We start from the raw sequence: 53,327 nt of genomic DNA on the forward strand, positions 1-53,327 counted from the left end.
CGCCACCCAGGCGCAGATCAAGGGCGTGCTGGGCCTGAGCGAGGCCGCGGCGTGGAAGACGGTGGCCGTGACCCCGATGATCGGCGTCAACGACGTCTCCACCGAGGTCTTCACGGTGGACGACGCCAAGCAGCTCGTGGACTTCGCCCGTTCCAAGGGCCTCGGCTGGCTGGCGATGTGGTCCGGCGCCCGTGACAAGCAGTGCCCGGGCGGCGCGAAGAGCTCCGCCGACGCGACCTGTTCGTCGATAGTCCAGGAACCGCTGGCCTTCACGAAGGCCTTCGCCGCCCGCGGCCAGGGGGTGTCCGCGAAGTAGCGCCGTCCGCCCGGAGGGCGCTCCCGCGGGCGTCGCGCGGCCGGCGGACTTCGCGGTCACCCTCTGGGAGCCCTCAGCGGCCGGCCCCCGGCGTGCTCTCGAGCGACACGATCGTGAAGAGCGCGCCGTCCGGGTCGGCCAGGGTGATCCGGCGGCTGGTGGGCGTGGTGTGGACCGGTGAGACGGTGCGGCCGCCGAGCCGCGTCGCGGTCTCCACCGCGGCTTCGAGGTCCGGCACGTCGAAGTGGACGTGCCAGCGCGGCCGGACCTGCGGGTCTGGGGCCTCCTCGACGGCTCCGCCGCTGATCACGGCGACGGTGTCGCGGCCGCGGCGGACCACGACGTGGTCGTGTTCGTACGAGACGTCGCAGCACCCGGCGCGCTCGCACGCCCAGTCGAGGACCTCGCCGTAGAACACGGCCGCCGCGAACGCGTCCCGGGTGCGCAGTTCGAGCCAGGCGGCGGCGCCCCCGGGATGCGCCGTCCAGTCCGGGATCACCTCGCCCTGCCAGAACCCGAAGACCGCGCCGTCGGGGTCGGCCGCGAGCGCGGCCCGGCCGGTCCCGAAGGCCAGCGGGCCGACACCCATCGTGGCACCCCGCTCGCGCACCCGGGCGGAGGTGACGTCCGCGTCGTCGACGGCGAAGTACGGGGTCCACGCCACGGGGACCCCCAGGCGCCGGGCCAGCCCGCCGATGCCGGCGACCGGTGCCCCGTCGCGCATCGCGACGCAGAACCCCTCGCCGAGGCGGGTGGGGCGGAACCCCCAGCCGAGCACGGCCCCGTAGAACTGCTGCGCGGCCTCGAGGTCGCCGGTCATCAGGCTGACCCAGCACGGCGCCCCGAACACCTCATGGCTTGACGTCGACACCCGCTCCGACCTCCCTCGACCTCCCCCCGAACCACCCTAGCCCGGGGCCGCGCGACCGGCTCCGAGGCCGGGCCGCTCGGGTGGGAAGACGGCTTGGGCCGTACGGGGCAGGGGGCGCGGCCGGGGAGCGCCGACGGGAAGCCGTGGTGGGCCGCCTCGCGTACGGTGGTGCCGTCTTGATCCGTGTGACGCGTGGTGCAGCCGAGTCCGGGAAGGCTGGCACGTATGCCGGAAGTCATCGTCACCGTACGAACCCTCGTCAGCCGCCGCCGTGAGCCCGTCGTCGTACAGGCCCTCCGCTCGACGGCGGCGGCCGTGGTGTCCTATGTCGTCGCGCTCTGGCTGAGCAGTGAGCCGGCGCCGCTGACCGCGCCGCTGACGGCTCTGCTCGTCGTACAGGTCACCCTCTACACCACCCTCACCACCGGCATCAGACGGGTGAACTCGGTCGTCGCGGGCGTCCTGGTCGCCATCGGGTTCAGCACCCTCGTGGGCCTCACCTGGTGGAGCCTGGGGCTGGTCATCCTCACCTCGCTCGTCGTGGGCCATCTCGTACGGGTCGACGAGTTCGTCCCCGAAGTCGCGATCAGCGCGATGCTGGTGCTCGGTGTGACGCAGGTGGCGGCCACCGCCTGGGACCGGGTGCTGGAGACGCTGATCGGCGCGGTGGTGGGCCTCTTGTTCAACGTCTTCCTCGCGCCGCCCGTGTGGGTGGCACCGGCGAGCGAGGCGATCACCTCGCTCGCCGGCCGCATGCGCGACCTGCTGGTGCACCTCGGCGACGAGCTGGCGGAGCACACCCCGGTGGAGAAGGCGGCCGCCCGGCTGCACGAGGCGCGACGGCTGGACAACGACATCGCGGGAGTGGACGCGGCGCTGCGCCAGGCCGAGGACAGCCTGCGGCTCAACCCGCGGGTGAAGGAAGGTCTGCTCTTCCGCCTCGTGCTGCGTACGGGACTGGACACCCTGGAGATCTGCGCGGTGGTCCTGCGCGTCTGCTGCCGTACGCTGACCGACCTCGCCAGGACGCGTACGGACGGCCCGCTCTTCCACGACCACCTCGCGCAGGCACTGCGGGAGCTGTTCGCGCACATGGCGAGCGCCGTCGAGAACTTCGCCGTACTGATCACCGCGCAGATCAGCGCGAGCGCCGAGGAGGCGGAGGTCCGGCTGACGCAGGAGCTCGCGGCGGCCCGGGTCAGCCGGGAGCGCGCCGCGCGGCTCCTGCGCGAGGAGGCGCGGGCGCGGTCCGGGACGTGGCAGCTGTACGGGGCCCTGCTCGCGGAAGCCGACCGGGTGCTGGACGAACTCGGTGTGGAGAAGCGCTCCGAACGGCTCGTGGAGGAGCTCGACCGGCACTCGCGCGCACAGCGGGCGCTGCGTCCGCGGCTGCGGTTCAGCCGTCTGTGGCGCGACCGCTCGCCCGCGGACACGCCCTAGACGGCTGTCCCGCCGGTCCGGACCGCGGTGGCTGCCGTCAGCACCACCGGACCGGCGTGTAGTTGTGCACGAAGCGGGCCGAGACCCAGCCGGGCTCGCCGTGCAGCCGGTACCAGATGTTGTTGCCCTCCACCGTGGAGCCCTTGGCCTGGCAGGACAGTTGCACCTTCTCGAACGGGTCCAGCGAGCCGAGGACCGCCGCCGAGGTCGTCGCCCGGGCCCGAACGTGCAGGGCCACGCGGCTGACCACGACGCCCTGGACGTGCGTGTTCCCGGCGGCTTCGACGGACTCGGCGGGGGCGGCCGCCGAGGCCTCGCCGGGCACCGGTCGTGCCGTGGCCGGTTGCGCGGCCGCGGCCGCCGGCGCCCCTTGGAGCAGCAGCCCCACCCCCAGGGCGGCCATCGCCATCACCGTCCGAGCCTGCTTGTTCCGCTGCCCCATGTGATTTCTCCCGTCCCGTGGCGCGTGCCTCGGCCTGCCGGTCCCGGCCGGCCCGCGATCGACATTGCCCCGGGAGACGCCGCCCCGTCCGGCGCCGTGCCGCCCACTCGCCCGAATGGCGCAGCGGTTCGGGCGGTCTCCGTCTGTCAGTCGGCCTCCGAATAGCTGAAGTCGCCCATCGTCCAGGCGCTGACGTCCTTGATCGCGATCCGGTACATCCCGCCGGTCTCGGGGATGCCCACGGTGCCCTGGAGGATCCGGGCGACGTGGAAGTGCAGGTAGGAGGGCGGCGGCGGGGCTTTGCGGGCGGTACTGCCGCCTTCGGCGTCCATGAACAGGCCGGCGAAGGTTCCGAGCCGGTCCGAGTCCGCCAGGACCTCGGCCACCCGCCGGCGCCACGCGCTCTCGGGAGCGAGGCGGCCGGTGATGACGGCGCCGTGTACCAGGACGGTCAACGACATCTGATTGGTCTGCTGGGACTCCACAGCGGCAGCGATGGCGACGAGCAGGTCGTCAGGCTTCGACATGGGCAGGAATGCTACAAGCATCCGGCCCGGAAGCCGGGCGTGTTCACCCTTGTGCCGGGGCGCGGCGGCTTCAGGTGGCGAAACCGATGTGTACGTGGTCGTGGTGCGTCGCGTCGGAGAAGTACTGGTTGGGCCGGGTTCCGCCCGAAAGCCGCACGGGGCCGCCGACGTTGTACGAGCCGGCGGCCGCGGCGGCGCGCATGAACGCGGTGACGAGGCTCCGCGGTGTCGCGGGGTCGACGACGGGTCGGCCGTCGACGGCCCAGACGTCGAGGGCGCGCCCGACGGGGTGATCGCTCGGCCGGCCCGTGCCGAACACGTTGACCGGGTGTCCCGACCGCACCACGCTGACCGACATCCGGTAGGTGTCCGAGAGCCGGAGCATCGCGCGCAGCACGCTCTCGTGCACCGCGCCGCTGCGGACGTCCGCCGCCGAGGCGGGAGGCAGCTCGATCCGGGGCCGGGCGAGCACGGCCCGCGCCGAGGCGCCGAGGGGGGCCGCGGGCCCCGGGCGCCCGGGGTGCAGTGCGGTGACGGCCCAGCCCGCGGAGGTGCGTCCGAGGCGGACGTCGACCGTGGTTCCGCCCTCGCGGACGACGGATCCGGTCCGGGTGGACTGGACACAGGGGACCAGGACGCTCGCCGTGTCGGCCAGGAGCCCGCCGTACTGGGCGTAGATCACGCGGACGACCGCCTGGTCCGCCGCGGGGGTCAGCGGTCCCGCCTCGGCCGCGAGTGCGGCGGCCAGCGGCGCGGGGATGCCCAGCGCCGCCGCCCTTGCCGCGGCGTCGCGCGGGCCGCCCCGGCCGGCGGGCCAGGTCCCGAGCGCCTCGACGAGCCGTACGGCGGCGAGTTTGGCCGCGGGCTCGATCTCGCCCGGCCCCGGCCGCCAGGCAACCGCGGCGGGAAGTGTCCCCGGGGGCGTCGACGCCGAGGCGGTGGCGCGCGCCGCGGCGGGCGTACGTACCCCTGCGGCGGGCGCACTCGCGGCCGACGGCCCCGCCTCCCGCGCGCACCCGGCCGCGGCCGCGCACCAGGCCGCCGTCCCAAGCAGCAGTGAGCGCCGCCCGAGACCGGCGGGCGCGGTCGCGTGCGGCGGGGGACGCGGGACCATGGCCGGCTCCTCGGACATCGGGGACGGGAGGGGAGGCGAGGGCCGAGTCGGCCGACCGCCACGGGCAACTTCGCACCTCCACGCCCTTCGTCCGGGGAACGGCGCGTTCACGCCGGCCCATCCGGGTCGGACGCGGGTGCCGCGCGCCACCGCTTCAGCGGGGACGTGTCCCGGCGGGCGCGCCGGCCGGGACCGAGGCCGGGGCCGCCACCTCGAACCAGACGGTCTTGCCGCCCTCCCGCGCCGTCACCCCCCAGCGCCTGGCCAGCAGCTCCATCGCCCTCAGGCCGTATCCGCCGGGCAGCCCCGGCACCGCCCTGGTCCGGATGCGCGGCAGCGCGCGGCCGGCGTCGCTCACCTCGATCCGCAGGTGTCCCGCGCGCCGGAGCGCGGCATCGGGTTCGTCGGGCCCGAGCCTCAGCACGAGCTCCGTAGGGCCTCCGCCGTGCCTGACGGCGTTGGTCACCGCCTCGGAGACCAACAGCAGGACGTCGTCGACGACGGCGTCACGCTTCCCGTCCGGCAGAGCGCCGGGGTGTTCCGGTTCGGGCCAGGCCCAGTCCTCGATCGCGCCGCGGCAGAAGGCCCGGCACCGCCCGACCACCGCGGCGGCGCCGGACAGGCCGAGGCGCCTCGTCCGGACATCCGGCCCCGTCCACTCCTTCATCTCCGGTTCCACCACGCCTCCGGTTCCGCGCCGACACCCTGACTCCCTCCCGCACGGTCGGCGCCTACCCCCGATGCCGGAGTGAAACCCGGGGTGCGGGGCGCCGCGGCCGATGACCTGCCGCGCCCTGCGCTTCAAAAGTGCAACAGCTCGCCTTTACTAGCGGATAGTCACCAGACGCTAGGATGGCCCGCATGAGCGAGACGACGGGGCGCCGCGAGCGCAAGAAGGCCCAGACGCGCAAGGCGCTGGCGGACGCCGCCCTGCGCCTCTTCACGGAGCGCGGCTTCGACGCCGTGGGCGTCAGGGACGTGGCCGAGGCGGCGGACGTGGCGGTGACGACCCTGTTCAAGCACTTCCCGAGCAAGGAGTCGCTCGTCTTCGACGAGGAGGAGGGCAGGGAGGCCGCGCTGGTCGCCGCCGTGCGGGACCGGGCCCCCGGCCGGTCCGTCCTGCACGCCCTGCGCGACCACCTGACGCACACGGCCGTGGTGGTCGGCCAGGACACCCCGGAGTTCACCAGGTTCACGGAGCTGGTGGACTCGGCCCCCGCCCTGCAGGAGTACATGCACCGGATGTGGCTGCGGCACGAGAAGGCCCTGGTCGCCGCCCTCACCGAGGCCACCGGCGCCCCCGAGCACGATGTCCGCACGGCCGCCCTGGCCCGGTTCGTGATGGAGAGCCCGAGCCTGGTCCGCGGCCGCGCGAATCCCCGGAAGGCCCTTCACGAGGTGTTCGACCTGCTGGAACACGGCTGGGAGCACACCCCGTCCTGACACTCCCTAGGAGTCCTCGCCGGGCTCGGCCGCGTGCCAGACCGTCGTCGTGTTGCAGAACTCGCGGATGCCGTGGCCCGAGAGTTCGCGCCCGTATCCCGAGCGCTTCACTCCGCCGAAGGGAAGGGCCGGGTGGGAGGCGGTCATGCCGTTGAAGAAGACGCCGCCGGCCTCGATGTCCCGTACGAAGCGCTCCTGTTCCGCCTCGTCGCGGGTCCAGACGTTGGAACTCAGGCCGAAGGGCGTGTCGTTGGCGAGCTCCACCGCCTCGTCCAGGTCCCGCACCCGGTACACGGTGGCCACCGGCCCGAACGCCTCCTCGCGGTGGATGCGCATCTCGGGGGTGATCCCGGTCAGGACGGTCGGCTCGAAGAACCAGCCGCGCGCCAGATCCTCCGGCAGGCCCTGCGGCCGCCGCCCGCCGCACAGGGCCGTCGCCCCGCGCCCCACGGCGTCCTCGACGAGCTCCTCCACGTCGGCGCGTCCCTGCTCGGTGGCGAGCGGCCCGACGTCCGTGGACTCCGACAGCGGGTCGCCCACGGTCAGCGCGGCCATGCGGGCGGTGAAGGCGTGCGTGAACTCCTCGTGGACGTCGGCGTGTACGAGGAACCGCTTGGCCGCGATGCAGGACTGGCCGTTGTTCTGCACCCGGGCGGTGACGGCGACCGCCGCGGCCCGCTCCACGTCGGCCGACGGCATGACCACGAACGGGTCGCTGCCGCCCAGCTCCAGGACGGTCTTCTTCACCTCGTCCCCGGCGACCGCCGCGACGGCCCGGCCGGCCGGCTCGCTGCCGGTGAGCGTCGCCGCCGCGACCCTGGGATCGCGCAGGACGGCCTCGACGGCCCGGGAGGAGATCAGCAGCGTCTGGAACACCCCTTCGGGAAAGCCCGCACGCCGGAAGAGGTCGCCCAGGTAGAGCGCGGTCTGCGGCACGTTCGACGCGTGCTTGAGCAGCCCCGCGTTGCCCGCCATCAGGGCGGGGGCCGCGAAGCGGACCACCTGCCAGAGGGGGAAGTTCCACGGCATCACGGCGAGGACCACGCCCAGCGGCCGGTAGAGGACCCGGGCGCGGGAGGCTCCGGCGTCCGCGACGTCGGCCTGCGAGGGGTGCTCGTCGGCCAGCAGCCGCTCGGCGTTGCGCGCGTACCACCGCATGGCCTTCGCGCACTTCGCCGCTTCGGCCCGGGCGGCGGCGATCGGCTTGCCCATCTCGAGCGTCATCGTGCGGGCGATGTCGTCACGGTCCTGGTCCAGCAGGTCGGCCGCGCGGTCGAGGAGGCGGGCCCGCTCGGCGAACCCCGTGGTGCGGTGGCTCCGGAAGGCCGCGTGGGCCGCCGCCAGGCGCTGTTCGATCTGCCCGGCGTCCAGCTCGTCGAATGTCCTGAGCGTCTCGCCGTTCGCGGGGTTGACGGTTGCGATGGGCACGTCCGGCCCTCCTCGTCCTCGATGCGTCGAACCGAACCGAACCGGACCGTACCGGCCGCGTCACCCGGCCGCCCGGCGGACCGCGGTGGCACGTCCGCCGGGGAAGCGGATTCACCCGATCGCCGGGGCCGTCGGCCGCCGGACCGTTATCTAAGTTGTTGCTTATATAAGCGGGAGGTGGCACAGTGGCGGGTGTGCACGCCTTTGACGTACTCGGAGACCCCGTGCGGCGCCGGATATTGGAGCTGCTCGCAGCCGGCGAGCAGCCGTCCGGCGCCGTCAGCGAGGTGATCCGGGCAGAGTTCGGGATCTCTCAGCCCGCCGTGTCGCAGCACCTGCGGGTGCTGCGCGAGAGCGGCTTCGCCGTCGTGCGGGCGGAAGGGACCCGGCGGTTGTACGCGGTCCAGGCCGATCCGCTGCGCGAGGTGGACGCCTGGCTGGACAGGTTCCGCGGCTTCTGGGAGCAGCGGTTGGACGCGCTGGGCACGGAGCTGGCACGGGGCCGCCGCGAGCGGCGCGAACAAGAGCGAGGAGAGGCGCGATGAGCGACATCGTCGGACAGATCAACGACATCCACCGCGAGGTCGGCCGCCGCGAAGTGGGCGGTGAGGAGGCGCGGACCGTACTCCTGCGCCGTACGTATCCGGCGGCCGCCGAGGACGTGTGGGAGGCCTGTACGAGCCCGGACCGGCTCGGCCGGTGGTTCCTCCCGGTCAGCGGTGACCTGCGAGAGGGCGGGCACTACCAGACGGAGGGGAACGCGGGCGGGAAGATCCTGCGCTGCGAGCCGCCGAAGCTGCTGCGGGTGAGCTGGGTGATGGGCCAGGCACCCGGGTTCAGCGAGGTGGAGCTGCGGCTGACGCCCGAGGGCGCGGAGCGGACCGTCTTCGAGCTGGAACACGTGGCCGTGGTGCAGCCGGAGTTCTGGGACCAGTACGGGCCCGGGGCGGTCGGTGTCGGCTGGGACCTCACGGTGCTGGGTCTCGGGATGCACCTGGCGGGCAATTCCGTGCACCCCTCGGAGGCCGTCGCCTGGATGGCCTCGGACGAGGCCCGGGCGTTCATGACGGGCAGCAGCGAGGCCTGGGGCCGGGCCCACACCGCCTCCGGGGAGTCCGCGTCGGCCGTGGCCGCGGCGACGCGGGCGACGACCGGGTTCTACGTACCCCCGAAGCCGCAGTAGCCGGCCTACGCGTCCCGGAAAGGGCCTGCGGCGGCGACCAGTGCGCTCAGGGCGAGCAGCACCACCGCGCCCAGACCGGCCGCCCAGGGCGAGCCCGCACCCTCCGCCGCCGGCGACACCCGGCGGCGGGGGTCGTAGGCGACGCGGACCTCCCCTCCCGCGGACGCGAGGCGCCGGCCGTCCGTGAGCTCGTCGGGGTAGCCGCCGGGGCAGTTCAGCACATGGCGGTAGACGGTCCTCTCGCCCGGGAGCCCCTCCCCGGCCGAGCTCGTCTTCTGCTCCCGCACCTCGCGCACGACGCACGGGGCGACCTCCGCCCGCGACGCCGCCTGGTCCGTGGCCGCCACGGTGAGCAGCAGACCCAGGGCCAGGAAGAGGGCCCCGAAGAGGCTCCGGCTGCCGCCGACGCACACGAAGTAGAGCACCGCGGCGCCGACGATCAGGACCGCTCCGCCCGCCAGGGCCACCGCGGCGGACGGCGCCGAGGCGCCGGCGTAGCACCAGTGCGCCCAGCCGTACAGCGCCGCGGCCGCCACGACGGGCACCAGCGCGGCACGTCCCGACACCCTCGGCTCAGCCTCTGGCATGAACACCACCCCCCTCCCCCACAGGACGCCGCAGGGCTGACGGACGGTTTCGGGGGCGGCCGGTGTCGCGGGCGAAACGCGCTCACCGGTTCAGTGCGGCGTCCAGCGCGGTCAGCAGCTGTTCGATGTCGGAGCCGGTGGTGTGGAGGTGGGGGCTGATGCGGATCGCCGAGCCGCGCGCCCCGACGAACACGTCCGCCTCCTCCAACGCCGCCACCACACGTTTCTGGAGCCCCTCGGGCACCGTGATGCCGAGCATGTGCGGGCCGCGCGGCGAGGGGACGGGCAGGCCCCGCTCGCGCGCCGCCGAGGCGATGCGGGCCGTGGTGGCCGCCAGGGTGACGGCGATCCGCGGGACGGTCCAGGCCGACAGCTGCTCCAGGGCGGCGAGCGCCATGGGCGTGAGCTCGAAGGCGGTGCGCGCCCCCACGTCGAAGCGGCGGGCTCCGGGCTGGTAGGCGGTGCGGTACTCGACGAGCCGCCCGAAGTCGTCGGAGTCCTTGCGCACGATCCAGTTCTCCTCCAGCGGCCGCCCCTCCTGGCGGGCCGGGTCCACGTACAGGTAGCCGAGCCCGAAGGGGCCGAGCAGCCACTTGTAGCCGACGCTGACGAGGAAGTCGGGCCGCAGCGTGCGCACGTCGATGGGGATCGCGCCGACCGACTGGCTGGCGTCGATGACCAGGGCTGCGCCGGCGGCCCGCGTGGCTTCGGCGATCCGGTCCAGATCGAGCAGGGCGCCGTCGGTCCAGTGCACCCGGGGCACCGAGACCACGGCCACGCCGTCGTCGAGGGCGGCGAGGACGGCCTCGGTCCAGGTCTGGCCGGGCTCGCGCCGGACCGTGAGCATCGAGGCCCCCGTACGCTCGGCAAACCGCCACCAGGTGTAGATCCCGGACGGGTACTCGCCGTCGAGGACCAGGACCCGGCTGCCGGGCCGCGCCGTCAGGTTGGCGGCGGCCACCGCGAACCCGTAACTGGTCGCCGGTACGAGGGCGATGTCATCGGCGGTGGCCCCGATGAGGGCCCCGAACAGCGCTCGGCGCCGCTCCGCCCCGCTGAACCAGTCGGGGCCCAGGAGCCGCCAGGGCTGGGCCCGTTTGAGGAGGGCGGCCTCGCCCGCGACGAGGCCGGTGCGCAGCGTCGGTGCCACGCTGGCGGTGTTGAAGTAGGCGATGCCGTCCGGGATGTCGAACAGCCCGCGGGCGTTGGGAAGCGGCTCGCTGCCGACAGGCGAGGTCATGGCGTGCTGCCTTTCGCGTCGTCCGGGGGCCGGAGCCCACCACACTGCCCGGCGCGCACGGCCGCGGACGTCAGCCGCCCCGGGGGAAGGCCGCACTCGCCCCACTTGGCCGACCGTCTCCGTCGGGGTGGCGCACGGGCGCGCCGCACCGGCCGCCCGCCCCGCCGGGCCGATAGTGGGGAGCTGTGAACAACGGGTCAGCGGGACATGGGGAAGAGGGCGGCGCCTGGTCGGGGCCTGCCGGGGCAGAGGCGTTCGCGGCGGTGGAGGCGGCCACGGACTGGCTGCTCGGCTACCCGTTCGTGTTCGAGGCCCTGTCCCGCCGGATCGGCGCGGACGAGGTGCTCGTGGACTACGGGTGCGGGCCCGGAGCGGTGGCCGACCGGGCGGCGCGGGTGCTGGGCGCGCGGGTGCTGGGCGTGGACACGTCCGCCGAGATGCTGGCACTGGCCCGCAGCAGCGCGCCGGCGGTGGCGGAGTTCCACCTGGTCAGGGACGGCCGGGTCACGGGCCTGCCCGACGGGTGCGCCGACGCGGTGATGTGCAATCACGTCCTGGCCTCGCTGCCGACCGAGGAGGCCCTGCTCGGGGTCTTCGCCGAGATGCGCCGTCTGCTGCGGCCGGGAGCCCCGCTCGTCCTGCTGTCCACCGACCCCGACTGCACGGACCTCGAGTACACCTCGCTGCGCGTGGGCGCCGAAGGGGCCTCGTACCGGCCGGGCGAGGAGATGCCGCTGCGGCTGCTGCGCACGGACGGGACCTGGCAGGAGGTGCGCAACCACGCCTGGCCCGTCGACCGGCTGCCGCTCCTCCTCGGGAGCGCCCGCTTCCGCGACATCACGCAGCGCCGGCCGACCGTGGACGAGGCGCTGGCGCTGGCCGACCCGTCCCTCGTGGACCGCCATCCGTGGACCGCGGAGCGCGCAGAACCACCCCTCGTGATCACCTCCGCCCTCGCCGCCTGAGCCCTCCCGGAGGCCACCGTGTCCCCCTCCCCCGTCCGCGTCGTCCGTTGGGAAGCCGCGGCCTTGGCCGTGCTCGGCCTCCTGGGCGCGCTCCTCGCCGGTGCTCCGGCCGCGGCTCCCTCCCCGCGCACGGAGCACGTTCCGGCGGTGACCGCCGTCCCCGCGACCCCGGGGAGCACCACGCCCCTGTCCGGGTACGCCATCCGCTCCACGGCCGACGTCTCCGACGCGCCGGCCCTCGTCTCCGCCCCGGGCTACCGGACGGCGGGCTGGCACCCGGCCGGGCCCCGCTCCACCGTGCTGGCCGCCCTGGTCGCGGACGGCACCCATCCCGACCCCTTCCACTCCACCGACCAGAAGCGCATCCCGGCCGCGGACTTCGCCGTTCCCTGGTGGTTCCGGGCCGAGTTCACCGTGGCCGACACCTCCTCGCGCACGTACCTGGACTTCAGCGGCGTCGTCTCCGCGGCGGACGTGTTCGTCAACGGCGAGCAGGTCGCCACGGCGACCGCGGTGGCCGGCGCGTACACGCACCACGAGCTCGACGTCACCGGGCTGGTGCGGGCGGGCGCCAACGCGGTGGCCTTCCGGATCAAGCCGAACGATCCCCGCAAGAACCTGACCATGGGCTGGCTGGACTGGCTGCAGCCGCCGCCCGACGAGAACATGGGCATCGTCCGCGACGTGCTGGTGCGGCGGGGCGGGCCCGTCGCCCTGCGCGACGCGCACGTGCTGACCGGTCTCGCCCTGCCGTCGCTCGCCTCCGCGGACCTGACCGTGAAGGCGAAGGTGCGCAACGAATCGGCCGGGCCCGTCACCGCCGAGGTCTCCGGCACGATCGGATCGGGGATCGCCTTCCGGCGGGCGGTGCCGCTGGGCGCCCACGAGACGAAGACCGTGGCCTTCACCCCGGCCGACACCCCGCAGCTGCACCTGGACCGGCCGCGGGTGTGGTGGCCCGCCGGAACGGGTGCGCAGGAGCTGTACGAGCTCGATCTGACGGTCACCGTCCCCGGGGGCGGGGCCGGGAGCGGTGAACGTGCCGGTGGCGGCTCCGGTGCCGTGTCCGACCGGGCCCGCCACGGCTTCGGCATCCGCAGCGTGCAGGCCCCCCTCAACAAGGACGGCGCCCGCCAGTACTCCGTCAACGGCCGACCGCTGCTGATCCGCGGCGCCGGCTGGTCCCCCGACCAACTGCTGCGCTGGGACGCCGCCTACGCGGAGGACCGGCTGGCCTACGCACGCGACCTGGGCCTCAACACCCTGCGCCTGGAAGGCCACCTCGAACAGGACGAGTTCTTCGACCTGGCCGACCGGTACGGGATCCTCACCCTGCCGGGATGGCAGTGCTGCACCAAGTGGGAGGGCGAGGTCAACGGCACCGAGGCCGGAGAGGGCTGGTCCGCGGGTGACCACCCCGTCGCCAAGGCCTCGATGGCGGCCGAGGCCGCGCGCCTGCGCGACCACCCCAGCGTCATCTCCTTCCTCATCGGCAGCGATTTCGCCCCGAACGCCGAGATCGAGCGGGGTTACGTCGAGGCGCTGAAGGCCGCCGACTGGCCCACCCCCGTGATCCCCGCCGCCTCCGCCAAGTCGGCGCCGCTCACCGGCGCCTCGGGGATGCGCATGCCGGGACCGTACGAGTGGGTGCCGCCGAACTACTGGTACGACAAGCGGGAGGGCGGGGCCACCGGGTTCAACTCCGAGACCAGCGCGGGCCCCGACATCCCCACCCTCGACACCCTGCGCCGCATGATGTCACCGGCCGAGCTGACCTCCCTCTGGAAGGACCCGGCCGCGCCGCAGTACCACCGCTCGCCCTCGCGCACGTACGCCACGCTCAAGCTGTACGACGACGCGCTGAGCGCCCGGTACGGCGCCCCGCGCAGCCTGGAGGACTACGTCGCCAAGGCGCAGCTCGCCCAGTACGAGAACGTGCGCGCCCAGTACGAGGCGTACGCGCGCAACGCCACCGACGCCTCGAAGCCGTCGACGGGGGTGATCTACTGGATGTTCAACAGCGGCTGGACCTCGCTGCACTGGCAGCTCGTGGACCGCTACCTGGACCAGAACGGCGCCTACTTCGGGGCGAAGAAGGCGAACGAGCCGCTGCACGTCCAGTACTCGTACGACGACCGGACGGTGGCCGTCGTCAACCGCCGTGCGGCGGGGGTGTCGGGGCTGACCGCGCGGGTTTCGCTGTTCAACACCGACGGGACGCAGAAGTACGACCGGACGGTGACCGGCCTGGCCGTCGGCGGGAACGGTGCGAAGACCACCGCGCTGACGCTCCCTGCGTCGGTGGACGGGCTGTCCGCCACCCACCTCGCGCGGCTGGTCCTGACCGACTCCTCCGGGCGCGAGGTGAGCCGCAACGTGTACTGGCTCTCGACGCGCCGGGACGTCCTCGACTACACCGAGAGCGACTGGTACCACACGCCGACCACGGCCTACGCCGATCTCACGGGGCTGCGGTCGATGGCGCAGGCGACCGTCTCCGCCACGGCGACCACGAGCGTGGATGCCGACGCCCCGTCGACCTCCACGACGGTCGTCACCGTACGGAACACCGGCACCGGGAACACCCCGGCCCTGCTGACCGACCTCCACCTGGTCGACGGCAAGGACACCCCCGTCCTGCCCGTCCGGTGGTCCGACAACCAGATCAGCCTCTGGCCCGGCGAATCGGCCACCCTCACGGCGACCTACCGCACGGCGGACCTGCACGGCTCCGCGCCCGCGATCCGGGTCTCCGGCTGGAACACGCCGACGGCCACGGTTCCGGCCGGCTGACACCGGCCCGCGTGCGGGGGGACCCCGGGCCATGGGGCAGGATGGCAACCCGTTCCGGAATGCGTACACGCGCCCGAACGCGGCTCCACGCACGACAAACTGACAGGTGACAAGGTGACGACACACCTCATACGACGGCCCGCCGGGCCCGTCGCCACTCCCCCGGTCCGGCGCCGAGCGGAGGGTGTCCGTTGAACCGGGAACTCCTCCTGCACGACTGGCTGGTGGCCGGGATCGCGGTGGCCGCGGGCGCCGTGGCCGGGCTCGTACTGCGCGCCCTGATGCGCTGGCTGGGCCGGCACGCCGAGCGGACCCGGTGGAACGGGGACGACCTGATCGTCGACGCGCTGCGCACCCTCGTGCCGTGGGCGGCGGTCATCGCCGGCGCCGCCGTGGCCGCTTCGACACTGCCGCTCACCGCGCGGGTCCTGGGGTTCGTGAACCAGTCCCTCTCCGCCGTGCTGATCGTCATCGCCACGTTCGGTACCGCCCGGGTCGTCGCGGGCCTCGTCCAGTCGGTGGCGGGTTCGCGGACCGGAGTGGCCGGATCGGCGTCCATCTTCGTCAACATCACGCGGGTCGTGGTGCTGGTGATGGGTGTGCTCGTCGCGCTCGAAACCATGGGCGTGTCCATCGCGCCACTGGTCACCGCCCTCGGCGTGGGCGGTCTGGCGGTGGCCCTGGCCTTGCAGGACACCCTCGCCAACCTCTTCGCCGGCGTGCACATCCTCGCCTCGAAGACCGTGCAGCCCGGCGACTACATCCGCCTCAGCAGCGGTGAGGAGGGGTACGTCGTCGACATCAACTGGCGCAACACCGTGGTCCGCAACCTGTCGAACAACCTGGTGATCATTCCGAACAACCGTCTCGCCCGGACGAACATGACCAACTTCACCCAGCCCGAGCAGCAGTTGTCGATCCTGGTCCAGGTGGGCGTGGGGTACGAGAGCGACCTGGAGCACGTGGAGCGGGTGACCCTCGACGTGGTCGACAGCGTGATGGCCGACATCAACGGCGCGGTCCCCGACCACGAGGGCGCGGTCCGCTTCCACACGTTCGCGGATTCCCGGATCAACTTCACGGTGATCCTGGGAGTCGGCGAGTTCAGCGACCAGTACCGGATCAAGCACGAGTTCATCAAGCGCCTGCACCAGCGGTTCCGGTCGGAGGGCATCTCGATCCCCGCGCCCACCCGGACGGTCTCGCTCCACCACGACGGCCTCCAGGCGTCGGCGCTCCCCCCGGTTCCGCACCAGCGCGAGGCTCCGCCCCGTTCGCCCGCCGCCACCGGCTGAGCCGGGCGCCTACGAGCGGTACAGCTCCAGGGCGCGGGCCAGGTCGACGGGGCCGTCCTGCGGCAGGTGGAGGAAGTACTCCACCTGCCACGCCTGGGTGCGGCCGGCCTGGCGGTTGGCGGTGGCCACCCAGGGCGGGTAGACGCGGAAGCCCCGCTTGCCGCCCGCACCGTCCACCGATACGACGCCGTGCCGGCGGAGCGCGTCCACCGGGAAGACGAACTGGCCTCGGCCGTGGTCGTCATGGCCGGCGATGACGAAGAGGTCCACGCCGTCCGCGGTGTCGAAGGGCCGGATGGGCCCCTGCGGGGACCGCATCCACACGGTGACGAACTGGCCGGCCTTGGTGGGGGTCGTCTTGGCCGCGCGGAACCGGACGGCACGTCCGTCCAGCGTGAACGCGTGCGCGGCGTACGCGCCGCCCTCCGCCTCGGGAACCGGCCGCGAGCAGGTGAATCCGCACGGATCGTAGACGCGTGTCTTCGCCGCGAGGAGGTCGCCGGGGACCCGGGGCGCGTCCGGCCACGCTTCGGGGCCGGCAGGGGTCGGACGGGGATCGGCGGAGCGCTCGTGGCGGGTCGTCATCCGGACACCCTGCCACGGATGCGAGACGCTTGTGGATCCGTGACCACGGCGAGGGGCGGCACGCGTGCGCCGCGCACGGCGTGGTGCGGCCCGGCCCGCGCGCCGGGGCCGATCCGGCGGCCGGGGGGTGTCCGCCAGGGACGCCTTTCGGCCGCCGCGGCGCCCTCGCCCCCGGCCGATATCCTGGTGTGGTCCGACATCGGGGGCTTTCCTCCCAGGAAGGGCAGCACGATGAATCGGCAGACCAACCGGTACCGGGGCCTCATGATCCTCGCGGTCCCGCTGCTCGCCTCCTCCGTCGCCCTCACCCCCGCCTTCGCGGCCCGGGGCCGTACGGCGGGAGCGGGAGCCGCCCGGGCGCCCATGGCTCCCTCCTGCGAGCTGATCGCGGGCGGGGGCGGCCAGTCGGGCGGCAAGGGGAACACGCGCTACGACCTGCACCTCAGCGGTTTCCCCGCGAACCAGTCGGTCCACGTCCAGGGCAAGTCGTCCTTCCGGGGCACGGTGGACGGATCGGGCTCGCTGGACCGCCGGGGAGTCCGCTACGGCACGTACGGCGTCGGCTACCGGGACGCCGGGTCGAAGCAGGCCAAGCACGTCGACTGCAGCACGGCGCCCCGGGAGAAGCCGGGCGGCGGCAAGGGGAACGTGCAGGTCACCAAGGTCGAGGTGAAGGCCCTGACCAAGTCGGGGACGGTCGTCGACTGCGGCACACCGCCCAAGTTCGAGTTCGACGGCAAGATCACGGGCAGCGGGAACGGGAAGGTCCGCTACTACTGGACCTACAACTCCAGCGCCGACCCGATCGCCTCGGGCTCGGCCGAGTTCACGCCGGGCATCGAGAGCGTGTCCCTCTTCAAGGCGGTCAACGGATCGGTGCTGGCGAACACCGACACGGTGACGGTGTACCTCACTCTGCACGTGCCGGATTCCAACCTGACCGGGCAGAGCGAGAACGTGACGTTGACCTGCGCGAAGCAGCCGTGACCTGTCCTAGGCGGGCGCCGGCAGGGTGAGCTCGAAGCAGCAGCCGCCGGTGACGTTGCGGACGTGCGCGCGCCCGTCGTGCGCCTCGACGATGCCCCGGACGATCGCCAGGCCCAGGCCCGCGCCCCCCGGAGGCGTACGGGCCTGGGTCCCGCGCCAGCCGGTGTCGAACACGCGCGTCAGGTCCTCCTCGGCAATGCCCCCGCAGGCATCGGTGACCGACAGCACCACCGCGCCCTCGCGGGCTTCGGCGGCGATCGCGACCGTGCCGTCGGCCGGGGTGTGGCGGATGGCGTTGACCAGCAGGTTGGACAGCACGCGGGTCATCTCCTTGCCGTCCACCTCCACCGGGAGCGAGGCGGTCCCGTCGCCGACCAGCCGTACGCCGTGCTCGCGGGCGAGGGCGTCGGTGCCGGCCAGCGCGTCGCCCACCAGGTCGTGGAGGTTCAGCCGGGTGGGGCTGAGGCTGAGGGCGCCCGCGTGGATGCGGGAGAGCTCGAAGAGGTCGCCGACCATGGAGTTGAGGCGGTCGACCTCGGTGCGCATCTGCCGGTGGTAGCGGGCGGGGTCGGCGGCCATGCCGTCCTCCAGCGCCTCCGACATGGCGCGCAGCCCGGCGAGCGGGGTGCGCAGGTCGTGCGAGATCCAGGCGACGAGCTCGCGCCGTGAGGTCTCCAGGGCCCGTTCGCGCTCCCGGGACGCGGTCAGGCGTTCGCTGGTCTCGGCCAGTTCGCGGCTGAGTGCGGCCAGTTCGGCGGGGGCGGGCACCCCGGGCGTGGTGAAGGTGCCCTCCTCGCCGAAGACGCGCGCGGCCTCGACGAGTTCACGGCAGCGCCGTACGACCTGCCGTCCCAGCAGCAGCGCGGTGCCCAGCGAGACGACGGCGGCCACGGCGGCGACCACCGTCACCACGGTCAGGTCGTGGGAGGAGAGGAGCATCGCCCAGGCCACGGCCAGCGTTCCGGCGAGCATCGCGAGGACGGCGACGGCGGTCACGACGGCGAGAGAGACGGCGACGCTGCGCCTGCGGAGTATGCGCAGGGCGACGGCGCCGAGCGCTCCGGCGCCGCCCGCACCGAGGAGCGCGTACAGGGCGATCAGCAGGAGGTCCTGGTCACGCATGTTCATGTCCGTCCGCCAGTCTCTGATCCTTGGCGGGCGCCGCCGGTGTCGGGTGGGCATCGAAGCGGTATCCGGCGCCCCAGACGGTCTGGATCAGCCGGGGGTTCGCCGCATCGTCCTCGATCTTGCCGCGGAGGCGGCGGACGTGGACGGTGACGGTGGACAGGTCGCCGAAGTCCCAGCCCCAGACCTCGCGCATGAGCCGCTCCCGGTCGCAGACCTCCCCGGGGTGGCGCAGGAAGAAGGCCAGGAGGTCGAACTCGCGCAGGGTGAGGGCGAGTTCCCTGCCGTCCTTGCTGACACGGCGCGCCGCCGGGTCCAGGCTCAGGCCCGCCGCGGTGAGCCGGGGGCCCGCGGCCGGCGCCGCGGGGACGGCCCTGCGCAGGACCGACTGCACGCGCAGGACGAGCTCCCGGGGGCTGAACGGCTTGGTCACGTAGTCGTCCGCGCCGACTTCCAGCCCCAGGATCCGGTCGTCCTCGTCACCGCGGGCGGTGAGCATGATGACCGGGACGGGCGCGGCGGCGCCCTGACCGCCGTGCGGGCCGACGGCACGCTCGCGCGCCCGCAGCCGTCGGCAGACCTCCAGCCCGTCCATGCCGGGGAGCATGAGGTCGAGGACCATCAGATCCGGGCGCTGCTCCTCGGCGGCGCGCAGGGCGGCCGGGCCGTCGGCGGCCAGGCGCACGGTGAAACCGGCGCGGTCGAGGTATCCGGCCACGACCTCCGAAACGGTCGGGTCGTCGTCCACGACCAGGATGCTGCCGCCGCCGACGAGGGCCGGCGTCCCCGCCCCGTCCGTACTCTGCGTATTGCTCACTGCCATGGTCACAGCCTGACATCCGCCGCGGTCCGTGGGTACGGCACCCTCCCCCGACCGGGCACGGCGTCCGCGTTTCGTAAGGAGTGGAAGCCCCTTTCGTCCGCGCCCGCTTCCTACGGTGTGGAGGTGACTGATTCTGCTTGTGTGCCGCCCCGGGCGGACCTCGTACTGCCGTGCCTCGACGAGGCGGAGGCCCTGCCCTGGGTGCTGGCGCGGGTGCCGGCCGGGTGGCGGGCCATCGTCGTCGACAACGGCTCCACCGACGGCTCGGCCGACATCGCCCGCCGCCTGGGCGCCACGGTGGTGAGCGAACCCGTACGCGGCTTCGGCGCGGCCTGCCACGCCGGGCTGCTCGCCGCCCGCGCCGACCTCGTCTGCTTCTGCGACTGCGACGCCTCCCTGGACCCCGGGCTGCTCGCCGCCATGGCGGCGCGGGTCGAGGCCGGCGAGGCCGACCTGCTGCTCGGCCGGCGCCGCCCGCAGGGACGCGGCGCCTGGCCGGCCCACGCCCGCGCCGGGAACCTCGCGCTGGCGCGGCTGCTGCACCGCCGGACGGGGCTGCGGCTGCACGATCTCGGACCGATGCGGGTCGCCCGCCGCGAGGCACTGCTCGGCCTGGCGCTGACCGACCGGCGCAGCGGCTACCCGCTCCAGATGGTCGTACGGGCCGCCGACGCGGGCTGGCGGGTGGCCGAGACGGACGTCCCGTACCTGCCGCGCGCCGGTAGATCGAAGGTCACCGGGACGTGGCGGGGCACCTGGAACGCGGTGCGGGACATGCGCAAGGTCCTGGCCGAGACGCCCGCCGACCGGTCGGTCCAGGGCGGCGGGGTCCGCGCATGAGCATCCACGCGAGCGGGGACACACGGGGCGGCCCGGGCGAGGGCACGCTGATCGTCATCGCCAAGGCCCCGGTCCCGGGCCGGGTCAAGACGCGGCTGACCCCGCACTTCACCCCGCAGCAGGCCGCCGCCCTGGCCCGCGCCGCGCTCCAGGACACCCTGGACGCCGTCCTCGCCACGCCGGCCCGGCGGCGCGTCCTGTACCTCGACGGGGCGCCGAGGGAGTGGCTGCCCGAAGGCATCGAGGTGGTCCCGCAGTGCGCGGGCGGGCTCGACGCCCGGCTGGCCGCGGCCTTCGCCCTGTACGAGGGTCCGGCGCTGCTGGTCGGCATGGACACCCCGCAGGTGACCCCGGAACTCCTCGCCGGAGGGCTCGACTTCGCCGGCACGGACGCCTGGTTCGGCCCGGCCCTGGACGGCGGCTTCTGGGCCCTCGGGCTCGCCGAGCCGGATCCCGCGCTGCTGCTGGGCGTGCCCATGTCCGTCGCGCGCACCGGGGCCGTGCAGCGCCGGCGGCTGACCGCGTCGGGGCGCGCCGTACGGGACCTCCCGGCGCTGCGTGACGTCGACACCCCGGACGACGCCGGGCGGGTCGCCGCCTCGGCGCCCGGGACGAGGTTCGCCGCCCTGCACGCCGAGTTGTGCGCGGCCGTACGGTGACCGCGCAGATGACGGCGCGGACTGCGGCCCAGGCGACCGGGCGGCCGGCGGAGCCCGCCGCCCGGGCCTGGCTGGCCGACCCGTACGCCGAAGCCCTGCGCGCCGGCCGGGGGCCCCTCTTCCTGAGCCGCGGCGACGGCTGGCTGCTGCCGCTGGAGGTGGAGCGCTGGTGCGCCGAGGCCGACGCGGCCGATGCCACCGTCCTGGCCCGCTGCGAGGGCGCCGTCCTGGACGTAGGCTGCGGACCGGGCCGCCTGGTCGCCGCCCTCGCCCGCCTCGGGCAGCCCGCGCTGGGCGTGGACGTGACCCCGGAGGCGGTGGCCCGGACCGTACGCACCGGCGGCAGCGCCCTGTGCCGTTCCGTGTTCGACCCGCTGCCCAGCGAGGGCCGCTGGGGCACGGTCCTGCTCATCGACGGCAACATCGGCATCGGCGGGGACCCGGGCGCGCTGCTGCGCCGGGCCGCCCGGCTCGCGGCTCCCGGCGGCACATTGCTCGTCGAGGTGGCCGCCGCGGACGTCGACGAGCGCGTCGAGGTGCACGTCGAGGACGGGAGCGGCGGCCGCGGGGAGCCCTTCCCGTGGGCCCGGCTCGGGGCCCGCGCGCTCCGTGCGGAGGCGGCGGACGCGGGCTGGTCGCGAGCGGTCGCCTGGAACGCCGCGGGCCGCGCCTTCGTGCAGCTGCGGCGCTGAGCGTTCACCGGGGCAGGGGAGAAGCGGCTGACGCGGTTTGGCGTCAGCCGCTTTCTCGTGTCCCGGCGCTCAGGTCCGCCGGCGCGCCCCGCCCAGTGCCGCGCGTGCGGCGGCGTACAGGCCCGTCGCGAGGGCGATGGCGGCCATCGTCAGCAGCCAGTTGCGCAGGTAGTCCAGCGGTACGACCGTCGGGTTGGCGGCGCCGCCCGGGCGCAGGAGAGGCGGGAGGGCGATCGCCGTCAGGGAGCCCGCGACGATCAGGGCGGAGCGCGGGACCCCGCGCAGGCGCAGGCCGAAGGCGGCGGTGAGTGCGGCGACGGCCATGACGAGCGGCGCGACCAGCCCGTCGTGGACCACGACCGCACCGGCGAGCCACAGGGCGATCCGCCAGGGCGAGGGCTGCCGGACCAGCAGGGCGCCGCCCAGGCCCATCAGGACCGCGCCGAGACCCGCGACCGCGTACCGGTACCGCATCACAACACCTCCAGTCGGGCGATCCACTTGGTCTGGAGCACGCCGGGCCGGTTCGGGGCGATGATCCGCGCCGGGTAGCCGTGGTCCGGGGAGAGTTCCTCGCCGTTGACGCGCAGCGCGAGCAGGGTGAGCGGGTCCTGGGCGTACTCACGGCCCATCTCCGTCACCCGGTACGCGCCGACCGGCTCCAGGGACTCCACGCGGGCCCGGGCGGCCGGGCCGCCGCCCGCGCGTTCCAGCAGGTCGCGCACGCGGACCCCGGTCCAGCGGGCGTTCTTGCTCCAGCCCTCGACGCAGGCGATGGGCAGTGTCACCTCGTGCTGCGGCATCGCGCGCAGTTCGTCGAGGCCGAGGGTGTACGGGCGCGGTCCGGCGACGGTCAGCCGCCAGTCCCGTACCGAGGCCGCGGTGACCCCGGCCGCCGCGGCCGTGCGGTTCACCGGGAGTCCCTGCGGTCCGACGGCGGGGTCGCGCGGGGCGAACAGGTCGAGCCGCCCGAGCGCGGTCACGGACTGCCCCGCGGTCGTCAGCGTCACCGCCCCCACGGCCGCGGCGACACCCGCCAGCAGCGCGCGCCGGTCCGGGCCGTCGGCCTCGGGCAGCGCGAGCGTGCCCGGGGAGCGCCGGGTCCAATGGTCCTGGATCTGCGGCCACTTCACGGCGATGTGCACCATCAGCGCTCCGATCAGCAGCCAGGACAGCGCGAAGTGCACGGGTACGAAGGAAAAGGGCCAGGGGTACCACTGGAAGGTGTTCAGCAGCCCGGTGAACAGCTCGAACACCCCGGCCGCCACCAGGACGGCCACGGAGGCCCGTTCGAGCGCGTGCCGCACCGACCGCAGCGGCGGCCATGCGAACAGCCGGGGGTAGACCGCCCACAGCTTCGCGAGCAGCAGCGGGACCGCCGCGATCCCGGAGATGACGTGGAGTCCCTGGGTGAACCGGTAGCCCCAGTACGGGCGGCTCGGCAGCCGGTCGGCGAGCCAGTCCGGCGGATGCTGGAAGTAGTGGCTGAGCACGCCCGTCGCGAAGCAGACGGTGAAGGCCGGCCCGAGCCAGCGGCCGATCGCGGTCGCGGTACGGGCGTCGTGCAACCGCGCCTTGAAGGTGACGGGCGGGTCCGAGGGGAGAGGGATGGGGAAGCGCATGGACCCATGACACCCCCGGGACGGTGCGCGAAGGCGGTTCGGGCACCTTACGAAACGCGGACATGGTGCGGCGGGCGACCCCGATGCGCGCCGCCGCCTGGAACGCTGCGACTGTGAACCCGCGTACCGCCATCGGCCCCTTCGTCCTCGCCGCCCTCGGCCTCTCCGCCCTCGTCTGCGCCTTGGTGTGGACCATCCGCTACGACGGCAATTTCACCGACCCCGCCGGGCTGTCCTGGCGGTACGCGGCCTGCTGGGCCCTGTTCGCGGTCGCGCTGCTCGCGCTGCGCCGGGTCCCGGCCCGCCTGGCGGTGCCGCTGGTACTGGCGGGGGCCTTCGCGGTGGCGGCGACGGGGCTGGTGGCGGCGCCCCGGACCAGCACCGATTCGTACCGCTACGCCTGGGACGGCCGGGTCCAGGCCGCCGGCGTCTCCCCGTACGACCACGCACCGCAGGACCGGGCGCTGGAGGGGCTGCGCGATCCGTGGCTCTTCCCGACGGGCGCCGCCGCCTGCACCGGCCCGGACCTGGCCCGGATCCCGTACGCCGGGGACACCCCGCACTGCACGCGGATCAACCGGCCCGCCGTGCACACCATCTACCCGCCGGTGGCCGAGGCGTACTTCCTGGCCGTCGACCGGCTCTCCCCCGAGGGCTCCCGCCACAAGCCGCTCCAGATCGGCGCCGGGGTGCTGTCGCTCGGCGTGACGGGGGCGCTGCTGCTGATCATGCGGCGCCGGGGCGCGGATCCGCGCGGGGCCGCGTACTGGGCGTGGTGCCCCGCCGTGCCCGTCGAAGCCGTGAACAACGCGCACGTCGACGTGCTGGGAGTGCTCCTGGCCGTGTCCGGTCTCGGGCTCGTGGCCGCGCGGAGCCCGGGGAGCCGGGTCGGCGGCGGGCTCGTCCTGGGCGCGGCCGTCGCCACGAAGCTGATGCCGGCGATCGTCCTCCCGGGGGCCCTGTCCGGCGTGCGCCGGGTGCGCGACGCGCTCGCCGTACTGCTGCCGGCCGCCGCGTTCACGGCGCTCGCGTACCTCCCGTACGTGCTGCTCTCGCACGGCTCCGTCTTCGGCTACCTGGGCGGCTACGTGGAGGAGGAGGGGTACGAGGACCCCTCGGCCGGCTCCCGCTACGCGCTGCTCCGGCTGGTGCTGCCGGGCGACGGGGCGGTGCCGGTGCTGGTCGCCGTCATGGCGGGCGTGTGCGGGTACGTGCTGTGGCGCGGGGATCCACGACGGCCCTGGAGCGGCGCCCTGTTGGTGACCGGGTGGGCGTTCGTGCTGCTCACGCCCGGCTACTCGTGGTACGCCCTGCTGCTCGTCGGGCTGGTGGCCCTGGACGGGCGCTGGGAGTGGCTGGGCATCGCGGTCGCGGGCCCTGCGGTCTACGTCACGGGCCAGGCGTTCGGCTCGCGTGGGGCGGTGAGTGCCGCGGCGTACGGGGCGGCCGCGCTGCTGGTGCTCGTGATGACGGCGGTGCGGTGGCAGCGGCGGCGCGGCGAGGAACCGGTCGCGGGGCCCTCCTAGGGGGTGTCCGCGAAGTGGCGCCGTCCGCCCGGAGGGCGGTCCCGCGGCGTCCGGTGCGTGCTCTCGGTGTGCCGGGCGGAAGCGCTTGTACTGGACGTACTCGGGATTTCGCCCGGTGCGCCGAGAGCGCGTGCCGGACGTCGCGGGGCAGGCGGGACTTTGCGGACACGACCTAGCCCGGCCGGGTCGGCTCAGGGCCGGTCGTACCAGGAGAACGCGGCGATCCGCCAGCCGTCCGGGGTGCGGACGAACTGGATCGTCTTGGTCCCGCGGCCCTCGAACGGCTCGCCGTCCAGGATCCCGGACTTGCGGTACTCGCCGAACCGCGACGCGATGTCGCCGGCGATGTCGGTCCGTTCGGAGGTCTCCCACTCCGAGAACTCGACCAGCCGGCCGTCGTTCAGCAGTTTCCGGCGGGGCTCGATGAACTCCTCGACGGTGTAGACGGCGAGTTCCGGAGGACCCGTCTTGACGATCACCCCGCCCGGCAGGACCAGCCGCCGGATCCGGTCCACGTCGGCGGCCTTGCCGCCCCGGTTGTCGAACGCCCCGAAGAACTCGGCGGTCAGCGCGTCTATTTCACCCTTGGACATGGCGCGACGGTAACACGCGGACCCTGCGCGGGATGTGTGCGCGATCCTGCTCGCCGGCGCGGTGTTTCGAGCAGGTGTTGACATGCATCCGGCGCTGCGCTCCACTTTGGCTGCACTTTGACCGACCCCTGCACTCCCCTGCCCTCCCACGACTTGGGGACTTGCCATGCGTCTGCTCAGATTGCTGATCGCCGCCGTCTGCGCGGTGGCCGCGTTCTCCTCGCCCGGTGTGGCCGTCGCCGGTCCCGCAGGGGCAGCCGCCGGACCCGCACCGGCCGCCGCCGCGCCGCCGCAGACCGTACCGGCGCTGCGGCAGTGGACGGCCGGCACCGGCGCCTACACCTTCACCGGCACCAGCCGGATCGTCGTCGATCCCGCCCACGCCGCCCAGCTCTCCGCCGAGGCCGCCACCTTCGCCGAGGACCTGGGCGCGCTGGCCGGGCGTCCCGTGGGTGTCGTCACCGGAAGCGCCTCCCCCGGCGACATCGCGCTGAGCCTCGGCGATCCGGGGCTGCCCGCAGAGGGCTACCGGCTGACCGTCGGGCCGTCCCTCGCCATCGGGGCGGGCACCGGCACCGGCGCGTTCTACGGCACCCGTACCGTGCTCCAGCTCCTGCACCGGTCGTCCACGGTGCCCGCCGGTACTGCGGTCGACTGGCCCGCCAAGGCGGAGCGGGGGCTCATGATCGACCAGGGCCGGAAGTTCTTCACCGTCGACTGGGTCGAGCGGCACATCAAGGAGCTGGCCTACCTCAAACTCAACTACTTCCACTTCCACCTGTCGGACACCTTCGGGTTCCGGCTCGAAAGCTCCACCCACCCGGAGATCGTCTCCGCCGACCACTACTCCCGGCAGGACATCGCCGGCCTCGTCGCGCTCGGGCAGAAGTACCACGTGACGATCGTTCCCGAGATCGACACCCCGGGGCACATGAACGCCGTTCTGTCCGCCCACCCCGAGCTCAGGCTCAAGAACGCCTCCGGCACGGCCAGTCCCGATTTCATCGACCTCTCGCTGCCGGCCTCGTACACCCTGGTCAAGGACCTGGTGAACGAGTACCTGCCGCTGTTCCCGGCCCCGTACTGGCACATCGGCGCCGACGAGTACGTCACCGACTACTCCGGGTACCCCCAGCTGCTGGCCTACGCCCGCGCCCACTACGGGGCGGGCGCCACCGCCAAGGACACCTACTACGGGTTCGTGAACTGGGCCGACGACCTGGTCCGGGCGGCCGGCAAGACCACCCGGATGTGGAACGACGGCATCAAGGCCGGGGACGGGACCGTCACCCCGCACCCCGGGATCCTCGTCGAGTACTGGTACGGCTACGGCCTCACCCCGCAGCAGCTGGCCGCGGCCGGCCACGCCGTCGCCAACGAGTCCTGGACGCCGACGTATTACGTGCTCGGGGGCGCCAAGCCCGACACCCGCTGGATGTACGAGACCTGGACCCCCGACCGCTTCGAGGGCGGGGCCACCCTCACCGACCCCTCGAGGAACCCCGGCTCGCTGCTCCACGTGTGGTGCGACAACCCCGCCGCCGAGACGCAGGAGCAGATCGCGGCGGGCATCATGTACCCGCTGCGCGCCCTGGCCCAGCAGACCTGGGGCTCGCCGAAGCCTGCGGCCACGTACGCCGCCTTCACCGCGATCGCGGCCGCGGTCGGGCACAACCCCGCCTGGCCGGGCCTCGCCCGGCCCGGCAACCTCGCCCGCAACCGGCCGACCACCGCCTCCAGTACGGAGACCGCCGATTTCCCGGCCGCGGCGGCCACCGACGGCGACCCCGGCACCCGCTGGTCCAGCGCGTACGCCGACCCGCAGTGGCTCCAGGTCGACCTGGGGTCCGGCCAGGCCGTGAGCCGCGTGGTGCTGCGCTGGGAGGCGGCGTACGCAAGGGCCTTCCGGATCCAGCTCTCGGACGACGCCGCGACCTGGCGCACCGTGTACTCCACGACGACGGGTGCCGGCGGGGTCCAGGAGCTCACCGGACTGTCGGGATCGGGGCGCTACATCCGCGTGTACGGGACCGCGCGCGGCACGGCCTACGGCCATTCGCTGTACGAGTTCGAGGTGTACGGCCCGCACGTCGGCGCCGACCGGCAGCGGACGACGCCGTGACCGCGCGCGGAACACCGTGCCCACTACACGCGTTGTGCGGGAGATGACACACCGTGCGCACCACCACGACCACCTCTTAGTCCCCCACGCAAAGGAGTCCCGCGTGAACCAGGCACCCGCCGTCCCGCTGGTCCTCGACCCCGCCGGCGCCGACCGGCACGCGGAGCACCGGCTGCTGCGTGCCCAAGGGCCCGCGGCCCGCGTCGACATCCTCGGCGTGACGGCCTGGGCCGTCACCGACCCCGCGCTGCTCAAGGAGCTGCTCACCAGCCCGGACGTGTCCAAGGACGCCCGCGCGCACTGGCCGGAGTTCGAGCAGGCCGTCCAGACGTGGCCGCTCGCCCTCTGGGTCGCGGTGACCAACATGTTCACCGCGTACGGAGCCGACCACCGGCGGCTGCGGCGGATGGTGGCCCCCGCGTTCAGCGCCCGCCGTGTCGCCCTGCTCCGCGAGACCGTCGAGGACATCGTCACCGGCCTCGTCGACGAGCTCGCCGCCCTCCCTCCGGGCGAGGTCACGGATCTGCGCGAGCGGCTCGCCTACCCGCTGCCCATCGCGGTGATCGGGCACCTGATGGGCCTCCCCCAGGAGCAGCGCGGCGAGTTCCGCACGGTGGTGGACGGGGTCTTCGACACGACCCTGACCCCCGAGGAGGCCGCCGCGAACACGGTCCGGGTGTACGAGGTACTCGCCGAGCTCATCGCCGCCAAGCGCGCAATGCCCGGGGACGACATGACCTCGCTGCTCATCGCCGCCCGCGACGAGGAGGGGGACGGCTCCGCGCTCTCGGACTCCGAGCTGAGCGACACCCTGATCCTGATGATCAGCGCCGGGTACGAGACCACCGTCAACGTCATCGACCAGGCGGTGACGGCCCTGCTCACCCACCCCGACCAGCTGGACCACGTCCGGGCCGGGCGCAGCGGCTGGGGCGACGTCGTCGAGGAGACCCTGCGGTACGAGTCGGCCGTCAAGCACCTGCCGATGCGCTTCGCGCTGGCGGACATCCCGCTGTCCGACGGGCGGACCATCGCCAAGGGGGAGGCGATCCTCGCCTCCTACGCCGCCGCCAACCGGCACCCCGACTGGCACGGCACCGACGCGGACGCCTTCGACGTCACGCGGGTCACGAAGGAGCACCTGGCCTTCGGGCACGGGGTCCACTTCTGCCTCGGCGCCCCGCTGGCCCGTCTGGAGGTCGCGGCCGCGCTCGAGGCCCTCTTCGACCGCTTCCCCGCGATGGAGCTGGCGGTGCCCGCGGACGAACTGCTGCCCGTCACCTCCCTCATCAGCAACGGCCACCGGTCGCTGCCGGTCCGGCTCGGCCCGTCGGCATGACCGGCTGACCGGAAGGACGCCCGAAGTTCACTCCCCCGCCGCCTCGGACGGGCCGATCTTCGGCCTCGTCCGCCCTAGGCTGCCGGCATGTCTCAGATGGGGGTCACGGTCCGGGGTTGCCGGCTGCTCGGAACGCTCGGGTCGGTGCTGCTGGCCGCCGGGAGCTGGTCCGCGGGCGCGCTGCCCTTCGGGGTGCCGGACGGGGTGTGGGCGCAGCGCACCCCGGCGCACACGGTACTGGGAGCGGCCGCCTCGTACGCCGGACTGGTCCTGCTCGTCGTCGCCTGGTGGCGGCTGGGCGGACTGCTGCGGGCCGGGGAGCCGGTCGGCGGGGGACGGCTGAGGTCCGTGCTGTGGTCCTGGGTCCTGCCGCTGGTCCCGGGCCCGGTGATCTTCAGCAATGACGCGTACAGCTATGTCGCGCAGGGCGCGCTGGCGGTCCGGGGCTGGGACGTCTACCGGTTGGGGCCGTCGGTGCTCGGCGGTCCGCTCACGGACAACGTGCCGGAGGTGTGGCAGGACGCCCCGGCGCCGTACGGGCCGGTGGCCGTCGCGGCGACGCGGGCCGTGGTCGCCGTCACGGGCGAACACCACACGGTGGCGGCGGTGCTGGGCATGCGGCTGCTGGCCCTGTCGGGGCTGGCGCTGATCGTCTGGGGCGTGGGGCGGCTCGCGTCCGAGTGGGGTTCCGGGCGGGGCTCGGAGCCCGGTTCCGGGTCCGGCGACGCGGAGGCCGGGGCGCTGTGGGCGGCCGTGCTCAACCCGCTCGCCCTGGTGCACCTGGTGGGCGGGGCCCACAACGAGGCGCTGATGATCGGTCTGATGGTGGCCGGGCTGGTGGCCTTCCGCCGGGGGCACTGGGTGCTGGGCACCGTCGTGCTGGTCTCGGCCACGCTGGTCAAGGTTCCCGCCGCGGTGGCCCTGCTGTGCGCCGCCGCGTGGTCGGTGGGCGGGCGGCCGGACCGGCGTGCGGGATGGCTGCGGGCGGCGGGGATCGCACTGGCGGGTCTCGCGGCGCTGGTGCTGGGGGTGACGGTGTGCGGCCAGGGCTGGGGGTGGCTGTCGACGCTGCGGGGCCCGGCGCAGGTGTACACGGTGCTCTCGCCGAGTACGGATGTGGGCCGGGTGCTCGGGCTGCTGTCCGAGGGGTTCGGCGTGGGGACGGCGGGCGATGCGATCGCCGCCGCGCGGTCGGTGGGTCTGGTGCTGGGCGTGTGCCTGGTGGGGTTCTGCGTGTGGCGTGCGCCGCGTACGGGTCCCGAGTACGCCGGCGGCATGGCGCTGCTGGGACTGGTGGTGACCGCCCCGGTCGTTCAGCCCTGGTACCTGCTGTGGGGGATGGTGCCGCTCGCGGCGGTCGCCTGGCGCCTGCTGGAGAGCACGCGGGCGCGGCTGGCGTCGCTGGTGCTGCTGTTCATGGTGCTGCCCAGCGGGACGTCGGCGACCTGGTCCTACGGGGTGGCCGCCGTCACGGGTGCCTCGGCGGCCGTGGCGGCGCTCGTGGCATGGGGTCCGCCGGTACTGGGGACGCCGTCCCGCCTTCGGCTGCAGGAGCGCGCTTGGGTGCGGGCGGCGGTCAGAACGCGCCGGTGAACCGCCCGGGGAATCGGTATTGCGCCCGATCATGACGATCACTAGGGTCGACCGGGTGACTGCCGGGTCGGCCTTGGGCCATGTACGAGCAGGGTTCCCGGCCTCGGCGTGAGCCCGGGGCGGGCCAGGAGCCCGCCCGCTCTCCGCGTTTCCTTCGCCCGGCGCCCGTGTGCGGCGCCTTCCCACGGCAACCCAGAAACCGGAGAAACACACTCATGTCGAACACCCGGCAGCATCCGAACGCCGTCGAGTTGAACCACACCGTCGTCCACGCCAGGGACCGGGCGCTGTCGGCCGAGTTCCTCGCCGTGGTCCTGGGGCTGGAGGTGGGAGCTCCGTTCGGCCCGTTCCTGCCCGTCGATCTCGGCAACGGCGTGACGCTCGACTACTACGCGATGACCGACCAGCCGATCCAGCCGCAGCACTACGCGTTCCTCGTGCCCGAGGAGCGGTTCGACGGCGCGATCGCCCGGCTGGAGGCGGTGGGGGTCGCCTACTACGCCGACCCCCACCACTGCGAACCGGGAAGGATCAACCGCCTGTTCGGGGGGCGCGGCGCGTACTTCGCCGATCCGGACGGCCACAACATGGAGATCATGACCCGCCCCTACGTCCGCCCGTAGCCGGGGGCGCGGAGGCTGATCCGCTCGGCGTTGCCGTCCCACCCGCCATCGCGTCGGCGGGGTGTCGGACGTCCCGCGGGACTGTCGGTGATCCGTCGGGGATGTGTCGGTGGCCGCTGCAACCGTGGGGGTGCCGGGTTGCCCGAGGGGGCGGCCGCGACCGCCTTCGAGAGCAGGGGAGCACCATCGCCATGTCGTCCGCATCCTCCACCCAGCCCTGGAACGTCCACCGCCTGCCGCGTGCCGGTGGCCGCGTCTTCCTGGTCACCGGCGGCAACGCCGGCATCGGGTACTTCGTCGCGGAGCAGTTGTCGGCAACCGGAGCCACCGTCGTACTCGGGAGCCGGAACCCCGCCAGGGCCGAGGCCGCCACGGCCTCGATCCGTGCCCGTGTCCCCGGCGCACGGGTGCGGGCCGTGCGGCTGGACCTCGCCGACCTCGCGTCGCTCGGAACGGTGGCGGAGTCACTGCAGGTGGAACGCCTCGACGCGGTGGTCCACAACGCCGGCGTCGCGCTCGACGACCCGCCGCGCAGGGAGACCGGGGACGGTCACGAGCTCATGTTCGGCACGAACCACCTCGGGCACTTCGCCTTGACCCGGTGGCTGATGCCCCTGCTGTCGGCCGCACCGGCGGCCCGCGTCGTGACGACGGGCAGCTTCGCGGCGAAGTCCGAGCGGCTGGACCTGGACGACCTCCAGTGCCGGACGGACTACCGGCCGAAGCGCACCTACGGACGCTCCAAGCTGGCACAGATGTACTTCGGCGTCGAACTCGACCGCCGCCTGCGCGCTGCGGGCAGCACGGTGGCGAGCGTGGTGGTCCATCCAGGCGGCGCGCTGGACTCCCTCACCCCGTCGCGGCCGCCGATCCATGTGCGGACCACCGGCACACGGCTGAGCGCGGCACCCGCGGCCCTCCTCCTCCAGGGCAAGCACGCCGGGGCGTGGCCGGCGGTCCGGGCGGTGCTCGATCCGGACGTGCGCGGCGGCCAGCTGTGGGGACCGCGCGCCTTCGGCCTGCGCGGCGAGCCCAGCCGTGAACCAGTGTGGAAGCACCTGGCCGACCCCTCCGTCGCGGCACGGTTGTGGGCCGCGAGCCGCGACCTGACCGGCACCGACTTCGACGCCCTCTCCCCTTAGCCGGGGCAGGCGCGCGGTGGCCCACGGATCGTCGGGCCGGCCCCCTCACACACCCCCCTGCGCGGGCCGCGCGAACCGCGATGCCCAGCCCCGCAGATCCTCGGCCGAGGCCTCCAGCGCGTCACCGCCGGGCCCGGCCCAGGCTATGTACCCGTCCGGGCGGACCAGGTACAGCCCGCTTCCGTAGGGCTCGTACGCACTGGTCCGCGCGGTCCGCAGGCCCGGGAGCGCCGGCAGGTGCTCCGGCAGCGGGGTGTCGACCGCGAGCAGGGTGAAGTGGGGGCCGCGGTAGAGGTCGAAGAGCCGCAGGCCGTCGCGCTTCCCGTCGGGCGCACGGTCTCCCGCGGTGAGGGCTCCCTCGGCCAATCCGGCGCGTATCTCCCGGGTGAGCGAGGAGGCCCTTTGGTCGAGGCCGAGTTGGCGGGTGGCGGCGCCGCGCCGCTCCTCACCCCGGTGGATGCGGGTGGACAGCCCCAGCATGGCCGCGGCATTGGGCAGGCGCTCTTCCTCGTACGTGTCCAGCAACGTCTCGGGAGCTCCGTCCCGGAGCACTGCGGCGAGCTTCCACCCCAGGTTGTACGCGTCCTGGACGCTGGTGTTGAGTCCCTGGCCGCCCGCCGGCGAGTGGATGTGGGCGGCGTCGCCCGCGAGGAAGACCCTGCCGTCACGGAAGCGGTCGGCGAGGGCGGCGTTCACGGTGAAGTCCGATGCCCACAGGACCTCGGCGACCTCCTCGGCCGGTATGTGGGTGAACTCGGCTACCAGCGAACGGACTTCCTCCGCCGTGACCTCTCCGCCGACCGGCGCCGGCTGGGCCACGAACTGGAACTCCCGCGTATGCGGCAAGGGGCAGAGGGCCGCGAAGCCCGTACCGCCCGCGGCCGGCGGGAAGATGTGCCAGTTGTCCCGGTCGAGCGTCGGTATGACCACGTCCGCCACGAGCATCGGGGCGGGATCGACGCGCTCGCCGGTCATCTTGATGCCGACGAGCCGGCGGACCGTGGACCGGCCGCCGTCGGCGGCGACGGCATATCCGGCGCGGACGGACATCGCGCTCCCGCCTCCCACCGGTACGAGCGTGGCCGTGACGGACTCGGCATCCTGCGTGAGGCCGGTCAGTTCGACCCCGAACACGACGTCACCGCCCAGGTCGCGGAGACGGTCGAGCAGGATCCGCTGGGTGCGCCACTGGGGCACCAGCCAGGGCCCCGTGTAGGGCGCGTCCTCGGTCGGCTCGACGTCCTCGAACATGCGGTACTCCCCCGCCCGGGCGCCTTCCTGCCACGTCATGCCCATCGGCGCCCGGCCGCCCCATCGCAGCACCTCCCCCACGACCCCGAGGTCGTCGAAGACCTCCAGGGTCCGCGGCTGGACCCCCTTGCCGCGGGAGCCGGGAAACAGCTCCGGCGAGCGCTCGACGACCAGCGCACGCACTCCGCGCCGGGCAAGATCACAGGCCAGCACAAGGCCGGTGGGGCCGGCGCCCACGATCAGGACATCACTCCGGTCTTCCTGGTACCGCTGCCGGTTCATCGCTCTCCCCGTTCGGCCGATTCCGCCACGGCTCCTTAACAACATTAAGGAGCCTCGTCCCGCAAGAGTGCCCTTAACGCTGTTAAGCTGTCAACGCCACGGAAGAGTGAACCGCCCCGGGAGACAGAGGCAGACGATGAACGCCAAGCCGCAGCGGACTCCGCCGCGCGTCCCGCCCCTGACCCGCCTGACCGTCGCGGAGACCGCGCTGCGGCTGCTGAACGAGGGCGGGCTCGACAAGCTCACCCTCCGCGCCATCGCACAGGAGCTGGACGTGAAGGCACCGGCGCTGTACTGGCACTTCAAGAACAAGCAAGAGCTGATCGACGAGATGGCCACGGAGATGTTCCGGCGCATGGTCACCAGCCCGGAGGAGACCGTGCCGGGCGACGCGCCGGCGCCCTGGCGGGAGCGGATGTTGAGCGCCAATCGCCGACTGCGCCAGGCCCTGCTCGCGTACCGCGACGGCGCCCGCGTGTTCACCGGCTCACGCTTCACCGGAACCGAGCACGCCGAACAGTCCGAGGCCCATCTGCGCGCCCTACTGGCGCACGGGTTCGAACTGCCGCAGGCCGTACGGGCCATGGCGACCGCGTTCTCCTACACGCTCGGGTTCGTGATCGAGGAACAGGGCGTCCACCCCGTCCCGGGCGAGCGCCGGGACGGCTACGACGTGACCGAGCGCGGCGAGCGTCTGGCCGAGTACCCGCTCGCCGCGGCCGCCGGTACGCACCTCTTCGAGGAGTACGACGAGCATTTCGAAGAGGGTCTGCAGATCGTCATCGACGGAATCGCCGCGCGGTACGCGATCCGCTGACCGCGGCGGCGCGGGCGCGGCCCGTCGCGGGTTACGGCACGTTCGACAAGGTCTCGCAGCGGACCGCGATGTCGGCCCCGCCCGAGCCGTCGCAGCTGTCCTTCGCGTCCTCGCCCCCGTCGATGACGTCGTTGCCGCCCGCCGCCGCGTCCGCGGCGACGGGCGCGACCGGTGCGCCCTGCGCGGGCTTCGCCGCCGGGGTCGGGCGGCCCTGTCCGGCCGGGCGCGCGGGCTTGCCGGTCAGGTGCGCGGGCTTGCCGGTCAGGCCCTCGCCCTTGCCGTGCGCGGCGTGGCCCGAGTTGCTGTCACCGATGATGGTGTCCACGCCGGGGCCGCCCAGGAGGACGTCCTCGCCGTTGCCGGTCGCGGTGCCCTCGGCGGAGGAGTCGCCGGTGAGGCTGTCGTCTCCGGCCCCGCCGTCCAGGACGTCCCTGCCGCCGCCGGTCGCGTTGATGCCGCCCCGGCTGTCGCCGATCATGGCGTCGTTCCCCGCCTCGCCGAACAGGACGTCGTCGCCCCCGCCCGACGCGCTGGAGCCGAAGGCCATGCTGTCGCCGCCCATGCGGTCGTCACCCGGACCGCCGAAGAGGACGTCGTCGCCCCCGCCGTCCACGGCAGCCCGCGTCGAGAGCAGGTCGCCGCGCATGAGGTCCGCGCCTTCGCCGCCGTCCAGCTGGTCGTTGCCGAGGCCGCCCGCGATCGTGTCGTTCCCGCCGAGACCGCAGATCAGGTCGTCTCCGCCGAGACCGTCGATGGTGTCCGCCGCCGCCGACCCGATGATGACGTCGTTGCCCTCCGTCCCGTTGATCGTGCCGGACCCGGTGATGGTCGCCGGCTGCCCGAAGCAGGTGGCGTCGGCCGCGTGGGCGGCCGTTGCCGGGGCGCCGAGGGAGAGCAACGCGGCTGCGGCCAGCAGGGTGAGTGACGTGCGGCAAGGCATACAGACCTCCGGTCGGAGTGTGCACAGCCGTTCCGGCTGTCCAGGGAACCAGGCTCGAATCCGTGGGGAACGTATGGCGCGAATGCCTGGAATGCAATGAAATGCATAGCCTTTTGTATGCCTTACCCTCGGTTGGCCCCGCTCCGGGCGGGGCCAACCGGCCCACACACGGCCGCACCGGCGCGAAGGAGCGGGCTGCCGCAGGAGCGCCTACCGTCGGGGTATGAGCGGGATCATCGTGGTGCACGAACTCCAGACGCAGGCGCCGAGCCACGCCGCGGGCGGGCCGGCCCCGGGCGCCGGGGCCGCCGTACGCCAGGTGCACGCCGCCCCGGCGGCCCCGGGTACCACCACCGAGCCGGGCCCGCGAACGCTGTGCGGCAGGGACACGTTCGCGATGCGGGCGGCGGCGCGGACCCCGTCCGCGGAGCCGGGCTCGCCGTGGTACCCGCCCGGGGAGGAGGGCCTCGTGTGCCCTTCCTGCGATGCCGCCATGGACGACGGCTGATCCGACACCCGGGCGCGGCACAGCGCGTGCGCGCGGCGGGCGCTCGCGTGAAGCTTGATGCCAGGTGACACGCAACCCCTCCGGAAGGGCCCGTCCTCATGCCGCTCACGCATCGCAAGGATCTCGGACTGCTCGCCCTGCGCCTGGGCGCAGGGGGTGTGCTGCTCGCGCACGGGTCGCAGAAGCTCTTCGGATGGTTCGGCGGGGCCGGCATCGAGGGCACGGCCCGCGGCATGGAGCACATGGGGTTCACCCCAGGCCGGGAGAGCGCGATCGCGGCCGGGCTCGGCGAAGCGGGCGGCGGGGCGCTGCTCGCGCTGGGGCTGGCGACTCCCGCGGCCGGCGCCGCCGCGGCCGGCGCCATGGCGGGGGCCGTCGCCGTGCACGCGCCCGCCGGGTTCTACGCCCAGGGCGGCGGCTTCGAGTACCCGGCCTTCCTCGGCTTCGTCGCGGCCTGCATCGGCCTGGCCGGGCCCGGCCGTTTCTCGCTCGACCACGCCACCCGGCACCGGCTGGACCGGCCGGCCACGGTGGCGGCGGCCTTCGCGCTCAGCGCGGCCGCGGCGACCGTCGTACTCAACCGCCGGGCGGCCACGCTCGCCGCGGCCGAAGCCTCCGGCCCGGACGCCGACGGCCGGACGGCCTGACCGTCGTCGACGCGCCCGTTCGCGGTTCGGCGGCGCGGCGGCTACCAGCCGAAGCGGCGGTCGACCTCACGGGCGAACTCCTCGAACGTCAGCACGTTGTCGCCGTTCTTGTCGGCGGCGTCGAAGAGCGCGGACGAGGCGTCGACATCCCCCAGGCCCCAGAACGGCAGGTCGCCGTTGGCGGCCAGGGTCGGGCCCTTCGTCCGCAGGGCGGTGATCACTTCCAGCCGGGTCAGGGTGCCGTCGTGGTTGAGATCGAGCGCCTCGAACAGTTTGCGGGCCTTCACACTCATCGCGTACGTCCTTCCGGAGGGGTCGGCAGGGCTGCCTGCCGCCAGCCTACGGCGCGCCCCGTCCGGGCCGACGGGGGCGGTGGCCGGCGCCGCAGGCCGGGCCCCGGAGGCCTTCCGGCGGATCCGAACCGTCCGGTGCGGCCGCCCGCACCCGGCCCCGCCCCACCCCGGAGCAGCAGTCGGAGGAACGAGGAATCAGACGGATGAACGAAACGCCACCCCGGCACGCCATCGCGGAGCAGGCCGTCACCGTCCTGATGGCGGTGGTGCCGTGCGGCGCCGACACCGCGCGGCAGATCCTGGCGGACACGGCGCGGGCCGCCGGCGCCCAACTGCACGAGACGGCCGGGGCCGTACTCGTACTGGGTCGCGGCGGCAAGCCCGCGCCCCCTCTGGGCAGGGCCCTGGCGGACGCGCTGGACGAGGCCCGGTCCGCCGCCGAGCCCGCGCCCCTGCCGTACACGCGGCTGCTCCCCGACCCGCGGACCATCGGCGAGCTGCTGAAGCGCCATCGCGGTCTGCGCCGCCGGGCCCTGGCCGCGCCCGAGGACCCGGCCGTACGCGATGAGCTCGACGACGCCACGTACACCCTGTGCATCCTGATGGGCCGGCGCAACGCCCACACGGCGCTGCGCTCGGCCGAACTCCTCCTCGGCGCCGAATGGCTCGGCGCCACCGTCACCGCGACCGCGCCCACGCCGCAGCCCCGGCCGGTGCGGCGGGCCCGCTAGGGCGTGTCCCGCGGAGGCCTGCGCCGGGGCTGCCGGCTTCAGTTCACGGACCCGCCCTGCCGGGTCGGGGCCGGTGAGCGAGATGCCGACCGAGGGGGCACGGTCCACAACACCCCTCGTTCCAGGGGCACGTGGAGTCCTCGATCCGCAGGACGGTCTCGACGGAGCGCCACGAAGGTCGAACCCTCCGTAGTCGAGCTGCTACCTTTCGTGATCGACGAGGGAATCGATCACGCGGAGAAGGGTGCGTCCATGAAGACGGTCGGGAACACGACCCGTGCACTGGCACTCGCGGTGGTGAGCCTGTTGGCGGCGGCGGCCGTGCCGGCCGGGCAGGTCTCCGCCGCGACGGGGCGGGCGGCGGCGTGCCGCAGCATCGGCACGTCGTTCACCGACAAGCTGATCCCCGGACAGTGCATCAGCCACGGCGCCAACCGCCTGGAGATGCAGTACGACGGCAACCTGGTCCTCTACTCGGGCAGTCGCGCCTGCTGGGCGAGCGGCACCGACGGCACCGACGGGGTGTACGCCGAGTTCTCGGGCGACTGGAAGCCCGACTCCCCTTACCTGTCCCTGGAATCGCAGTTCGGGCAGCTCCGGAAGTACCGCGGGAAGTACACCGGACTGCACAAGAGCGGCAACGTCAGCATCAACGGCAAGGGCGAGGTCTGGATCGCGTACGGGAAGCTCGCGGGCTGCTGATCATGGGTCTCGACCGGAAGCCGGGGCGGCGCGGCGCGGCCGCCCTCGCCCTCGCGTGCGCCCTCCTGTCCGGCGTACCGGCGGGCGCCGCCGCCGCGCCCGCGCGGCTGCCGGCGCAGTCCACGGCGCGGTTCTCGGACGCCTGCGCGGCCGGCGAGAACCTGGGCGAGATCGCGAACAATTTCATCTCGCGGTGCCGCAGGGGCTCCATCCGGCAGGCGTTCCCCGGGGAGCACTACGGGGACTCCCTCGGGTACATCCGGGGCTGCGGGCGGGGGTCCTGCCGGACGGCGTGGAAGCTGCTGAACGACAACCGGTTCAAGAAGTGAGGACGTACGTCGCCGTCCTGCTCTGCGCCGCCGAGGCTTCGCCCTCGGCGGCGTCCGGCGGCCAACCGCCCCTGTACCGGGAGAGCTTCGTGCTGCTGGCCGCCCGGAACGAGGACGAGGCCGGGCAGAAGGCCCGGGCCCACGGCGAGGGCCTGGAGACGCACTACCGCAACGCGGAAGGCGAGCTGATCACCTGGACGTTCCGGCAGCTCGTGGACGTCGCGGAGGTACCGGACGACCGCGTGGGCGACGGAACGGAGCTCTACACGAGGCACTTCCGGAACTTCGCCGCCTACACCGCGTTCGAGCCCCTCCTCTCGGGCGAGGACCTCTGACGGTGAGACCCCTCGCGCTGCGCCCCGCGGCGGCCGTCCGCACGAGCACCACCCGGCGGGCCCTGCTCGCCGGGTCGGTCGGCAACCTCGTCGAGTGGTACGAGTTCGGCGTCTACGGCTGCCTGGCCACCGTCATCGCCGCGAACTTCTTCCGGTACGAGGGGAGCAGCGGCGCGGAGGCGCTGGTGGCCGCGTACGCCTCCTTCGCGCTCGCGTTCTTCTTCCGCCCCGTCGGCGCCGTGCTGTTCGGACGGCTCGGCGACCGGGTCGGGCGGCGGCCCACCCTCATCGTGGTGGTCGGCCTCATGACGCTCGCCACCGTGATGATCGGCCTCCTGCCGACCCGCGCCGCGATCGGCGCCGCCGCGCCCTGGCTGCTCACCCTCCTGCGGGTGCTGCAAGGGCTCTCCGCGGGCGGGGAGTTCGGCGGGGCCGTCGCCCTCATGACGGAGTACGCGCCCGTCGGCCGCCGCGGCCTCTACGGCGCCTGGCAGTCCTTCACCGTCGCGCTCGGCCTGCTCACCGGTGCGGGTACGGCCGCCGCCCTGGCGAGCGCGCTGCCCGCCGACGCCCTGCACGCGTGGGGGTGGCGGATCCCGTTCCTGCTGGCGCTGCCGCTGGGCGCGGTCGCGCTGTGGCTGCGCACCGCCCTGGCGGAACCGCCCCCGCCGCAACAGCCCGCCGCCCCGGCGGACGCTCCCGCCGTCCGCCCCCGGGAGCTCGCGCGGGCCGTCGTCCTCGGCATCGGGCGCGTCATGGGCTGGTCGGCGGCCGGGTACACCTTCCTCGTCGTCCTGCCCTCCTACCTCCAGGCCACCCTGGGCGCCTCCCTCCGCGAGGCGCTGCTCGCCACCGCCCTGGCCAACGCCGGGTTCGCCGCCTCGATCCTGCCCGCCGGGGCGCTCAGCGACCGGATCGGCCGGCGGCCGGTGATGCTGGGCGGCGCCCTCGGCGTCGTGCTGCTCGCCCTCCCCCTCCTCCGGCTCCTCCAGTCCCCCGGCGCCTCGCCGTGGTCCAGGGCCGGAGCCGTCCTGCTCGCCGGCGCGCTGGTCGGCCTGATGGCCGGGCCCGGGCCGGCCATGCTCGCCGAGATGTTCCCGCGCCGGGTGCGCTGCACCGGGCTCGGACTGGCCTACTCCCTCGCCAACGCGGTGTTCTCCGGCTGCGCCGGGCTCGTCATCACCGCCCTGATCGCCCGGACGGGAGACAGCTCCGTGCCCGCGTACTACGCCGCCGGCGCCTGCGCCCTCAGCTGCTTCGCCCTGCTGGGCCTGCGCGGCCGCGACCACGAGGAGCCGCTGCGATGAGGACGAGGGTGATCGGGCTGATGTCGGGGACCTCGTACGACGCCGTCGACGCCGCGGCCGCCGACCTCGAACTCTGCGCCGAGGACGGCACGCTGCACCTCGAACCGCTGGGTCTGGTCAGCGAGCCCTACCCGGCCGATGTCCGGGAGGCCCTCGCCGCCGCGCTGCCGCCCGCGGCGACCACCCTGTCCGAGGTCTGCCGGCTCGACACCCGGATCGGGCAGGTCTTCGCGGCCGTCGCCGCCCGCGCCGACAGCGAACTGTGCGGGGGGCGCGCCGAGCTGGTCGCCTCGCACGGGCAGACGGTGTACCACTGGGCCGAGGGCGGCCGGGTGCACGGCACCCTGCAGCTCGGCGAACCGGCCTGGATCGCCGAGCGAACCGGCTGCCCGGTCGTGTCCGGTTTCCGGCCGCGCGACGTGGCGGCGGGCGGTCAGGGCGCACCGCTGGTGAGTCTGATCGACCTGATGCTCCTGCGCGGGCGTCCCGGCGTACCGGCCGCCCTGAACATCGGGGGGATCGCCAACGTCACCGTGCTGCCGGCGGGCGGCGCTCCCCTGGCGTTCGACACCGGACCGGGCAACGCGCTGATCGACGCGGCGGTCCGTGAACTGAGCGCGGGGAGGCTCGCGTACGACGCGGACGGCGCGCTGGCCGCCGCCGGGCGCGTCCACGGGGGGCTGCTGGAGCGGCTGCTGTCCGGAGAGCCGTACTACCGGCTGGCGCCCCCGCGGACGACGGGCAAGGAGCTGTTCCACGCCGGCTACCTGCGGTCACGCCTGGTGGGGTTCGGCGAAATGCGGCCGCAGGACCTCGTCGCCACCCTGACGCGGCTGACCGCCCGTACGGTGGCCGACGCGCTGCGCCCGCTCGGCGCCACCGAGGTGTTCGTGTCCGGCGGCGGCGTACGGAACCCCGCGCTGATGGCGATGCTCCGCGACGAGCTGAGGAACGGCACGGGCGGAGCGGGCGGCGCCGCAGGCACCGCGGTCCGCGGGTCCCAGGAGCTCGGGCTGCCCGCGGAGGCGAAGGAGGCCTACGCCTTCGCGGTGCTCGGATACCTCACCCTGCACGGCCTCCCGGGCAACGATCCGGGGTGCACGGGCGCCGCGGGGCCGCGCGTACTCGGGTCGCTCACCCCGGGCAGCCGCCCGCTGCGCCTTCCCGCGCATCCGGACCGCGCCCCGCACTCCCTGACCGTACGGGGGCACACGCCCGCCCGGGCGGGGGTGTGCCCGCCGCCCTGATCTGCCGGGGGAACGGCAAATCGGAGAGAGGGAAGGCTTCGTGCACAACCGGATCACACGACATGCGGCCGCGCTGCTGGCTGCGCTCGTACTCCTGCTGCAGACGGCGGGGCCGGGGCCGCCGAGGCGGCCGAACCGACTGGCGGCGCATCTGGGGCGAGCCGGGCTTCCCGTACGACACCGCGGACCCGGCGGACGTGCGCCAGCGCGCCGTGTGGGAGCGCAACGACCCGGCCCATCGGGCCGCCGGGCTGGCCGGTAGCGCTCTCTACGTCTCGTACGGCGACGGCACGGACGCCGGTGCGGGCTGGCAGCGGGGCGACCCGCCGGCGAGCCCGACACGCTGCACGAACCCGGTCCGCCACGGCACGGAACCCGTCGAGCGGCTCATCCACGGCATGAACCAGGACCTGCGGCTGCGGCTCGCCCGGCTGGGGATCCCGGCGGCGGTGTGCTCGTACCGGGGCGTCCACGCGTGGCCGTACTGGGAGCGCGAGCTGGTGTCCTCGTTCCCGATGCTGATGGCGGCCATCGGCGCCTGACCGGCGGCGCTCAGTGCTCGGCCGGGGGCTCGAGCAGCTCGGGTCCGTTGTTGCGGACGCTGTTCACCGCGGTGGAGACCGCCCGTACGTCGAGGTGGCCGCCGGCCGGGGTGTGGAGCAGGGCCCGGAGCACGTGGACGTCCTCGTGGGCGGGGTCCAGCCAGGCGTCGTGGTCGTGCGGGGCAACGGCCAGCGGCATGCGGGGGTGGATGCGGCCGGCCGCGTCGGTGGCCTCGGTCGTGATGATCGTCGTGGTGACGAGCCAGGCAGCCGGGTCGTCCTCGTCCGTCACGGCCGGGTCGCGCCAGAACTCGTACAGCCCGGCCATGGCCATCACCCCGGCGTCCTGCGGAGTGATGAAGTACGGCTGCTTGTACGCCTTCGCCGTCGCGGTGGCGGCCACGGGCTGCCACTCGTAGAAGCCGTCCGCGGGCAGCAGGCAGCGGCGGCGGGTGAAAGCCCGGCGGTAGGCGGGCTTCTCGTGCACCGTCTCCACCCGCGCGTTGATCATGCGGGCGCCGCCGTTCGGGTCCTTCGCCCAGGAGGGCACCAATCCCCACCTCAGGGCGCGCAGCCGGCGCTCCACCTCGCCCGTCGCGCGGTCGGGGCGTTCGAGGACCGCCCAGACCTCGTCGGTGGGGGCCACGTTCCAGCTCGGTGCCAGCGTCTCCCGCGGGTCCCAGCGGGCCTCGAACAGGCCGGCCAGGTCCTCGGGGGCGCGACTGGAGGCATATCGACCGCACATGCCATCCACTGTCCCACCGCGCGGGCCCTTCCGGCTCCGCCCGGCCGCACGCCGCGCCGCGCCTGCCGGGACCGGTCGCCGTGCCGGGACCGGTCGCCGTGCCGGCGCCGCGGGCGCGGGATTCAAGGAGGGGTACGTGCCCGCAGCCGCCGGGGCGGCCGCCCGGGCCGCTCACCGCGGACGGCCGCCGTCTCCAGCGTAGGCCGCGGTGGCGCCGCCCCGCACCGTGGCGGCCGCCCGCGGTGGCCGAGCCGCCGGCGGGGCGCTCGGGTGCCCTCGGGCCCCGGCCTCCCCGACGCCGGACTCCCCGCGGGCGCTCGTACGGGGTCCGTTCCCGCTCCGCGGACCGCAAGACGCCGTCGCGCGGGGCGGACTCCCCCGCCGTCGCGCCGTTGGCGCGGCCGCTCAGCCCCGGGCCTCCCGCGCCATGGCCTGACCGCCGATGTCGGCGGCTCCGTCGAGCAGTTCCCGCCACCACGACTCCACTTCGCGGAGGTCCATCGTGGCCCAGGCAGGGGTCTGCTCCACCTGGCCCCGGCCGAGGCGGCGGGCCAGGGCGACCATCTCCCGCCCCGCCGCACCGCGCGCGGCGTGGTACCCGCCCAGCAGCTCGGCCCAGCTGCCGGCCCGGCGCCAGGCTTCCTCGAACGCGGAGGCGTCCTGGAGCGCCTTCGCCACCCCGCTCGTGTTGTGCGGGCGCACCACGGTGGCCGCGTCGCCCGCGAGCAGCAGGCGCCCGGCCGTCGTACGCGCCGTCTCGAGGTCGTAGATGGGCTGGACGTAGGTGTCCGCGGGTTCCGTCAGGGCCAGCACCTGCGCCCAGTGGGGCGGGAACTCCCGCTCCAGCAGCGTGCGCAGGTGTGCGGTGAGTTCCTCGGTCACCCGCCCCGGCGGGAAGCTCGTAGGGTCGTCGAACGGAAGCCTGCCCCCGCTCGGGGGCATGGCGTACAGGACCCAGTTCACCCGGGGGCCGTCCGGTCCGGGGGTGGGGTAGACGACGCAGCTCCCGCCGGTGAAGCAGACGGTGGTCACCGCGTCGGAGGGCACGCCGCCGTGGCCGAGCCCCTCCAGCCGCCGGGCGTCGAGGTTCCCGCGCCAGCAGACGTACCCCGCGTAGACCGGCCGGGACTCCGGGCAGACGGCCTCGCGCACCACCGAGCGGTACCCGTCGGCTCCGACGACCAGGTCGAACGGCTCGGCGCCCCCGTCGGCCGTCCGCACCTCGGCCCGCTCGCCGGTGTCGGCGACGCCCGTCACGGCCGCCCCCTGGCGGTAGGTCACCGAGGCGGGGGTCGCCTCCCGCAGCCCGCGCCACAGCAGCCCCCAGTGGTACGAGTGGAAGGGGAACGGCTGCTCCCAGAACACCCGCCCGGCGGGCCCGGCCACCCCGTCGTCGCGGACGATCCAGCGGCGCCGGGTCAGCCGGTGCGCGGCGATGCCGGCGGGCAGGGCGCCGGTGGCGGCGAGTTCGGCGGCGCGGCCGTCGTGGATGCACAGCCCCAGTCCGCGGTCGGCCAGCCGCCCCCGGGTGCGTTCCAGGACCACCACCTCGTCGGCGCCCGCGCGCGCCGCCGCCGAGGCCAACGCACAGCCCGCAACGCTCCCGCCCACCACCGCGACTTTGCCGCCTCGCATGACCGCTCCCTCCGCGCGAACTCCCGGAGCCCGCCACCCTACTGAGAAGTCCCGGGCCGGGGTGGCGGGTTCGCCGGCGAGAGGTGCGGCGGCGAAGGCTTCGCCGGGGGCGGGATCAGTCGGCCAGTGCCGCCGAGACGACGGACCGGGCCTCCTCCTGCACGCGGGCCAGGTGGTCGGTGCCCAGGAAGGATTCCGCGTAGATCTTGTAGACGTCCTCCGTGCCCGAGGGTCGCGCCGCGAACCAGGCGTGCTCCGTGGTGACCTTGATGCCGCCGATCGCGGCCCCGTTCCCCGGAGCCTCGGTCAGCACCCCCGTGACCGGTTCCCCGGCCAGGGTGTCGGCGGTCACCTGATCGGGTGACAGCCGGGCGAGGACCGCCTTCTCCTCCCGGGTGGCCGGGGCGTCGATCCGGGCGTAGGCCGGCTCGCCGAAACGGGCCGTGAGGCCGGCGTACCGCTCGCTCGGGGTCTGCCCCGTCACGGCGAGGATCTCCGAGGCCAGCAGGGCGAGCAGGATGCCGTCCTTGTCGGTGGTCCACACCGAGCCGTCGCGGCGCAGGAAGGAGGCCCCGGCGGATTCCTCGCCGCCGAAACCGATGCCGCCCGACAGGAGGCCGTCCACGAACCACTTGAAACCGACGGGCACCTCGACCAGTGCGCGGCCCAGGTCCGCGGCCACCCGGTCGATCATCCCCGAGGACACCAGGGTCTTGCCGACGCCCGCGTCCGCCGGCCACTGCTCGCGGTGGCCGTAGAGGTACTCGATCGCCGTGGCGAGGTAGTGGTTGGGGTTCATCAGGCCGCCGTCGGGGGTCACGATGCCGTGCCGGTCGGCGTCCGCGTCGTTGCCGGTGGCGACCTGGAACCGGTCCCGGCCCTCGATCAGCGAGGCCATCGCGTACGGGGAGGAGCAGTCCATCCGGATCTTGCCGTCCCAGTCCAGCGTCATGAACCGCCAGGTGGGGTCGGTGTACGGGTTGACCACGGTCAGGTCGAGGCGGTGCTCCTCGGCGATCCGCCCCCAGTACGCCACGGAGGCCCCGCCGAGCGGGTCGGCTCCGATGCGCACGCCGGCGGCGCGCACCGCGTCCAGGTCGAGCACGGACGGCAGGTCGCGCACGTACGTGCCGAGGTAGTCGTGGGTACGCGTGGTCGGGGCCGCCGACGCGCGCGCGAACGGGATGCGCCGGACCTCCTTCATGCCGCCGGTGATGATCTCGTTGGCGCGCTCCTGGATCCAGCCGGTCGCGTCCGATCCGGCGGGCCCGCCGTGCGGCGGGTTGTACTTGAAGCCGCCGTCCGCGGGCGGGTTGTGCGAAGGCGTGACCACCACTCCGTCGGCCAGGCCCGCGGTGCGACCGCGGTTGTGGGTGAGGATCGCGTGCGAGACCGCGGGCGTGGGGGTGTAGCCGTCGGCGGCGTCGACGAGCACGGTCACGTCGTTCGCGGCGAAGACCTCGAGGGCGGTCACCCGGGCGGGTTCGGACAGCGCGTGGCTGTCCGCGCCGAGGAAGAGGGGGCCGTCGATGCCCTGCCCGGCCCGGTACTCGCAGATCGCCTGGCTGGTCGCGGCGATGTGGTCCTCGTTGAAGGCCGTGGCGAGGGAGGAGCCGCGGTGGCCCGAGGTGCCGAAGGCGACGCGCTGGCCGGGATCCGCCGGATCGGGGTGCAGGGCGTAGTACGCGGTCACGAGCCGGGCCACGTCGACCAGGTCCTCCGGGCGCGCCTGCTGCCCCGCTCTTTCGTTGAGCATCCGCCCATTCCTCCGTACTGGATCAAAGAGAACAACCGTGGTCATTGTGTCGCCCCCTGAAGGTGCCCGCACCGCCGCGTCCCCACGCCGCCCCCGCCTGTGCCCCGGGTCACGCAGCGGGGCACGCGGCGGGGACGGGCCTCGCCCGCGCGGCGGTCATCCGCCGGAGGCTTCGCGCACGCCGGTGAAGACGGTGGTGGCGGACAGGAGGAAGGCGTCGGGCCGGTGCAGGATGCCGTGCCGGGCCTCGGGATCGAGCAGCACGTCGAGGGTGTCGAGGTCGTCCGCGTCGAGCATGTCGCCCGCGGACTCCCGCAGGCGGGTCAGCTGGGTGTGCAGGAAGGTGCGGGCCGTCTCGCCCAGCGGGGCCGGCAGGTCGAGGAGGTACGTGAAGCTCCCGACGCGGGAGAGCCCGGCGCGGCCGAGCATCGCGGGCCAGTCCTCGACGACGGGGGTGCTGCCGGGGAGCTCGGCCCGCATGATCGAGAACCAGTGCTCGTGGAGGGCGTCGAGCCGGGCCTGCAGGCCCGGCCTGCCGATGCCGATGTCGCGCGGCAGGAAGCGCATCGGCAGCCCGCCTTCGGCCACGGCGAGCACTCCGCCGGGACGCAGTACGCGGGCCAGCGCGTCCAGCGCACCCTGCTGATCGCCGAGGTGGTGGACGAGCTTGCTGCTCCAGATCAGGTCGGCGGTGCCGAGGCCTTCCCCGCCGGGCCCGTCGCCGCTGTGCAGGCCTTCGGGCAGTTCCGCGCGGCGCACGGCCACCCGGTCACCGAGGCCGAGCTTCTCGGCGCGGGCCCGGGCGCGGTCCAGCAGCCCGGGCGTGGCGTCGACGGCGACGGTCTCGGCGCCGGCGAAGGCCTCGGCGAGCACGCAGGTCATCACGCCGGGTCCGCTGCCGATGTCGAGGATGCGGCCGGCCTCGGCCCGGGGGCCGAGCAGCCCGCCCAGGTGGGCCGCCGCCCGGCGCAGGCCGGGGAGCTGGAGTGCGGCGCCGCTCTCCAGCTGGGTCGCCATGACGTCCCAGTCGACGTCGGTGGAGTGGTGGCCGTGACCGTGGCCGGACGTCTCCGCGGGCGCGCGGCCGAGGCCGTGGCGGTGGCCGTGTTCGTGCGCGGGGCCGGGATCGCTGTGTGGGCTCATGCCGCGGAGCCTGCACCGGGTGGATCCGTTCCGACAACTCTTGTTGCCGTTTCCGGGACGGCCGGGTGGAATGCCTCCATGGACACACCCGCCGACCATGCTCCGGCCGACCCGCCGACGCCCTACCGCACCGTTCTCGACGAGGTCGGCCCGCGGCTCAAGCGGCTGCGCGCCAGGCGCGGTCTCACCCTGGCCGCGCTCTCCGAGGCGACCGGCATCTCCAAGAGCACCCTGTCCCGGCTGGAGTCCGGCCAGCGCCGCCCCAGCCTGGAGCTGCTGCTGCCGCTGGCCGGCGCGTACCGCGTGCCGCTGGACGATCTGGTGGGAGCGCCCGAAGTGGGCGATCCGCGGGTGCGGCTGACGCCGCACGCGATGCCGAACGGTGATTCGTACGTCCCGCTGTCGCGGACTCCGGGCCCGCTCCAGGCGTACAAGATGATCATCACGGACCGGGGGGCCGAGCCGGATCTCCGCACCCACGAGGGCTACGAGTGGATGTACGTGCTGCAGGGGCGGCTGCGGCTGGTGCTTCCCGAGCACGATCTGGTCCTCGGCCCGGGCGAGGTCGCCGAGTTCGACACGCGTCTGCCCCACTGGTTCAGCAGCGCCGACGGGCGGCCCGTCGAGGTGCTCAGCCTCTTCGGCAGGCAGGGCGAACGCATGCACGTGCGGGCGAAGCCCGCCGCCAAGCCCGCCCCGTAGCGGAGCGGGTCAGGTCGGCAGGCTGAGCAGCAGCAGCGGGCGGGTGGTGGGCCGGGCCGATCCGCCGGCGGGTTCGACGGTGAGTCCGACCCCGGAGGCGCCCTGGATTCCGCCCTCCATCAGCGTGGCCCCGTCCTGCGTGAGGAGCCCGGCGGGGCGCATGGTGCCGTGGTCGTCGAACCAGAGCTGGTACGTCCGGCCCGCGCCGGGGTCGGGGAGCCCGGTCCCGATGAAGACCGCCCTGTTCTGCAGCTTGGAGCTGACCACGGAGGTGCCGGCGCCGGTGGTGGTGCGGCCGCGCACCGTACGGGCGTCGGGGGCGGCCACGACGGCGCTGACGTCCTGGAGGCGGCGTTCGGAGGCCTGGGCCTGCTGCCGGGCCTCCTCGGCGAGCTGTTTCTGCCAGACGGTGACGCCCCCGAGCACGGCCGCCCCGGCGAGGCTCGCGGCGATGGCCAGCGTGATCGCCTTGCGGCGCAGGATCGCGGTGAACGTCATCGGCCTGCCCGAGTCGGGCAGCAGCGGCGGCAGTTGGCGTACCGATTCGACCCCGTGCAGGACCGCGTCCCTCATGCGGGCAGGCGCCGCCAGGGTCGCGGCCCCGGCCAGACGGGCGGCGGTGGCGGAGAACCCGGCCACTTCCTGCCGGCACGAAGGGCAGTCGGCGAGGTGCGCGGTGAACGTCTCGTGTTCCGCCGCCGTGAGTGCGTGGAGTGCGTACGCGCCGGTGAGGGTGTGCAGTTCTCCGTCGTGCTTCATGTGGTCACCCCCATGCAGTCGCGCAGCCGGATGAGCCCGTCGCGCATGCGTGTCTTGATCGTGGGCAGTGGAGTGCGCAGGGTCTCCGCGACCTCGCGGTACGTCAGGCCCTGGTAGTAGGCCAGGGTGACGGCCTGGCGCTGGATCTCGGTCAGGCCGCGCATGCAGCGCCGGACCTGTTCGCTCTCCAGCCGGGTTTCGACCTGTTCCGCCACCTCGTCGAACGGGCGCGCCTGTTGGCGGGCGGCCTGGTCGTGTTCGCGGTTGATCGCGGCCTGTGCGGAGCGGACCCGGTCGACGGCGCGGCGGTGGGCGAGGGTGGCGGCCCAGGCGAGCACGCTGCCCTCCTCGGGGCGGTAGCGGGCGGCCTGCCGCCACAGGTCGATCATCACCTCCTGTGCCACCTCCTCGGACTGGGCGCGGTCTCGTACGACCCGGACGACCAGGCCGAACACGGTTCCGGACAGGGCGTCGTAGAGGGCGGAGAAGGCGTCCTTGTCGCCGCGGGCCACCCGGGACATCAGGTCCTCGAGCCGCGGAGCCGCGGTGTCGGGGACACCGAAGGGCAGCGGCTGCCCGGTGGTGGCGGATGGTCCGCCGAGGTCCGTCCGTCGCATGACAATCCTTTCCCGTCGAATGGACCGGCCCTTCCAGAAAGAGAGCCGACCGCTCCGGATGCTGCCAGGTTCGCCTTCCAGACCGGTCTTCGGAGCAGACATCTGTGCGGATTGGTCAACCGGGTCGCCAATTGCCGATCAATGTGGCAGCACCCGGGCCGCGGCCGGTTCCGCCGTCCGCAACCGGCACCAATCCGATGGCCCTTCGGCCTCGAATCAAGAGCGAGAGGCCGTCCCGGAAGGCGGCGTGGCGACCGGTGGGGAGTGACGGACTGTGCGTACCCAGAGTGTGGCCGTGATCGGCGGCGGGGTGGCGGGGCTGACCGCCGCCTACGTCCTGCAGAAGGCGTGCGACGTCACGCTGTACGAGGCGGACCCCCGGCTGGGGGGCCACGCCCACACCCATGAGCTGCCGGCCCCGGGCGGCGGAACGGTGCAGGTGGACTCGGGGTTCATCGTCCACAACGAGCGCACCTATCCGCTGCTGATGCGGCTCTTCCGCGAACTCGGGGTGGCCACGCAGGACTCCGAGATGAGCATGTCGGTACGGTGCGACGGCTGTGGCCTCGAGTACGCCGGGGCCCGCGGACCCGCGGGCCTGTTCACCGGGCGGGCCGCGCTGCGCGGCCGGTACCTGAGGCTGCTGGCGGAGGTGCCGCTCTTCCACCGGCGCGCCCGCCGACTGCTGGCCGAGGGCGGTCCGGAGCGGCCGCTCACCCTCCGCGCCTTCCTCGACGACGGCGGGTTCTCCCCGTACTTCGTCGGCCACTTCATCACGCCTCTGGTGTCGGCCGTGTGGTCCTGCCCCACCGAGACCGCGCTGGAGTACCCGGCCGAGTACCTGTTCCGCTTCCTCGACCACCACGGGCTGCTGTCCGTCGCCGGTTCCCCCCGGTGGAAGACCGTCACCGGTGGCAGCGCGGCGTACGTGGCCAAGGCCGCCAAGGAGATCAGCAACGTCCGGACCGCCACTGCGGTCAACCGGGTCGACCGGATACCGAGCGGCGTCCTGGTGGGCACGGAGGACGGCACCACCGAGCCGTACGACGCGGTCGTCATCGCCACGCACCCCGATCAGGCGCTGCGCCTGCTGGCCGAGCCCACCCGCGACGAGCGGCGGATCCTCGGCGCCTTCCGGTACGAGGCGAACCCGACGGTGCTGCACACCGACACCGGGCTGCTGCCCCGCTCTCCCAGAGCCCGGGCCTCCTGGAACCACCACCTCGACGACTGCCGTCCGGGGGCGGGGGGAGTCCGGGTCAGCTACGACATGACGCGGCTCCAGCGGCTGCCGGGCGGTGCCCGGTACGTCGTCACCCTGAATCCGGGCGGGCTGATTGACCCCGAACGCGTCCTGGCCCGCATGGACTACGCGCACCCCGTCTACACGCCCGAGTCGGTGGCCGCGCAGCGGGCGCTGCCCCGCCTCAACACGCGCGTCACCGCGTTCGCGGGGGCGTACCACGGGTGGGGCTTCCACGAGGACGGCTGCCGGTCGGGCGTACAGGCCGCCGCGGCGCTGGGGGTGCGGTGGTGAGCCGGGTGGACGCGCCCACCGCGGCACAGCGGACGAGGCGCACGATCCTCCCGGGGCCGACGGCATCGGCGGCCGCAGCGGCGGCGGACCGGACGGTCGCGACGCCCCCGGCCCTCCCGCCCGTCGCCGTGCCGGCCCTGTACGACTGCGTCGTCTCCCACGCGCGGACGGCCCCCGTACGGCACTCCTTCCGCCACCTGACGTACATGTGGCTGGTGGACCTGGACGCGCTCCCCCGCCTCCCGTGGCCGCTGCGCCCGCTGGCCCGCTTCCGCGCCCGGGACCACTTCGCCTCCGCGCCGACCATCCGGGCCGGACTCGACGCGTACCTGGCCTCCCGGGGCGTGGACCTCGACGGCGGGCAGGTCCTGATGCTGGCCCACGCGCGGGTCCTCGGGTACGTCTTCAACCCGCTGACGCTGTACTGGTGCCACGACCGCGCCGGGGCCCTGGTCTGCGTCGTGGCCGAGGTCCACAACACGTACGGGCAGCGCCACTGCCACCTCCTGCGGACCGACGAATCCGGCCGGGCCGAGACGCCGAAGGAGCTGTACGTCTCGCCGTTCTTCCCCGTCGACGGCCACTACCGCATGCGCCTGCCGGAGCCGCGGGAGCGGCTGGAGATCTGCGTCCAGCTCGAGCGCGCCGGGCAGCGGCCCTTCACGGCGACCCTGCACGGCCGGCACCGCCCCGCCACCGCCCTCGCCCTGCTGCGCGCGGTGGCCCGGCGGCCCTGGTCCACGGCCGCCGTCTGGGCCGGGATCCGCCGCCACGGCATCCGCCTGCTGCTCCGCGGGCTGCCCGTACAGCCCCGACCCGACCGCGCGCCCCAGGAAGGCATCCTCCCGTGACCCTTTCCCTCCCCCGCAGCGCCGACACCGAGTCCGGCACGGAGCCCGTCACCGTCTGCGACGCGCAGGCGTGGCCGGACGTGGCGCGTCCGCCGGCGGCCCCGTTCGGGCACGCGGCCGTCGCCCGCGCACTGGTCCGCCGCGCCGTGACCGCCCTGCCCCTGCGCTGCCGCTTCGGCGCCGAACCGCCCTGCGGCAGCGGTCCCTCGCTGACCGTCCACGACCCGGACTCCTTCTTCCGCCGGATCGGGGCGCACGGGCTGATCGGCTTCGGCGAGTCCTACATGGCCGGCGAATGGGACAGCGACGACCTGACCGGCCTGCTGACCGTCCTCGCCGCGCACGTGGACGACCTCATGCCCGTCCCGGTGCGCAGGCTGCGCGGGGCGTGGGTGCAGCGCAGGCCCGAGGCGCAGCTGAACTCGCGGGCCGGGGCCCGGGAGAACATCCACCGCCACTACGACCTGTCGAACGAGCTGTTCGCGCTCTTCCTCGACGAGACGCTCTCGTACTCCTCCGCCGTGTTCACCTCCTTCCCCGCGCGCCTCGAGAGCCTTCCGGCCGCGCAGCACCGCAAGATCGACCGGCTGCTGGACCTCGCCGGCGTCGGCCGGGGCACCCGCCTGCTGGAGATCGGCACCGGCTGGGGCGAGCTCGCGCTGCGCGCCGCCGCCCGCGGGGCGCGCGTGACGACGGTGACCCTCTCCGCCGAGCAGCAGCACCTCGCCCGCCGCCGGATCGCGGCGGCGGGCCTGGCCGACCGGGTGGACGTGGAGCTGCGGGACTACCGTGACGTGGAGGGGCGCTACGACGCGGTGGTGAGCGTGGAGATGATCGAGGCGGTCGGCCGGGACTTCTGGCCGACGTACTTCGCGGCCCTGCGGGACGCGGTGGCGCCGGGCGGACGGATCGCCCTCCAGTCGATCACCATGGGGCACGAGCGGATGCTGCGCACCGCCGGTACGCACACCTGGATCAGCAAGTACGTCTTCCCTGGCGGCCTGATCCCCTCCCGCGAGGCCATCGAGGCACATGCGGCCGGGGCGGGGCTGCGGATCGTCTCCGACCAGGGGTACGGCGACCACTACGCGCAGACGCTGCGCCTGTGGCGGGAGCGGTTCGCGCAGCAGGAGCGGGCCGTGGCGGCGCTGGGCTTCGACGCGACGTTCCGGCGGATGTGGGAGTTCTACCTGTCCTACTCGGAAGCCGGGTTCCGGTCCCGCTACCTCGACGTCCGGCAGCTGCTCCTGACGGAGGACACCTCGCCGGGAGCGCGGCCGTGAACGCCGCCGCCCGCGAGGCCCTCGGGGGCGACCCGGCCGTCGCCCCCGTGGCGGCCGGCACCGTACTGCTCCGTACCAGCGGGTTCCTCAGGCTGCCGCCGAGGGGAGGCCGCGCATGAGGCGGCCGGCGGGTGCGCTGGCGCTGCACCGGGTCCCGCAGGATCCGACGGCGGCGGTGCTCCTGCTGCACGGAGGGCGGGCGCAGGGGCTCGAGGCGCCGCCGCGGCCGAACCTGCCGGGGCTGCGGATGCGCCCGTTCGCGCGGGCGATCTCGGGCTCGGGGGCGGCGCGGGGCGTGGTGGTGGCGGAGGTCCGCTACGAGCACCGGGGCTGGAACGGCAACCGCGCGGATCCGGTCCACGACGTGTGGCAGGCGCTGCGCGAGCTGTGCTGCGTGGCCGGTCCCCTGCCCGTGGTGCTGGTCGGGCACTCCATGGGAGGGCGGGCCGCGCT

Annotated in this window: 57 protein-coding genes (2 of these 57 only partly in view); 34 read left to right on the top strand and 23 right to left on the bottom strand. The window is 74.1% G+C overall.

Annotation, left to right across the window (positions count from 1 at the left end; all coding sequences use genetic code 11):
- Positions 1 to 316 carry the 3' portion of a cellulose binding domain-containing protein gene (locus tag ACFY1T_RS22900; RefSeq protein ID WP_390789792.1) on the top strand. It extends 1,184 nt beyond the left edge of the window, so 316 of the gene's 1,500 nt are visible here — the last part of the coding sequence; its start codon lies off the left edge, out of view; the stop codon is at positions 314 to 316.
- 73 nt (positions 317 to 389) lie between these two features.
- Here the strand turns inward: ACFY1T_RS22900 and ACFY1T_RS22905 are convergent, their stop codons facing one another.
- The gene (locus ACFY1T_RS22905; RefSeq protein WP_390789793.1) at positions 390 to 1,136 is read right to left on the bottom strand and encodes a VOC family protein; all 747 of its coding nucleotides are present in this window, start codon (positions 1,134 to 1,136) and stop codon (positions 390 to 392) included.
- Positions 1,137 to 1,412: 276 nt separating this feature from the next.
- On the opposite strand from ACFY1T_RS22905, the gene ACFY1T_RS22910 reads away from it, so the two are divergent.
- Positions 1,413 to 2,627 carry an aromatic acid exporter family protein gene (locus ACFY1T_RS22910; protein WP_390789794.1) on the top strand — a complete coding sequence of 405 codons (1,215 nt, stop codon included), beginning with the start codon at positions 1,413 to 1,415 and terminating at the stop codon, positions 2,625 to 2,627.
- A 37-nt stretch (positions 2,628 to 2,664) separates the two neighbouring features.
- Here the strand turns inward: ACFY1T_RS22910 and ACFY1T_RS22915 are convergent, their stop codons facing one another.
- The 4 genes from ACFY1T_RS22915 to ACFY1T_RS22930 form a co-directional block, all read right to left on the bottom strand.
- Complete coding sequence (locus ACFY1T_RS22915) at positions 2,665 to 3,069, bottom strand: SH3 domain-containing protein (RefSeq protein ID WP_390789795.1); 405 nt, start codon at positions 3,067 to 3,069, stop codon at positions 2,665 to 2,667.
- Between the two features lie 146 nt (positions 3,070 to 3,215).
- Positions 3,216 to 3,596: a hypothetical protein gene (locus ACFY1T_RS22920; RefSeq protein ID WP_390789796.1), complete on the bottom strand. Its 381-nt coding sequence runs from the start codon at positions 3,594 to 3,596 to the stop codon at positions 3,216 to 3,218.
- A 70-nt stretch (positions 3,597 to 3,666) separates the two neighbouring features.
- Positions 3,667 to 4,710, bottom strand: coding sequence for a hypothetical protein (locus tag ACFY1T_RS22925; RefSeq protein WP_390789797.1), 1,044 nt, complete (start codon positions 4,708 to 4,710; stop codon positions 3,667 to 3,669).
- Positions 4,711 to 4,864: 154 nt separating this feature from the next.
- Positions 4,865 to 5,392 (bottom strand): ATP-binding protein, encoded by a 528-nt coding sequence (locus tag ACFY1T_RS22930; protein ID WP_390789798.1) that lies wholly within the window; start codon positions 5,390 to 5,392, stop codon positions 4,865 to 4,867.
- A 179-nt stretch (positions 5,393 to 5,571) separates the two neighbouring features.
- Here ACFY1T_RS22930 and ACFY1T_RS22935 point away from each other — a divergent pair, with 179 nt between their 5' ends.
- A complete protein-coding gene (locus tag ACFY1T_RS22935; protein WP_390789799.1) occupies positions 5,572 to 6,153 on the top strand; it encodes a TetR/AcrR family transcriptional regulator in 582 nt (193 codons plus the stop codon).
- Between the two features lie 6 nt (positions 6,154 to 6,159).
- On the opposite strand, the gene ACFY1T_RS22940 is transcribed toward ACFY1T_RS22935, so the two are convergent.
- Positions 6,160 to 7,581: an NADP-dependent succinic semialdehyde dehydrogenase gene (locus ACFY1T_RS22940; protein WP_390789800.1), complete on the bottom strand. Its 1,422-nt coding sequence runs from the start codon at positions 7,579 to 7,581 to the stop codon at positions 6,160 to 6,162.
- 185 nt (positions 7,582 to 7,766) lie between these two features.
- On the opposite strand from ACFY1T_RS22940, the gene ACFY1T_RS22945 reads away from it, so the two are divergent.
- Together ACFY1T_RS22945 and ACFY1T_RS22950 are read left to right on the top strand one after the other, a co-directional pair.
- Positions 7,767 to 8,126, top strand: a complete 360-nt coding sequence (locus ACFY1T_RS22945; protein ID WP_390789801.1) for an ArsR/SmtB family transcription factor — start codon at positions 7,767 to 7,769, stop codon at positions 8,124 to 8,126.
- Positions 8,123 to 8,764, top strand: coding sequence for an SRPBCC family protein (locus ACFY1T_RS22950; protein WP_390789802.1), 642 nt, complete (start codon positions 8,123 to 8,125; stop codon positions 8,762 to 8,764). The genes ACFY1T_RS22945 and ACFY1T_RS22950 overlap by 4 nt, the downstream gene beginning before the upstream one ends.
- A gap of 5 nt (positions 8,765 to 8,769) precedes the next feature.
- On the opposite strand, the gene ACFY1T_RS22955 is transcribed toward ACFY1T_RS22950, so the two are convergent.
- Together ACFY1T_RS22955 and ACFY1T_RS22960 are read right to left on the bottom strand one after the other, a co-directional pair.
- A complete protein-coding gene (locus ACFY1T_RS22955; protein WP_390789803.1) occupies positions 8,770 to 9,351 on the bottom strand; it encodes a hypothetical protein in 582 nt (193 codons plus the stop codon).
- An 82-nt stretch (positions 9,352 to 9,433) separates the two neighbouring features.
- A complete protein-coding gene (locus ACFY1T_RS22960; RefSeq protein ID WP_390789804.1) occupies positions 9,434 to 10,591 on the bottom strand; it encodes an aminotransferase class V-fold PLP-dependent enzyme in 1,158 nt (385 codons plus the stop codon).
- 185 nt (positions 10,592 to 10,776) lie between these two features.
- On the opposite strand from ACFY1T_RS22960, the gene ACFY1T_RS22965 reads away from it, so the two are divergent.
- From ACFY1T_RS22965 to ACFY1T_RS22975, 3 genes are all read left to right on the top strand, one after another.
- Positions 10,777 to 11,556, top strand: coding sequence for a class I SAM-dependent methyltransferase (locus tag ACFY1T_RS22965; protein ID WP_390789805.1), 780 nt, complete (start codon positions 10,777 to 10,779; stop codon positions 11,554 to 11,556).
- Positions 11,557 to 11,574: 18 nt separating this feature from the next.
- Positions 11,575 to 14,349 carry an exo-beta-D-glucosaminidase gene (locus tag ACFY1T_RS22970; RefSeq protein WP_390789806.1) on the top strand — a complete coding sequence of 925 codons (2,775 nt, stop codon included), beginning with the start codon at positions 11,575 to 11,577 and terminating at the stop codon, positions 14,347 to 14,349.
- A gap of 191 nt (positions 14,350 to 14,540) precedes the next feature.
- Complete coding sequence (locus ACFY1T_RS22975) at positions 14,541 to 15,644, top strand: mechanosensitive ion channel family protein (RefSeq protein WP_390789807.1); 1,104 nt, start codon at positions 14,541 to 14,543, stop codon at positions 15,642 to 15,644.
- A gap of 9 nt (positions 15,645 to 15,653) precedes the next feature.
- On the opposite strand, the gene ACFY1T_RS22980 is transcribed toward ACFY1T_RS22975, so the two are convergent.
- Positions 15,654 to 16,229 carry a MepB family protein gene (locus tag ACFY1T_RS22980; protein ID WP_390789808.1) on the bottom strand — a complete coding sequence of 192 codons (576 nt, stop codon included), beginning with the start codon at positions 16,227 to 16,229 and terminating at the stop codon, positions 15,654 to 15,656.
- 231 nt (positions 16,230 to 16,460) lie between these two features.
- Here ACFY1T_RS22980 and ACFY1T_RS22985 point away from each other — a divergent pair, with 231 nt between their 5' ends.
- On the top strand, positions 16,461 to 17,216 hold the full coding sequence (locus tag ACFY1T_RS22985) for a hypothetical protein (protein WP_390789809.1): 756 nt from the start codon (positions 16,461 to 16,463) through the stop codon (positions 17,214 to 17,216).
- A gap of 6 nt (positions 17,217 to 17,222) precedes the next feature.
- Here the strand turns inward: ACFY1T_RS22985 and ACFY1T_RS22990 are convergent, their stop codons facing one another.
- Together ACFY1T_RS22990 and ACFY1T_RS22995 are read right to left on the bottom strand one after the other, a co-directional pair.
- Positions 17,223 to 18,338 (bottom strand): sensor histidine kinase, encoded by a 1,116-nt coding sequence (locus tag ACFY1T_RS22990; protein WP_390789810.1) that lies wholly within the window; start codon positions 18,336 to 18,338, stop codon positions 17,223 to 17,225.
- A complete protein-coding gene (locus ACFY1T_RS22995; RefSeq protein WP_390789931.1) occupies positions 18,331 to 19,098 on the bottom strand; it encodes a response regulator transcription factor in 768 nt (255 codons plus the stop codon). Before ACFY1T_RS22995 ends, ACFY1T_RS22990 begins: the two co-directional genes overlap by 8 nt.
- Before the next feature lie 189 nt (positions 19,099 to 19,287).
- Between ACFY1T_RS22995 and ACFY1T_RS23000 the strand changes: the two genes are divergently transcribed.
- Genes ACFY1T_RS23000 through ACFY1T_RS23010 form a run of 3 tightly spaced genes read left to right on the top strand, consistent with a single transcriptional unit; the run spans position 19,288 to position 21,355 of the window.
- Positions 19,288 to 20,004: a glycosyltransferase family 2 protein gene (locus ACFY1T_RS23000; RefSeq protein ID WP_390789811.1), complete on the top strand. Its 717-nt coding sequence runs from the start codon at positions 19,288 to 19,290 to the stop codon at positions 20,002 to 20,004.
- Positions 20,001 to 20,663, top strand: a complete 663-nt coding sequence (locus ACFY1T_RS23005; RefSeq protein WP_390789812.1) for a DUF2064 domain-containing protein — start codon at positions 20,001 to 20,003, stop codon at positions 20,661 to 20,663. The genes ACFY1T_RS23000 and ACFY1T_RS23005 overlap by 4 nt, the downstream gene beginning before the upstream one ends.
- Positions 20,664 to 20,671: 8 nt before the next feature.
- Positions 20,672 to 21,355, top strand: a complete 684-nt coding sequence (locus ACFY1T_RS23010) for a methyltransferase domain-containing protein (protein ID WP_390789813.1) — start codon at positions 20,672 to 20,674, stop codon at positions 21,353 to 21,355.
- A gap of 69 nt (positions 21,356 to 21,424) precedes the next feature.
- On the opposite strand, the gene ACFY1T_RS23015 is transcribed toward ACFY1T_RS23010, so the two are convergent.
- Complete coding sequence (locus tag ACFY1T_RS23015) at positions 21,425 to 21,829, bottom strand: hypothetical protein (RefSeq protein ID WP_390789814.1); 405 nt, start codon at positions 21,827 to 21,829, stop codon at positions 21,425 to 21,427.
- Positions 21,829 to 22,977: a molybdopterin-dependent oxidoreductase gene (locus ACFY1T_RS23020; RefSeq protein WP_390789815.1), complete on the bottom strand. Its 1,149-nt coding sequence runs from the start codon at positions 22,975 to 22,977 to the stop codon at positions 21,829 to 21,831. The genes ACFY1T_RS23015 and ACFY1T_RS23020 overlap by 1 nt, the downstream gene beginning before the upstream one ends.
- Before the next feature lie 113 nt (positions 22,978 to 23,090).
- On the opposite strand from ACFY1T_RS23020, the gene ACFY1T_RS23025 reads away from it, so the two are divergent.
- On the top strand, positions 23,091 to 24,503 hold the full coding sequence (locus tag ACFY1T_RS23025) for a glycosyltransferase 87 family protein (protein WP_390789816.1): 1,413 nt from the start codon (positions 23,091 to 23,093) through the stop codon (positions 24,501 to 24,503).
- A 191-nt stretch (positions 24,504 to 24,694) separates the two neighbouring features.
- Here the strand turns inward: ACFY1T_RS23025 and ACFY1T_RS23030 are convergent, their stop codons facing one another.
- Positions 24,695 to 25,096 carry a DUF4440 domain-containing protein gene (locus ACFY1T_RS23030; RefSeq protein WP_390789817.1) on the bottom strand — a complete coding sequence of 134 codons (402 nt, stop codon included), beginning with the start codon at positions 25,094 to 25,096 and terminating at the stop codon, positions 24,695 to 24,697.
- 166 nt (positions 25,097 to 25,262) lie between these two features.
- Here ACFY1T_RS23030 and ACFY1T_RS23035 point away from each other — a divergent pair, with 166 nt between their 5' ends.
- From ACFY1T_RS23035 to ACFY1T_RS23055, 5 genes are all read left to right on the top strand, one after another.
- The gene (locus tag ACFY1T_RS23035) at positions 25,263 to 27,218 is read left to right on the top strand and encodes a family 20 glycosylhydrolase (protein ID WP_390789818.1); all 1,956 of its coding nucleotides are present in this window, start codon (positions 25,263 to 25,265) and stop codon (positions 27,216 to 27,218) included.
- Between the two features lie 103 nt (positions 27,219 to 27,321).
- Entirely contained in the window at positions 27,322 to 28,557 is a 1,236-nt protein-coding gene (locus tag ACFY1T_RS23040) for a cytochrome P450 (RefSeq protein WP_390789819.1), read from the top strand.
- 87 nt (positions 28,558 to 28,644) lie between these two features.
- Positions 28,645 to 30,150, top strand: coding sequence for a polyprenol phosphomannose-dependent alpha 1,6 mannosyltransferase MptB (mptB, locus tag ACFY1T_RS23045; RefSeq protein WP_390789820.1), 1,506 nt, complete (start codon positions 28,645 to 28,647; stop codon positions 30,148 to 30,150).
- A gap of 215 nt (positions 30,151 to 30,365) precedes the next feature.
- On the top strand, positions 30,366 to 30,773 hold the full coding sequence (locus ACFY1T_RS23050; RefSeq protein WP_390789821.1) for a VOC family protein: 408 nt from the start codon (positions 30,366 to 30,368) through the stop codon (positions 30,771 to 30,773).
- A 191-nt stretch (positions 30,774 to 30,964) separates the two neighbouring features.
- Positions 30,965 to 31,915, top strand: coding sequence for an SDR family NAD(P)-dependent oxidoreductase (locus ACFY1T_RS23055; protein ID WP_390789822.1), 951 nt, complete (start codon positions 30,965 to 30,967; stop codon positions 31,913 to 31,915).
- 45 nt (positions 31,916 to 31,960) lie between these two features.
- Here ACFY1T_RS23055 and ACFY1T_RS23060 read toward each other — a convergent pair whose 3' ends face one another.
- Complete coding sequence (locus ACFY1T_RS23060; protein ID WP_390789823.1) at positions 31,961 to 33,493, bottom strand: FAD-dependent monooxygenase; 1,533 nt, start codon at positions 33,491 to 33,493, stop codon at positions 31,961 to 31,963.
- A gap of 91 nt (positions 33,494 to 33,584) precedes the next feature.
- Between ACFY1T_RS23060 and ACFY1T_RS23065 the strand changes: the two genes are divergently transcribed.
- Positions 33,585 to 34,265 (top strand): TetR/AcrR family transcriptional regulator, encoded by a 681-nt coding sequence (locus ACFY1T_RS23065; RefSeq protein WP_390789824.1) that lies wholly within the window; start codon positions 33,585 to 33,587, stop codon positions 34,263 to 34,265.
- 31 nt (positions 34,266 to 34,296) lie between these two features.
- Here the strand turns inward: ACFY1T_RS23065 and ACFY1T_RS23070 are convergent, their stop codons facing one another.
- Entirely contained in the window at positions 34,297 to 35,205 is a 909-nt protein-coding gene (locus ACFY1T_RS23070) for a calcium-binding protein (RefSeq protein WP_390789825.1), read from the bottom strand.
- Positions 35,206 to 35,428: 223 nt separating this feature from the next.
- On the opposite strand from ACFY1T_RS23070, the gene ACFY1T_RS23075 reads away from it, so the two are divergent.
- Together ACFY1T_RS23075 and ACFY1T_RS23080 are read left to right on the top strand one after the other, a co-directional pair.
- Positions 35,429 to 35,713, top strand: a complete 285-nt coding sequence (locus ACFY1T_RS23075) for a hypothetical protein (RefSeq protein ID WP_390789826.1) — start codon at positions 35,429 to 35,431, stop codon at positions 35,711 to 35,713.
- A gap of 98 nt (positions 35,714 to 35,811) precedes the next feature.
- A complete protein-coding gene (locus ACFY1T_RS23080) occupies positions 35,812 to 36,360 on the top strand; it encodes a DoxX family protein (protein WP_390789827.1) in 549 nt (182 codons plus the stop codon).
- Between the two features lie 41 nt (positions 36,361 to 36,401).
- On the opposite strand, the gene ACFY1T_RS23085 is transcribed toward ACFY1T_RS23080, so the two are convergent.
- On the bottom strand, positions 36,402 to 36,653 hold the full coding sequence (locus ACFY1T_RS23085; protein ID WP_030856741.1) for an EF-hand domain-containing protein: 252 nt from the start codon (positions 36,651 to 36,653) through the stop codon (positions 36,402 to 36,404).
- Between the two features lie 203 nt (positions 36,654 to 36,856).
- Here ACFY1T_RS23085 and ACFY1T_RS23090 point away from each other — a divergent pair, with 203 nt between their 5' ends.
- The 7 genes from ACFY1T_RS23090 to ACFY1T_RS23120 all read left to right on the top strand — a co-directional run bounded on the left by ACFY1T_RS23090 (position 36,857) and on the right by ACFY1T_RS23120 (position 41,846).
- On the top strand, positions 36,857 to 37,384 hold the full coding sequence (locus ACFY1T_RS23090; RefSeq protein ID WP_390789828.1) for a DUF5133 domain-containing protein: 528 nt from the start codon (positions 36,857 to 36,859) through the stop codon (positions 37,382 to 37,384).
- A 252-nt stretch (positions 37,385 to 37,636) separates the two neighbouring features.
- Positions 37,637 to 38,086, top strand: a complete 450-nt coding sequence (locus ACFY1T_RS23095) for a hypothetical protein (RefSeq protein ID WP_390789829.1) — start codon at positions 37,637 to 37,639, stop codon at positions 38,084 to 38,086.
- Positions 38,087 to 38,088: 2 nt separating this feature from the next.
- Positions 38,089 to 38,415 carry a hypothetical protein gene (locus ACFY1T_RS23100; RefSeq protein WP_390789830.1) on the top strand — a complete coding sequence of 109 codons (327 nt, stop codon included), beginning with the start codon at positions 38,089 to 38,091 and terminating at the stop codon, positions 38,413 to 38,415.
- A complete protein-coding gene (locus tag ACFY1T_RS23105; RefSeq protein ID WP_390789831.1) occupies positions 38,412 to 38,750 on the top strand; it encodes a DUF4288 domain-containing protein in 339 nt (112 codons plus the stop codon). The genes ACFY1T_RS23100 and ACFY1T_RS23105 overlap by 4 nt, the downstream gene beginning before the upstream one ends.
- Entirely contained in the window at positions 38,747 to 40,057 is a 1,311-nt protein-coding gene (locus tag ACFY1T_RS23110) for an MFS transporter (protein ID WP_390789932.1), read from the top strand. The genes ACFY1T_RS23105 and ACFY1T_RS23110 overlap by 4 nt, the downstream gene beginning before the upstream one ends.
- On the top strand, positions 40,054 to 41,304 hold the full coding sequence (locus ACFY1T_RS23115) for an anhydro-N-acetylmuramic acid kinase (RefSeq protein ID WP_390789832.1): 1,251 nt from the start codon (positions 40,054 to 40,056) through the stop codon (positions 41,302 to 41,304). Before ACFY1T_RS23110 ends, ACFY1T_RS23115 begins: the two co-directional genes overlap by 4 nt.
- A 62-nt stretch (positions 41,305 to 41,366) precedes the next feature.
- A complete protein-coding gene (locus tag ACFY1T_RS23120) occupies positions 41,367 to 41,846 on the top strand; it encodes a hypothetical protein (protein WP_390789833.1) in 480 nt (159 codons plus the stop codon).
- A 10-nt stretch (positions 41,847 to 41,856) separates the two neighbouring features.
- On the opposite strand, the gene ACFY1T_RS23125 is transcribed toward ACFY1T_RS23120, so the two are convergent.
- The 4 genes from ACFY1T_RS23125 to ACFY1T_RS23140 all read right to left on the bottom strand — a co-directional run bounded on the left by ACFY1T_RS23125 (position 41,857) and on the right by ACFY1T_RS23140 (position 47,125).
- Complete coding sequence (locus ACFY1T_RS23125; RefSeq protein ID WP_390789834.1) at positions 41,857 to 42,591, bottom strand: SOS response-associated peptidase; 735 nt, start codon at positions 42,589 to 42,591, stop codon at positions 41,857 to 41,859.
- Positions 42,592 to 42,996: 405 nt separating this feature from the next.
- Positions 42,997 to 44,226 carry an FAD-dependent monooxygenase gene (locus tag ACFY1T_RS23130; RefSeq protein ID WP_390789835.1) on the bottom strand — a complete coding sequence of 410 codons (1,230 nt, stop codon included), beginning with the start codon at positions 44,224 to 44,226 and terminating at the stop codon, positions 42,997 to 42,999.
- A 115-nt stretch (positions 44,227 to 44,341) separates the two neighbouring features.
- Positions 44,342 to 45,982: a phosphoglucomutase (alpha-D-glucose-1,6-bisphosphate-dependent) gene (gene pgm, locus ACFY1T_RS23135; protein ID WP_390789836.1), complete on the bottom strand. Its 1,641-nt coding sequence runs from the start codon at positions 45,980 to 45,982 to the stop codon at positions 44,342 to 44,344.
- A gap of 156 nt (positions 45,983 to 46,138) precedes the next feature.
- The gene (locus ACFY1T_RS23140; protein ID WP_390789837.1) at positions 46,139 to 47,125 is read right to left on the bottom strand and encodes a class I SAM-dependent methyltransferase; all 987 of its coding nucleotides are present in this window, start codon (positions 47,123 to 47,125) and stop codon (positions 46,139 to 46,141) included.
- A 78-nt stretch (positions 47,126 to 47,203) separates the two neighbouring features.
- Here ACFY1T_RS23140 and ACFY1T_RS23145 point away from each other — a divergent pair, with 78 nt between their 5' ends.
- A complete protein-coding gene (locus tag ACFY1T_RS23145; protein WP_390789838.1) occupies positions 47,204 to 47,827 on the top strand; it encodes a helix-turn-helix domain-containing protein in 624 nt (207 codons plus the stop codon).
- 9 nt (positions 47,828 to 47,836) lie between these two features.
- On the opposite strand, the gene ACFY1T_RS23150 is transcribed toward ACFY1T_RS23145, so the two are convergent.
- The gene (locus tag ACFY1T_RS23150) at positions 47,837 to 48,586 is read right to left on the bottom strand and encodes an anti-sigma factor (protein WP_390789839.1); all 750 of its coding nucleotides are present in this window, start codon (positions 48,584 to 48,586) and stop codon (positions 47,837 to 47,839) included.
- Positions 48,583 to 49,203: an ECF RNA polymerase sigma factor SigK gene (sigK, locus tag ACFY1T_RS23155; protein ID WP_390789840.1), complete on the bottom strand. Its 621-nt coding sequence runs from the start codon at positions 49,201 to 49,203 to the stop codon at positions 48,583 to 48,585. The genes ACFY1T_RS23150 and sigK overlap by 4 nt, the downstream gene beginning before the upstream one ends.
- A gap of 274 nt (positions 49,204 to 49,477) precedes the next feature.
- On the opposite strand from sigK, the gene ACFY1T_RS23160 reads away from it, so the two are divergent.
- The 5 genes from ACFY1T_RS23160 to ACFY1T_RS23180 form a co-directional block, all read left to right on the top strand.
- Positions 49,478 to 50,740, top strand: a complete 1,263-nt coding sequence (locus tag ACFY1T_RS23160; RefSeq protein ID WP_390789841.1) for an NAD(P)/FAD-dependent oxidoreductase — start codon at positions 49,478 to 49,480, stop codon at positions 50,738 to 50,740.
- Positions 50,741 to 50,868: 128 nt separating this feature from the next.
- Positions 50,869 to 51,591 carry a DUF1365 domain-containing protein gene (locus ACFY1T_RS23165; RefSeq protein WP_390789933.1) on the top strand — a complete coding sequence of 241 codons (723 nt, stop codon included), beginning with the start codon at positions 50,869 to 50,871 and terminating at the stop codon, positions 51,589 to 51,591.
- The gene (locus tag ACFY1T_RS23170; RefSeq protein WP_390789842.1) at positions 51,588 to 52,874 is read left to right on the top strand and encodes a class I SAM-dependent methyltransferase; all 1,287 of its coding nucleotides are present in this window, start codon (positions 51,588 to 51,590) and stop codon (positions 52,872 to 52,874) included. The genes ACFY1T_RS23165 and ACFY1T_RS23170 overlap by 4 nt, the downstream gene beginning before the upstream one ends.
- A complete protein-coding gene (locus ACFY1T_RS23175; RefSeq protein ID WP_390789843.1) occupies positions 52,871 to 52,993 on the top strand; it encodes a hypothetical protein in 123 nt (40 codons plus the stop codon). Before ACFY1T_RS23170 ends, ACFY1T_RS23175 begins: the two co-directional genes overlap by 4 nt.
- A protein-coding gene (locus ACFY1T_RS23180; RefSeq protein ID WP_390789844.1) for an alpha/beta hydrolase crosses the window boundary here: on the top strand, positions 52,990 to 53,327 show its beginning. It continues 382 nt past the right edge of the window; only the first 338 of its 720 coding nucleotides appear in the window; the start codon lies at positions 52,990 to 52,992; its stop codon lies off the right edge, out of view. Before ACFY1T_RS23175 ends, ACFY1T_RS23180 begins: the two co-directional genes overlap by 4 nt.

This window comes from Streptomyces sp. NPDC001194 (genome assembly GCF_042896985.1).
In the GTDB taxonomy this organism is placed as follows: Bacteria; Actinomycetota; Actinomycetes; order Streptomycetales; family Streptomycetaceae; genus Streptomyces.

Bases quoted from the DNA above. Each gene is read 5' to 3' on its own strand.
- ACFY1T_RS22905 (WP_390789793.1), bottom strand. From the start codon at position 1,136: ATGACCGGCGACCTCGAGGCCGCGCAGCAGTTCTACGGGGCCGTGCTC.
- ACFY1T_RS22910 (WP_390789794.1), top strand. From the start codon at position 1,413: ATGCCGGAAGTCATCGTCACCGTACGAACCCTCGTCAGCCGCCGCCGT.
- ACFY1T_RS22915 (WP_390789795.1), bottom strand. From the start codon at position 3,069: ATGGGGCAGCGGAACAAGCAGGCTCGGACGGTGATGGCGATGGCCGCC.
- ACFY1T_RS22920 (WP_390789796.1), bottom strand. From the start codon at position 3,596: ATGTCGAAGCCTGACGACCTGCTCGTCGCCATCGCTGCCGCTGTGGAG.
- ACFY1T_RS22925 (WP_390789797.1), bottom strand. From the start codon at position 4,710: ATGGTCCCGCGTCCCCCGCCGCACGCGACCGCGCCCGCCGGTCTCGGG.
- ACFY1T_RS22935 (WP_390789799.1), top strand. From the start codon at position 5,572: ATGAGCGAGACGACGGGGCGCCGCGAGCGCAAGAAGGCCCAGACGCGC.
- ACFY1T_RS22950 (WP_390789802.1), top strand. From the start codon at position 8,123: ATGAGCGACATCGTCGGACAGATCAACGACATCCACCGCGAGGTCGGC.
- ACFY1T_RS22955 (WP_390789803.1), bottom strand. From the start codon at position 9,351: ATGCCAGAGGCTGAGCCGAGGGTGTCGGGACGTGCCGCGCTGGTGCCC.
- ACFY1T_RS22960 (WP_390789804.1), bottom strand. From the start codon at position 10,591: ATGACCTCGCCTGTCGGCAGCGAGCCGCTTCCCAACGCCCGCGGGCTG.
- ACFY1T_RS22980 (WP_390789808.1), bottom strand. From the start codon at position 16,229: ATGACGACCCGCCACGAGCGCTCCGCCGATCCCCGTCCGACCCCTGCC.
- ACFY1T_RS22985 (WP_390789809.1), top strand. From the start codon at position 16,461: ATGAATCGGCAGACCAACCGGTACCGGGGCCTCATGATCCTCGCGGTC.
- ACFY1T_RS22990 (WP_390789810.1), bottom strand. From the start codon at position 18,338: ATGCGTGACCAGGACCTCCTGCTGATCGCCCTGTACGCGCTCCTCGGT.
- ACFY1T_RS23005 (WP_390789812.1), top strand. From the start codon at position 20,001: ATGAGCATCCACGCGAGCGGGGACACACGGGGCGGCCCGGGCGAGGGC.
- ACFY1T_RS23010 (WP_390789813.1), top strand. From the start codon at position 20,672: ATGACGGCGCGGACTGCGGCCCAGGCGACCGGGCGGCCGGCGGAGCCC.
- ACFY1T_RS23015 (WP_390789814.1), bottom strand. From the start codon at position 21,829: ATGCGGTACCGGTACGCGGTCGCGGGTCTCGGCGCGGTCCTGATGGGC.
- ACFY1T_RS23020 (WP_390789815.1), bottom strand. From the start codon at position 22,977: ATGCGCTTCCCCATCCCTCTCCCCTCGGACCCGCCCGTCACCTTCAAG.
- ACFY1T_RS23030 (WP_390789817.1), bottom strand. From the start codon at position 25,096: ATGTCCAAGGGTGAAATAGACGCGCTGACCGCCGAGTTCTTCGGGGCG.
- ACFY1T_RS23035 (WP_390789818.1), top strand. From the start codon at position 25,263: ATGCGTCTGCTCAGATTGCTGATCGCCGCCGTCTGCGCGGTGGCCGCG.
- mptB (WP_390789820.1), top strand. From the start codon at position 28,645: ATGTCTCAGATGGGGGTCACGGTCCGGGGTTGCCGGCTGCTCGGAACG.
- ACFY1T_RS23050 (WP_390789821.1), top strand. From the start codon at position 30,366: ATGTCGAACACCCGGCAGCATCCGAACGCCGTCGAGTTGAACCACACC.
- ACFY1T_RS23055 (WP_390789822.1), top strand. From the start codon at position 30,965: ATGTCGTCCGCATCCTCCACCCAGCCCTGGAACGTCCACCGCCTGCCG.
- ACFY1T_RS23060 (WP_390789823.1), bottom strand. From the start codon at position 33,493: ATGTTGTTAAGGAGCCGTGGCGGAATCGGCCGAACGGGGAGAGCGATG.
- ACFY1T_RS23065 (WP_390789824.1), top strand. From the start codon at position 33,585: ATGAACGCCAAGCCGCAGCGGACTCCGCCGCGCGTCCCGCCCCTGACC.
- ACFY1T_RS23070 (WP_390789825.1), bottom strand. From the start codon at position 35,205: ATGCCTTGCCGCACGTCACTCACCCTGCTGGCCGCAGCCGCGTTGCTC.
- ACFY1T_RS23075 (WP_390789826.1), top strand. From the start codon at position 35,429: ATGAGCGGGATCATCGTGGTGCACGAACTCCAGACGCAGGCGCCGAGC.
- ACFY1T_RS23080 (WP_390789827.1), top strand. From the start codon at position 35,812: ATGCCGCTCACGCATCGCAAGGATCTCGGACTGCTCGCCCTGCGCCTG.
- ACFY1T_RS23085 (WP_030856741.1), bottom strand. From the start codon at position 36,653: ATGAGTGTGAAGGCCCGCAAACTGTTCGAGGCGCTCGATCTCAACCAC.
- ACFY1T_RS23090 (WP_390789828.1), top strand. From the start codon at position 36,857: ATGAACGAAACGCCACCCCGGCACGCCATCGCGGAGCAGGCCGTCACC.
- ACFY1T_RS23095 (WP_390789829.1), top strand. From the start codon at position 37,637: ATGAAGACGGTCGGGAACACGACCCGTGCACTGGCACTCGCGGTGGTG.
- ACFY1T_RS23100 (WP_390789830.1), top strand. From the start codon at position 38,089: ATGGGTCTCGACCGGAAGCCGGGGCGGCGCGGCGCGGCCGCCCTCGCC.
- ACFY1T_RS23115 (WP_390789832.1), top strand. From the start codon at position 40,054: ATGAGGACGAGGGTGATCGGGCTGATGTCGGGGACCTCGTACGACGCC.
- ACFY1T_RS23120 (WP_390789833.1), top strand. From the start codon at position 41,367: ATGCGGCCGCGCTGCTGGCTGCGCTCGTACTCCTGCTGCAGACGGCGG.
- ACFY1T_RS23125 (WP_390789834.1), bottom strand. From the start codon at position 42,591: ATGTGCGGTCGATATGCCTCCAGTCGCGCCCCCGAGGACCTGGCCGGC.
- ACFY1T_RS23130 (WP_390789835.1), bottom strand. From the start codon at position 44,226: ATGCGAGGCGGCAAAGTCGCGGTGGTGGGCGGGAGCGTTGCGGGCTGT.
- pgm (WP_390789836.1), bottom strand. From the start codon at position 45,982: ATGCTCAACGAAAGAGCGGGGCAGCAGGCGCGCCCGGAGGACCTGGTC.
- ACFY1T_RS23140 (WP_390789837.1), bottom strand. From the start codon at position 47,125: ATGAGCCCACACAGCGATCCCGGCCCCGCGCACGAACACGGCCACCGC.
- ACFY1T_RS23145 (WP_390789838.1), top strand. From the start codon at position 47,204: ATGGACACACCCGCCGACCATGCTCCGGCCGACCCGCCGACGCCCTAC.
- ACFY1T_RS23150 (WP_390789839.1), bottom strand. From the start codon at position 48,586: ATGAAGCACGACGGAGAACTGCACACCCTCACCGGCGCGTACGCACTC.
- sigK (WP_390789840.1), bottom strand. From the start codon at position 49,203: ATGCGACGGACGGACCTCGGCGGACCATCCGCCACCACCGGGCAGCCG.